Here is a 57,671-nt window from a genome sequence, read left to right as displayed (position 1 = left end):
CACTAACTCGAATTTCATCAGAGGCACCTTCAGAATCGACGAAGATTGCAGCCGTTCCTGGCAAGCGCTGGTCATAAGATGAATAAATAGAATACGATGGCTTAATATCTACTGGAACTTGGTATGCACAAGACGCCACAAGAACACTAAAAAAAATAATTACAGCGTAACGACCGAGTTGTTTCATGATTTCAGGAACCTCCATCAGGCATAGAGCGCCATCTCTAAACTAGCCGGGGTTTCTCCAACTACCTTGAACCCATGGCGCTCATAAAAGCGCCTTGCTGGCTCGTTGATTTTGAAAACCTGCAATTTGACTCCGAGATGCTGCTTCGATGAAGAGGAGATAATCCGCTTCAAAATGTTTGCTCCAAGACCCTTCTTTTGATGCTCCGGAGCGATTAAAAGCATTCGGATGTAGAGTTCATCACTATGCTTCTCTACTTGAACATAACCTATCGGTTGACTTTCGCGTAAAACCACCGTTATCTGCTCTGGATCAAAGTGCTCTGAAAAATCATCTTTCTGCCATCGACTATCCCAGCCCCAGATCTGTTCGATGTACCCACCCATCACTGCTTGGTATAGCTCGAACAATTGCGCTTGATCCTCAGGATTTGCAGGTCGGAAGGAATATTCCATTTTCATATTAGTCTTAACGTAAAGCTAACCGGCGTCGCTGGGACGGATCGGTTGCACCAGCGGTTGCGGCGGGCGGAGCGCACGGAGCCGCTTGCGCTGACGCCGCAGATTGAGCTTGAGCGTGCAATACACCCGCCAGACCCGCTTGTGGTTCCAGGGATGTCCGGCGCGGCGCAGCCGCACATGGCGCTTGCGGAAACCGGCGGATGGATGGCGCTCGGCCAGCGCGCTCAGCGCCTTGATCAGCGGCCCGTCGTCACGTGGTGTCCATTCCCCGCGCTAAAGCCTCTAAAGCCTCTAAAGCCTCTAAAGCAAGAGATTCTGATCTTATCGAAACCTATCGGTCAGGGCACTACCCAGAAGTTGGGTTGCCGCTATGCGGCAGCCCAACCTACGGAGCTGGGGTCTGGGAGCTGAAGGCTGGCGGCTCGCGGACGCCGCGTGGACAATCGGGCGATCGTCCAGCCAAGGAGTTCCGCCCATGTCCGATCCCACCCGCCCCCGTCGCGCCCAGCGGGGCGTTCCCGCCGTGTGGATGCGCGGGGGTACCAGCAAGGGGGTGTTCTTCCACGCCGCCGACCTGCCCGCCGATCCTGTCGAGCGCGATGCTTTGCTGCTGCGCGCGCTCGGCAGCCCCGATCCCTACGGGCAGCAGATCGACGGGCTCGGCGGCGCCACCTCGAGCACCAGCAAGGTCGTGCTGATCGCCCCTTCCGAGCGCCCGGACTGCGATGTCGACTACCGCTTCGGCCATGTCTCGATCACCGACCCGGTGATCGACTACAGCGGCAACTGCGGCAACCTCACCGCCGCCGTCGGTCCCTTTGCGATCGAGGAGGGGCTGGTCCGCGCACAGGAGGGGGTGACCGAGGTGCGTATCTGGCAGGCCAATATCGGCAAGCGGATCATCGCCCGGGTGCCGGTACGCGACGGCGAGCCCGTGGTCGACGGCGACTTCCGGCTCGACGGTGTGCCCTGGCCGGGCGCGGCGGTGGAGCTGAGCTTTCTCGACCCCGGAGGCTCGGCCGAGGCGCCGCTGCTGCCTACCGGTCGGGCGTGCGAGCAGATCGAGGTCCCCGGGGTCGGCGTCCTCGCGGTCAGCCTGATCAACGCCGGAAACCCCACGGTATTCGTGCGCGCGGCCGATCTCGGGCTCGACGGGCGCGAGCAGCGCGCGACGATCGACGGCGACCCCGCGCTGCTCGACCGGCTCGAACGCATCCGCGCCCACTGCGCGGTGCGCATGGGGTTGGGCGAGACGCCCGAAGCGGTGAGCCGCGCGCGACCGGCCACCCCCAAGCTCGCCTGGGTCGCGCCCGCCGCCGATTATCGCGACTCGACCGGCGCCAGCGTTCCGGCCACGCGCTGCGACCTGCTCGCCCGCATCCTCTCGATGGGGCGGCTGCACCACGCCTTCACCGGCACCGGCGCGGTGGCGCTGGCGGTCGCCGCCGCCCTCCCCGGCACCCTGGTCAACGCCCTCACCCCCTGGGCCGGCGAGCACGGCGTGCGCCATGTGCGTATCGGTCACCCCGCCGGGGTGCTGGAGGTCGGCGCCGAGGTGGTGCCCGCGGACGCGGGTTGGACGGCGCGCCGCGCGATCATGCGGCGCAGCGCGCGGCGGTTGATGGAGGGTCGGGTGCTGGTGCCCTGGTGAGGGGCCAGGGCCAGTCGGGGGCTGCAGCGGCTCGGTTCGCCTCGACGGCGGGGCCGGATTCGATCGATCCGCCACGCATCGCCCACCGGCGCCAGCGACAGACCGAACTGCTTTCGATGGTTTCGCGCCCGATTGGTTCCGTTGCGTCCACGATCATGCGAGAACCCTTGCGGATACCGGGTCGATTGCGGTGAAATCCATGCCCTGCCGCCAGCGCGCGGCACCCATCTTCGCAACTCCATCACCGAGGTTTGACCATGATCGAGGTTCGCGAGCTCAGTCGCAATTACGGCGAGCTGCAAGCGGTCAGGGAGGTGTCGTTCTCCATCGACCGTGGCGAGATCGTCGGGCTGCTCGGCCACAACGGCGCGGGCAAGACCACCATCATGAAGATGCTGACCGGCTTCCTCGAACCGAGCGCGGGACAGATCCGCGTCGACGGGCTCGACATCGCCGCGCAGCGTCGCGCGATCCAGCGGCGCATCGGCTATCTCCCCGAGAACTGCCCGCTGCCGCCCGAGCTGACGGTGATCGAGGCGCTCGACTACCAGGCCGCGCTGCGCGGCATCGCCACCGCCGAACGCCCACGGAGAATCCGCCGCGCGATCGAGCGCACCGCGCTCGGCGCCAAGGCCGGGGCGACCATCGCCACCCTCTCGCGCGGTTATCGCCAGCGCCTCGGCGTCGCCCAGGCGATCCTCCACGAGCCGGGCATCCTCATCCTCGACGAGCCCACCAACGGGCTCGACCCGGCGCAGATCCAGCACATGCGCGATCTGGTGCGCGAACTCGCCCGCGAGGCGACGGTGATCCTCTCGACCCACATCCTCCAGGAGGTCGAGGCGGTCTGTCATCGGGTGCTGATCATGCACGGTGGCCGGCTCGCGCTCGATCGGCCGCTGGCCGGCATCGGCGGCGCGCCCCGTCTGATGGTCACCCTCGACCGGGGCCCCGACGAGGCGCGCCCGGCGCTCGTCGAGCTGGCCGGGGTCGAGGCGGTCGAGCACCTCGGCGGCGCCGACGGACGCCATCGCTACGCCCTCACCACCGCCGATCCCGACGCCACCGCGCCGAGCGTGGCCGCCGCCATCACCGCGCGCGACTGGCCGCTCCACGCGCTCGCCCCCGAGCATCACGACCTCGAGGCGCTGTTCGGCGCCGTCACCCAGCGGCCCGTGGAGGTGCATCATGGCTGAGACCCTGCGCGTGGCCCGCCGCGAGCTGGCGGCCTTCTTCGGCTCGCCGGTGGCCTATCTCTTCATCGGCGGCTTCCTCGCCGTCTGTCTGTTCGTCTTCTTCTGGGTCGATGCCTTCTTCGCCCGCAACATCGCCGACGTGCGACCGCTGTTCGAGTGGATGCCGATCCTGCTGATCTTCCTCAGCGCCGCGCTGACCATGCGGCTGTGGAGCGAGGAGCGCCGCGCCGGCACCCTCGAGACCCTGCTCACCCTGCCGGTGCCGCTCTACCGGCTGGTGCTCGGCAAGTTCCTCGCCGCGCTCGCGCTGGTCGCCGTGGCCCTGGCGCTGACCCTGCCGCTGCCGCTCACCGTCGCGCTGCTCGGCCCGCTCGACTGGGGCCCGGTGTTCGGCGCCTATCTCGCCACCCTGCTGCTGGCGGCGGCCTATCTCGCGATCGGGCTGTTCGTCTCGGCGCGCACCGACAACCCGATCGTCGCGCTGATCGGCGCGACCCTGATCTGCGCCCTCTTCTACCTGATCGGCGCCGAGACCCTGACCGGGTTGTTCGGCCACGGCGGCGGCGAGCTGCTGCGCCTGCTCGGCACCGGGGCGCGCTTCGACTCCATCACCCGCGGGGTGATCGATCTGCGCGATCTCGCCTACTACCTGAGCATCGTCGGCATCTTCCTCGCCCTCACCGTCCACAGCCTGGAGCGGCTGCGCTGGGCCGAGGACGAGGCCAACCCGCGTCATCACCGGCGCTGGCGGCTGGTCACCCTGCTGGTGGTGGCCAACCTGGTGGCCGCCAACCTGTGGCTCAACGCCATCGGCAACGCCCGCGTCGACCTCACCGAGGGGCGGATCTACTCGATCTCCGAGCCCACCCGCAACTATCTCGCCCAGCTCCAGGAGCCGTTGCTGATCCGCGGCTACTTCAGCGCCGAGACCCATCCGCTGCTCGCCCCGCTGGTGCCGCAACTGCGCGACCTGCTGCGCGAGATCGAGATCGCCGGCGGCGATCGGGTGCGAGTCGAGTTCGTCGATCCCAAGGACCACCCCGATCTCGAACGCGAGGCCGGCGAGCGCTACGGCATCCACCCGGTCGCCTTCCAGAGCGCCGATCGCTACCAGACCTCGGTGGTCAACTCCTACTTCGACCTGCTGGTGCAGTACGGCGATCAGTACCAGACCCTGGGCTTCCAGGACCTGATCGAGGTGAAGGTGCGCGGCGAGTCCGACCTGGAGGTGCGGCTGCGCAACCCCGAGTACGACATCGCCCGCACCATCAAGAAGGTGCTCTACGGCTATCGCGGCGGCGCCGACGTGTTCGCCGGGCTGACCACGCCGGTGACGCTCGAGGCCTTCGTCTCCGCCCCAGAGCGCCTGCCCGAGCCGCTGCCGGCGTTGCGCGATGATCTGGAATCGGTGCTCGCCGAGTTCGCCGAGCGCGCCGACGGGCGCTTCGACTACCGCATCAGCGACCCGGACGCCGGCGACGGCGCCCTGGCCGAGCGCATCGCCAGCGAGTACGGCTTCGAGCCGCTGGTGGTCAGCCTGCTCGACCCGACGCCCTTCTACTTCTACATGATCGTGCGCGCCGGCGAGCAGGTGATCCCGGTGCCGCTGCCCGAGTCGCTCGACCGCGCCGGGCTCGACCGCACCATCACCGCCGCGGTCAAACGCTTCGCCCCGGGGATGCTGCGCACCCTGGCGCTCTACACCCCGCAGCAGGGCCCCAACCGCTTCGGCATGCCCGGTGCCGGCGGCCCCGGCTACAGCCTGCTGCGCGAGCGGTTGCGCGAGGGCTTCAACCTCGTCGACACCGATCTCGGCAGCGGCCAGGTCCCCGACACCACCGATCTGCTGCTGGTGATCGCCCCCGAGTCGCTCGATGAGCGCCAGCGTTTCGCCATCGACCAGTTCCTGATGCAGGGCGGCACGGTGATCCTCGCCGCCTCGCGCTTCGACGTCGATCTCGGCGGCGGCTCGATCGGCGCCCGGCGCATCGACACCGGACTGGAGGACTGGCTCGCCCATCACGGCATCACCCTGGAGCCGAGCCTGGTGCTCGACCCGCGCAACACCCCCTTCCCGATCCCGGTGCAGCGCGACATCGGCGGCTTCCTGGTCGAGGAGATCCAGACCCTCGACTATCCCTACTTCCCCGACGTGCGCGACGACGGGCTCGATGCCGACTCCGGCATCACCGCCAACCTCGGCTGGATCACCATGAACTGGACCTCGCCGATCACCCTCGATGCCGAGGCCGCGACCGGGCGGCGGGTGACGCGACTGCTGGAGAGTTCGGATCGGGCCTGGAGCAGCGACTCGGAGGAGATGCAGCCCGACTTCGACGCCCACGGCGCGCTCGGCTTCGCCCGCGGCGATGACCGGGGCCGCAAGCTGCTCGCCGTCGCCCTCGAGGGTCGCTTCGACTCGCCCTTCGCCGGTCGGCCCTCGCCGCTGCTCGAAGGTAGCGACGACGACACGGCGGCCGACGAGGCCGAGACCGAGGACGCCGCGCCGGTGATCTCGGGCGTGGTCGACAGCTCGCCGGCCTCGGCGCGGCTGATCCTGATCGGCTCGTCGAGCTTCCTCACCGACACCGCCATCGGGCTCGCCACCGACGCCACCCAGACCCACTACCTCAAGCCGGTCGAGCTGATCCAGAACGCCGTCGAGTGGTCGCTGGAGGACCGGGGGCTGCTCGCGCTGCGCGGTCGCGGCCAGTTCAGCCGCACCCTGGCGCCGCTCGACCAGCAGGCACGGGTGTTCTGGGAGGCCATCAACTATCTCGCCGCCCTCGCCGGGTTGGCACTGGTCTATTGGCTGCATCGGATGGCCCGGCGGCGGCGCGCCCGCGCCGCGGCGGCCATCCTCGCCAGCGGAGGTGAAGCACGATGACAACGGCCATCGACATGCGTTGGCGCGCCGATCTGCGCGCGCCCGTGGTGATCGCGCTGGGCGCGTTCCTGGCGCTGCAACTGCTCCTCGCCCTGATCCTCGGGCTCGGCGGCGCCGGGGTCGGCGCCCCCGCCCCGAGCGGCGCGGCGCTCTTCGATCTCGACCCAGAGGCGGTCGCGCGGGTGACCATCGCAGGCCCCGACGACAGCGAGCCGCTGGTGCTCGAACGCGGCGAGGACGGCTGGACCCTCGCCAGCCTCGGCGGCGTGCCGGTGCGCGCGGGTCAGGTCGCGCGCCTGCTCGACACCCTGGGCGCACTGCGCCGCACCCCGCCGATCGCCACCAGCGACGCGGCCCTGGCACGCTTCCGCGTCGCCGACGACGCCTTCGAGCGGCGGCTGGTGCTCGCCGATCAGGCTGGTGAGCCGCTCGCCACACTCTATGCCGGCGACTCGCCCGGCTACCGTCGGCTGTTCGCCCGCCCCGCCGGGGAGACGGCGGTGCTCGACCTGCCGCTCGCCCTCGCCGATCTCTCCAACCGCGCCGAGGACTGGATCGACACCGGACTGCTGCGTGTCGAGCCGGAGCAGATCACCGCCATCGCCGGTGACGGCTGGCGGGTCGCGCGCGACGGCGAGGGCTGGCAACTGGAGGGCGCGACCGAGGGCCGCAGCGCCGACCAGCACGCCATCGACACCCTGGTGCGCAGCGTCGCCAACCTCGGCTACCGCACCCTGCTCGATGCCGGGGCCGAGTCCGGGCTCGACCAGCCGGTGCTCGAACTCGACCTCAGCCTGGAGACGGGCACGCGTCACTACCGCATCGGCGCGCTCGACGACGGCGACTATGCGCTACAGAGCGACCACCTGCCCCATGTCTTCCGGCTCTCCCGCTACGACCTCGGCGAGCTGCTCGACCTGGAGGCCGATGACCTGACGGTCGCACCGGAAGCGCCGACACCGGCGGAGGAGCCCGCGAGCCCGGCAGCGCCGGACAGCGCGCCGCCAGAGACGCCCGCCGAGACGATCTCGACCGAGCCCGCTTCCTCTCCCGCGCAGCCGGACTGATTCGGTCGGCGGTCTCGGGCTCCCCGTCCATCCAGCGTTCGATCGCCGACTCGGCAGCGTTGGTGGACGGGGGGCCAGCCGCCAGCCGGAGAGATTAAACCGCCAAGATACCGTCTTCCCGTCAATCGCCGATCATGCACACCAGCCTCCCCGACTGGAGGCTGGAAGCTGATCGCTGGAAGCTGGACGAGACGTAGGATGGGATGAGTGACCGGGCGCGGACGCCGATCATCGGTATCGGGCCTGTCGGTCACTCACCCCATCGGTCCACACGAGACCGTCATCCATCCTGCGGCACGCCGCGCCTTGGCCAACCAGCGAGCTGGCCGATCGCTCTTTTTCCCTGCCCGAGTCAGGCCCACAAGCGCCGGGGCACCATCCACCGCCCCCGCCCGTCACACCGGTATGCCCTTCGGGTCGCTCGCCCCGAACGAGCGACTTGCGAACGAGTCTTTTACACCCAAAGTGTAAAACCCAACAGCAACCGACCTCGACCGCCATTCCGCCGACCGACCCCGAAGGACGACGCCCCAAGCCCCAGCGACGGCGACACCTCCCCGAGCGGGTTCGACGTCCGATTCGCTCACTCGACTGATGACGCGACATCGGGCACTGCCCCGGGGTCGCATGACGGATCCCGGGCGGGCGTTCGTCCCTCGTCCGGCGCACGCGCGCGCAACGCAAGACCAACCAGAGGAGATTGCAGATGGCTCGATCGCAACATCCGAGGTCGTATCGCACGCATCCGAGGGGACGCCATCGGCGCGGCGCCCTGGGGCTGGGGCTGACGGCGCTGCTCGCGGTCTCGACCGCGGGTGCCGCCGAGCCGCCCAACATCCTGGTGATCTGGGGCGACGACATCGGTCAGTCGAACATCAGCGCCTACACCCACGGACTGGTCGGCTACCAGACGCCCAACATCGACCGCATCGCCGACGAGGGCCTGACCTTCACCGACTACTACGGCGAGCAGTCCTGCACCGCCGGGCGCTCGTCGTTCATCACCGGCCAGAGCGTGTTCCGCACCGGGCTCTCGAAGGTCGGGCTGCCGGGGGCCGAGGAAGGCATGCACGAGGCCGACCCGACCATCGCCGGGCTGCTCAAGGCGCAGGGCTACGCCACCGGCCAGTTCGGCAAGAACCACCTCGGCGACCGCGACGAGCACCTGCCGACCAACCACGGCTTCGACGAGTTCCTCGGCAATCTCTACCACCTCAACGCCGAGGAGGAGCCGGAGAACCTCGACTATCCCAAGGACCCGGCCTTCCGCGAGCGCTTCGGACCACGCGGCGTGATCCACGCCTGGGCCCTGCCCGACGGCACCCAGAAGATCGAGGACACCGGCCCGCTGACCAAGGCGCGGATGGAGACCATCGACGACGAGACCGTCGCCCGCGCGCTCGGCTTCATCGAGGAGCAGACCAAGGCGGGCAAGCCCTGGTTCGTGTGGTGGAACGGCACCCGCATGCACTTTCGCACCCACGTCAAGGACGAGCTGCGCGGCATCTCCGGGCAGGACGAGTACGCCGACGGCATGGTCGAGCACGACATGCACGTCGGCCAGCTGCTCGACAAGCTCGACGAGCTGGGCATCGCCGACAACACCCTGGTGTTCTACTCCACCGACAACGGCCCGCACTACAACACCTGGCCGGACGCGGCGGCGACCCCCTTCCGCGGCGAGAAGAACACCAACTGGGAGGGCGGCTGGCGGGTGCCGGCGATGGTGCGCTGGCCGGGCCGGATCGAGCCCGGAACCTGGAGCAACGCCATCGTCCACCACATGGACTGGCTGCCGACGCTGCTCGCGATCGCCGGCGAGCCCGGCATCAAGGAGCAACTGCTCGAAGGCTATCAGGCGATCGGGCGCGACTACCGGGTCCATCTCGACGGCTACGACATCCTGCCGCTGCTCACCGGCGAGACCGCGGACACGCCGCGCCACGAGATCTTCTACTTCTCCGACGACGGCGACCTGACCGCACTGCGCTACGACGACTGGAAGATCCTCTTCATGGAGCAGAAGAGCCCGGGCACGCTGCGGGTGTGGATGGAGCCCTTCGTGCCGCTGCGGGTGCCGCTGATCGAGAACCTGCGGCGTGATCCGTACGAGCGCGCGACCATCACCTCCAACACCTATCACGACTGGCAGCTCGACCGCGCCTTCCTGCTGGTGCCGGCACAGGCCTATGTGGCGAACTTCCTGGAGACCTTCCAGGAGTTCCCGCCACGCCAGGAGGCGGCGAGCTTCAGTCTCGACAAGGTGATGGAGACCATGCTGACCCCGGGCGCGCACTAGGCGCCGCACCGGTGCGCGGGGACCGCGGCGTCCCCGCGCGCGCCGATCCTTCTCGACCCGAGGAGCCACGGATGTCCCCAATTCGTCCCCGGATCACCACCGCCCTGCTGACCGGCTGCGTCCTCGCCAGCGCCTCCAGCACCGCCGAGGAGACCCACTACCGCGCCAGCCTCTATCTCTGGGGCGCCGGCATCGAGGGCGAGACCGCCCGCGGCGCCGAGCTCGACGTCGGCTTCGACACCCTGATCCGCAACCTCGATCTCGCCTTCATGGGCGCCCTGGAGGCCAGACGCGGACCCTGGACGCTGATCGGCGACGTCGTCTATCTCAACGTCAGCGCCGAGGGTGGCGCGACCCTGCCGATCGGCGGCGGTCCTCGGGTCGATGCCGAACTCGGCACCAAGGGCTGGATCCTCGACCTGAGCGGCGCATACCGGCTGGTCGAGCGCGAGCGCCTCCAGCTCGACCTGCTCGCCGGGGTGCGGCGGCTCGATCTGGAGATCGACTTCTCGAACACGATTCCCGGAACCCGCGAGCGCCGCGCCTCGCAGGGCGCCTGGGATCTGATCGGCGGGTTGCGCGGACGGATCACGCTCGATCAGCGCTGGTCACTGCCCTGGCGGGTCGGTCTCGGCGCCGGCCAGTCGGACCTCGCCTGGCAGGCGCTCGGCGGGATCAGCTATCGCCGCGAGGCGCTCGCCGTCTCGCTGCTCTATCGCCATCTCGCCTGGTCGTTCGACGACGAGCGGCTCGACCACATCCGCTTCAGCGGTCCGATGCTCGCCGCGAGCTGGCACTTCTGACCCGACAACCACCCAGGAAGGATCCCCACCATGCGTCCGCGCCTGCTACTCGCCTGCCTGCTCCTGCCCACGCTCGCGCTCGCCGACCCGCTGCCCTCGTGGCGGGCGGGCGCGCTCAAGACCTCGATCATCGGGTTCGTCGATGCCGTCACCACCCCGGGAGCGGACTTCGTCCCGGCCGAGGCGCGCATCGCGGTCTTCGACAACGACGGCACCCTGTGGGTCGAGCAACCGGTCTACACCCAGCTGGTGTTCGCCGCCGACCGGGTACGAGCACTCGCCCCGTCACACCCGCAGTGGTCGACCCAGCCGCCCTTCGACGCGGTCCTCGCGGACGATCTCGACGCACTCGCCGAGGCAGGGCACCACGCCATCCTCGAACTGGTCGCCGCCACCCACACCGGGCTGTCCAGCGCCGAGTTCGCCGCACTGGTGAGCGCCTGGATCGCCGAGGCGCACCACCCGCGCTTCGACCGGCGCTACACCGACCTCGTCTACCAACCGATGCTGGAGCTGCTCGCCTATCTGCGCGCCGAAGGCTTCAAAACCTTCATCGTCTCCGGCGGCGGCATCGACTTCATGCGCCCCTGGACCGAGGCCGTCTACGGCATCCCGCCCGAGCAGGTGATCGGCTCGCAGATCGAGCTGGTCTACGAGATCGGCGACAACGGCCAGCCCCGGCTGATGCGCCGACCCGAGATCGGCTTCGTCGACGACAAGGCCGGCAAGCCGGTCGGCATCGCCCGTCACATCGGTCGCCGCCCGATCCTCGCCGTCGGCAACTCCGACGGCGACTACCAGATGCTCGACTGGACCACCAGCGGCGACGGTCCCCGGCTCGGCCTGCTGATCCACCACGACGACCCCGAGCGCGAATACGCCTATGACCGCGACAGCGCCATCGGTCGGCTCGACCAGGCGCTCGACGACGCCGAGGGCAAGGGCTGGCGACTGGTGTCGATGCGCGAGGACTGGCTGCGGGTGTTCCCGGCGGCGCCGAGCACGCCGCGCTGATGTCGCCGACGCGCGCGCTCGCGCTGTTCGTCGTGCTGCTCGCGCCGACGGCGAGCCCGGCGCGCTCGCCCGGGCATGTCGGCGTCGCCGTCTGCGCCGAGTGCCACCCCGCCGAGACCGCGCGCTGGCGCGGCTCGCACCACGATCTGGCGATGACCGAGGCGAGCGAGCAGACGGTGCTCGGCGACTTCGCCGACGCCCGCATCGAGGTGCACGGCGTCACCAGCCGCTTCTTCCGTCGCGATGGCGGCTTCTACGTCGACACCGAGGGGCCGGACGGCGCGATCCACACCTATCGCATCGACTACACCTTCGGCTGGTGGCCGCTGCAGCAATACCTCATCGCCTTCCCCGGCGGTCGTCTCCAGCCCCTCGGCATCGCCTGGGACGCGCGCGCGCCAGAGGACGGCGGCCAGCGCTGGTTCCATCTCTACCCCGACACCCCGCTCACCCCCGAGCACCCGCTGCACTGGACCAGCCGCGACCAGACCTGGAACCACCAGTGCGCCGAGTGTCACTCGACCGGCCTGCGCAAGGGCTACGACCTCGCCGAGGACCGCTACCACACCACCTGGTCGGAGATCGACGTCACCTGCGAGGCCTGTCACGGCGCGGGCGCGACACACGTCGCCGAGGCCCGCGCGGTCGCTGCCGGACCCGGCCAGTGGAGCGCGACCAAGGGGCTGCGCGTCGACCTCGGCGACCGCGACGGCGGGCACTGGGTGATCGACCCCGAGCACGGCCTGCCCAGACGCACGGTGGCGCGCACCGCGCAGCACGAACTCGACACCTGCGCCCGCTGTCACGCCCGGCGCGGCCTGATCCACGAGGACCCGACACCCGGCCAGCCGCTCGGCCAGACCCACCGTCTCGCCCTGCTCGAACCCGGGCGCTACCACCCCGACGGCCAGATCCTCGACGAGGTCTTCGTCCACGGCTCCTTCATCCAGAGCCGCATGTACCGGCACGGCGTGACCTGCAGCGACTGTCACGACCCGCACGACCTCCAGCCACACGCGCCGGGCAATGCGGTCTGCGCCCGCTGCCACACGGCGACGCGCTACGACGCCCCGGCGCACCATCATCACCCCGCAGGCTCCAGCGGCGCGGCCTGCGTCGCCTGTCACATGCCGCAGCGCCGCTACATGGTGATCGACGAGCGCGCCGACCACAGCCTGCGCATCCCCCGCCCCGACCTCAGCCGCACCCTCGGCACCCCCAACGCCTGCAACCAGTGTCACCAGGACCGCGATCCGACCTGGGCCGAGGCGGCGCTGGCGCGCTGGTACGGCACGCGGCCCGAGCGAGCGTCCCACTTCGGCGAGGTCCTCCACGCCGGTCGCCACGACCCGCGCGCCGCCGAGCCGCGCCTGCTCCGGCTCGCCGCCGACCGCGACCAACCGGCGATCGCCCGGGCCAGCGCGCTCGACCTGCTGCGCGGCGCGCCCGATCCACTGCGCGAGCTGACCCTGCGCCGCCTGCTCGACGACCCCGACCCCCTGGTGCGCGCAGCGGCGCTGGACGCACTCGCCGGCGCCGATGCCGCGACCCTGCGCGCCCTGGCGCTGCCCCGGCTCGACGACCCGGTGCGCGCGGTGCGCATGATCGCCGCGCGCCGCGTCGCGCCGCTCGCCGCCACGCCCCGCGACGCCGCCGAGGCACGACGACTGGAACAGGCGCTCGACGACTATCGCGCCACCCAACTGGCCACCGCCGAGCGGCCCGAGTCACACCTCAACATCGGCCTGCTCGAACTCGACGCCCGCCGCCCCGAGGCCGCCGAACGCGCCTATCGCACCGCGCTGCGGCTCGATCCCGGCTTCGTCCCAGGTTATGTCAACTTGGCCGACCTCCAACGCGCACTCGGTCGGGACGCAGAGGCCGAGCGCACCCTCCGCCAGGGGCTCGCCCAACGCCCCGAGGCCGCCACCCTGCACCACGCGCTCGGCCTCGCGCTGATCCGCCAACAGCGCTGGCCCGCCGCGGTCGAGGCACTCGGCCACGCCGCCCGCCTCGCCCCCGACAACGCACGCCATGCCTATGTCCTCGGGCTCGCTCAGGCCCGCGCCGGCGAGCCGGAGACCGCACTCGCCACCCTGCGCGCCGCCCAGCGTCGTCACCCGGAGGATCGCGACCTGCTGGTCGCCATCGTCGACCTCGCCCGCCGTCACGGCGAACATCAACTGGCGCTCGACTATGCGGCCAAGCTGCAGCGGCTCGGGCCGCCCTGAGCCGACCTGTACACACAGGGCTTCCACCACACCAAAAGGGTGGTATAGACTCGAGTGGAAGCCACATCCAGGGCCCGCGAAGATCGCCGGACCGCGTCGGTCAGCAACCTGGGCGTGCAAGGACCGAAGCGCCGTGGACGCCGAGAACACCCATCAGGTCTTCGACTGGCTCTGGACCTCAGGCCAGCTCTCCGAGGCCGACATCGCCGCCCTGCCCCGGCTGGGTGTCGACACCGTCATCAACCTCGCCCCACCCACCGCCCACAACGCCCTCCCCGGCGAGGCCGAACGCATCACCGCGCTCGGGCTGAGCTACATCCAGATCCCCGTCGACTGGGAACAGCCACAGGTCTCCGACTACCAGACCTTCTCCGTCTTGCTGCGCGCGTTGCAGCGAGAGGGCCGTCACGTCTGGGTGCACTGCGCGCGGAACATGCGGGTGAGTGCGTTTGTTTATCTGTATCGGCGGATTGAGTTGGGTGAGGCTGAGGAGGTGGCGAGGTTTCCGATGCGGGAGGTTTGGGTGGGGGATGGGGTTTGGGGGGAGTTTATTGTGTCATTTGCGAAAGGCATTGACTGATAAGTAGTCTGATGAAAATTTAGAGGCTCCACCAAGCGCTCCCAGCTCAGTCAGCTGCGATCGCAAATTTACAATGGCCCACCCCATCGCCTCCCCAGGACGTTACCTATGAGTATACGCTTTGCTAACCGTGCTATTTTGGTGTTGGAATCGCCTTGGGAACTTGACGAGAGGGATGCAAATCGCAGCAGCGTTATTCCTTTCGTTGAAGGAGTAGCAAAGCTAACCGGTGATACCGATGTGCATTATGCAAATTTTTATGATTTAAAAAGCTTTGATAAAGCACTGGAATGTCTCTGCAAGGGAAACCTTGAAAGCAGGATAGTCTACATAGCTGCGCACGGTGAAGGCAAAAATATTGCTGGAGTACCGATGCTCAGTTTGCTGCTACGTATCGCATCGCGCTCGAGACGCCACCGAATCGATGGCGTACTCATTGGTAGCTGCTTCGTTGGTCAGAACTCAACCACTATGGAAGTATGCATTGAAGAATCTCGACTCCGCTGGTGTGTAGGATATACAGCTGCAACCTACTGGCTAGATGGAACCCTGATCGACTGCAGGCTGCTGGCCGAGTTGTCTCAACTCGAAGACGAAGATTTTGAGGATAGAAATTCTGTTGTTAGCGCTATAGCTAGAGCCCTGAGCCTCTTTGACCCTAAGGCTGAAATTGGCAACGATAAATATATGAATAGCGTAAATCTGAGGGACGGAATGAGCTTTGTGCTGCAATTGCGCGGGCGTGGACAACGTGCTCGAGACGTTACCAACGAGGTCTGGAAATATATCGATGACTTTTCGCATGAAAGTTAAGGTAGTGCCCTGACTGATAGGATTTTGAATCGCTCGATGTTTTTGAGCTTTCCCGCAATGAATCACACGCACATCGTAGCGTTGTAGTGATGAATGAAGTTTCAGAGTGCACCTAGATGGTTTTCCTGGTTCTTCGAGAACGTGAGCGACTTTCTCACCAAGCCGGAGATACGCTGCCGGATTGTACCGTTGAACCGTTCGATGTGGTTGGTTTCCCCTTGGGACTTCGCACTGGGGTAATGTCGATGTGCTGGGATGATCCGCGCATAGGCGCTCCAGAAATCTGTGTAGACGGGAGCGGAAGTCTGATATTGCGCTGGGATGGAGTCCCACAGAGCCTGTGCGGGTCGCTCCGTACGATCGCCAACATTGACCCCGACGATACGCCGGGTCAGGCGATCCATGGCGAGCCATATCCATTGTTTGCTCAGGCGTTTTCCGACAAAGGACCACAGCTCGTCGTACTCTAGGATCACTCCCTAGGGTGTGGTGTTTTTTTTAGCGTGACCTGACGAGGAACCTTTTTTTACTTCTCGTTTACGTAGTCTGCAGCCAAGCCTCGGAGACCTTCACCGCACGGGCAATTCCGGCCAGGGAGATTTTTTCCAGCAGCAACCGATCGATCAGTTCGCGGGTTTCCTGAGAAACCTGGCCCTTGGCAGGATGGAGAACGAACTGGCGACCGCAATCTTGACACTTGTACAACTGCTTTTTCAGCCGGTTGAATCCATTTTTGGTCACATGGTTGGAGTGACACTGCGGGCATGTCAGATACATCTTTTTCATCCTTAAAGAAAGATGATTCTGATTTTATCTAAACTATCGGTCAGGGCGCCACCCCTATTCAATTTCTACACTTCTAAATCGGATAATTTAATCCGCCGAATTCATTAGGATATGATCAATGGTCGATTTCAAGAAAAGACTTAAAAAGAAAACAACACCAAAGAAAACAAATCCAGTTGAAATCTACGACTCTCTCGATAGACGTAGCGAAACGGGGCCATTGCGCCACTCTCAGACTTTGGTGCTTGAAAAATGGCACTCAACCCATAAAGAAAATAGGAACAACATAATAAAGCTGCATACCGGAGAAGGCAAAACGCTTATTGGATTGCTTCTTCTTCAATCCAAAATCAATTCAAATGATGGCCCATGCTTATACGTCTGCCCCAACAAATATTTAGCAGAACAAGTGAGATTGGATGCTCAAAAATTCGGCATCCCATTTTGCGAAATCGGCAAGCGCAACGAGCTTCCTGAAGATTTTCTACATGGTAGCCGCATCCTGATTACGCATATTCAAAAGGTTTTTAACGGCAGAACAATTTTTGGGCTTGGCAAGCAATCAGTCTTTGTTGGCTCTATCATTCTTGATGACTCTCATGCGTGCATTGACTCTATAAAGAACTCTTTAACGATAAAGGTAGACAAAGACCATGAGCTTTATGAGAGAGCAATGGCCATATTTGGTGAAGAAATAAAGGAACAAGGCGAAGGAAGCTACTTAGAAATTAAAAGCGGCGACTACAACACCATGCTACCAATACCGTACTGGAGCTGGCATGACAAGAGAGAAGAAATCACCAAAGCCATCATCGAGAACAAAGAAGATACAGAAATAAAGTTCACGTGGCCGGTAATTAAAGATCAAATTGGAGATTGTCAAGCATTTATTTCTGGCCAGACACTGGAGATTTCCCCGACGCTGATGCCAATTGATAGCTTTGGCACGTTTTCGAGAGCAAAGAACAGAATTTTAATGTCTGCAACTACTCAGGATGATTCATTTTTCATAAAAGGACTTGGCTTTGACGTAGAGGCTGTATCAAATCCCATTACGAATCCGGACCTTAAGTGGTCAGGCGAAAAGATGATTATTATACCTTCGCTAATTAGCGAGGAGCTTGATAGTGACTCTATCGTAAATTGGCTGGCAAAGCCAAAAGCGGGCCGTAATTTTGGTGTAGTCTTTTTAATTCCTAGCTTTAGCAAGAAAAAGCAGTACGAGAAAATTGGTGCAAAAGTCGCTATCAGTTCAGATATTTTTGATGTGGTTAAATCCCTAAAAGACGGCAACTTTGATAGTGCTGTTGTTTTCGCAAATAGGTACGACGGCATCGACCTACCTGATAGCGCATGCCGCATATTAGTGGTTGACTCCAAACCTTACTTTGATTCGCTTTTAGATCGATATGAAGAAGATTGCAGAATTGAAAGCGACATCTTGAATATTCGTATAGCTCAAAAGGTAGAGCAAGGCTTGGGCAGAAGTGTCAGAGGTGAAAAAGATTACAGCATCATTTTGCTAGTTGGTGGTGATTTAGTAAAGTTTGTAAAAAGCCCATTGAGCAGTAAATATTTTTCTGCTCAGACGAGAAAACAGATAGAAATTGGTATGCAAGCGGCATCATTCGCCACTGAGGACGCAACGGACGAAAAACCTAAAGAGATACTTGTAAATCTTATGAGGCAAGGGCTTCATAGGGATGAAGGATGGAAGGAGTACTATTCCGAAGAGATGGATGAAGTTTCTGCGGAAGAAGGACGCAAAGAAATTCATGATACACTCAAAAAAGAGTATGAGGCAGAGAGGCAGTTTGCCATAGGCGAATATGCAAGAGCTTGCAGCTTAATGCAGTGTCTCTGCGATAAATTCGCCAACGACGCATCTGAAAAGGGTTGGTACTTACAGCAATTAGCTCGATACAAGTACCGAACCAGCAAAGTCGAATCCAACAAAATTCAGAAATCTGCTTTCCACAACAACCTTCAACTATTAAAGCCAAAAGAAGGAATAAGTTACAGAAAGATAGATTTTATAAATGAAAGCAGAATCAAGAGGATGCGAGATTGGGTGGGTCAGTACTCTGATTATCAGGAAATGATGATCTCCCTAAATGGAATTCTTCAGAACTTATCTTTTGGAATGCCATCTGAAAAATTCGAATCCGCAGTAATGGAGATAGGGATAGCAATCGGATTCCTGAGCCAGCGACCCGATAAAGAAATCAAAAAAGGTCCAGATATTCTTTGGTGTGGCGTAGAAAATCAGTACATTCTATTAGAGTGCAAAAACGAGGTTGAAGAAACCAGGCCAGAGATATCTAAACATGAAGCTGGCCAGATGAATTCTCACGCCGCTTGGTTCGAAAGCATTTACGGCGAGGCTAAGTGTAAACGAATTCTGATTATCCCTACCATCAAGTTATCTTATCATGCAGACTTCACACACCACGTTGAGGTTATGAGAAAAAATAAGCTAAAAAAACTCAAGGATAATGTAAAAGGTTTTTTTAAAGAGTTCGGGCAGTATGTCATGCATGAAGTAAGTGACCAAAAAATGCAGCAGCTAATAGATGCCCATGAATTAGACGTACAGAGCTTAACAAGCAAGTATTCTGAAAGTTATAAGAAAATGCAAAGCTAAGATGCATTCAAGGGACACCCATTTGCCAAATATGCGAAACTTCACTAGCGAGCATTACTGGAGCCATGATCAATGAACACTGAACTGTTTTTGGCATTTATTGCGGCCACTGCAATCATATGCACAATTCCTGGCCCCAATATCACGCTAATAGTCGCGAGGAAAAGGACGCGAGGAAAAGCGAGGAAAAGGACACCCACTTACCGCCCGTAGCGGACACCCACTTATCAGCTTGAAGTCGCTCTTCCCCCTCTTGACCCCGGCTGTTAGAGTCGGGACGCGACCGGTCGCGAAGCCGACGGATCGCGGGCCTTGGCCTTGCGGCCCACGGCTGTCGCCCCGTCGCTGATTGCGCGCCCGATGCGCCCTCACGATCAAGGATCCCCCGCTCGATGAACGCACCTCGAAGCCAGACCCTCGCCGCACGCGTTTTCGTGGACTCCGGAATGGGACTCCAGGCTCTGACTGACGTGCCGGGCTAGCGCGGCGATGGCGGCCCCCTGGACGGTTGAGCAGGTCAACGGCATGGCGCCCGACACCGCGTCCATCGCCGCGGGTCGCAAGCTGGCGAGCGCCGCGAAGTGGCAGCGCCTCGGCCAGACGGATCGGCTGATCTGGGGCGAGATCAGGGGCAGCGGCAGCACGCCTTATCAGACCTGCATCGACACCGCCGGACCGGCCTTCAAGTGCTCCTGCCCGAGCCGCAAGTTCCCCTGCAAGCACAGCCTTGGGCTCGCCCTGGCCCATGCCGAGTCCACCTCGGCCTTCGCCACGGATGCCCCACCGCAGTGGGTCGCCGAATGGCTGGACAAGCGCGAGGCGCGCTCGGAGCGTGAGGCGCGAGGCAAGACCAAGACGGCCGAGCCGGTCGACCCGGCCACCGCGCAGCGCCGTGCCGCCGCACAGGCGAAGCGCCGCGATCAGCGCGAGGAGAAGATGCAGGCGGGTCTCGACGAGCTGCAGCGCTGGCTCGCCGATACCCTGCGCCAGGGCCTGGCTCGCGCCATGGAGCAGCAGTCCTGGGACCACATGGCGGCGCGTCTGGTCGACGCGCAGATCCCGGGCCTGGCGCGCTGGCTCCGCCGCTGCCAGGAGGCGCGCTATGGCTCCGAGCAGTGGCAGGGCACCGCCCTGCAGGCCTTGTCGCGTCTCCAGTTGATTCTGGACGCCTGTCAGCGCCGCGAGACGCTGCCGGAGCCGGTCCGGGCGGATCTCGATGAGCTGCTTGGCATCCCCCTGGCCAAGGAGACGGTCCTGACCCAGCCCGGCGTCGCCGATATCTGGCGGGTCATGGGCAAGTGGACCAGCGACGCGGATCGTCTCCAGGTCCAGCGCACCTGGCTGCGCGGCGAGCGCACCCAACGCTGGGCGCTGCTGCTGGATTTCGCGGTTGCCGGCGCCGTGCTGCCGATCATGCCGCCGGAGGGCGTCGGTATCGAGGGTGAGCTGGCCTTTTATCCGGCGACCTGGCCGGTTCGCGCGCTCCTGAAGACACAACGGGGGACCGAACCGGCGCAGCCGAACGCCATGATCGCCGCAGGCGACGGGCTCGACGGACTCTACCGCACCTATGCCGAGCGTCTGGCCGCGACCCCCTGGCTGGAGCGGATTCCAGCCGCGCTGCGCGACCTGACCCCGGTCAAGGTGGACGAGCACTGGCTGCTGATCGACGCGGCGCACCGACAGATCCCGCTCGCGCCCCACTTCCCCTTGCGCTGGGAGCTGCTGGCCATGGGCGGCGGCGCGCCCGTGCAGCTGTTCGGCGAATGGGATGGAGAGGCCTTCTTCCCGCTGACCATCGCGGACGGGTCGCGTCTCCAGGGCTTTCACGCACTGCACATGGAGCTTTCGTGATCGAGCTCTGGAACGACCTCACGCGCACCGCGCTGCTCGGCACCGAGCGCGGCACCCGGACCTGGGATGCGCCCGATGCACTCGGAACGCTCTTGTCCGGCCTGCAAGCCCAAGAGACGGACGCCCCGGTCCAGCTGCTGCGCTGCTCGGCGGTCGTGGGCAATTTCGTCCAAGCCGGGCGCTTGCCGGCTCGGCTCGCATCGGCTGCGCCATCGCCGGCCGCGCCGGACCCACGCCCCGCCCTCGGCAGCGCCCGGCATCTGCGCCTCCTGCTCCAGGACGATCGGCTCAAGACCCTGCTCCCCGAATGGCTGGCGCTGCTCGCCGAGCACGGGCTGCGTGCCCCGGAGTCCAGCATTCCGACGCTCCTGGGACTGGCCTCGCGCAGTCCCGACCTGCGTCGGGCGATCATCGCCGTCATCGGCGCAAAGGGCCTGTGGCTGGCGGGACAGAGCCCGGAGTGGGCGCCGCTGCTGAGCGTCGCGGATCTCGGGCGGCTCGACGCGGCGCTGTGGGAGACCGGCACACCGGAGCAGCGACTGGCCTATCTGGCCCAGACGCGCCGCGAGGCTCCCGCACAGGCCGTCGAGTTGCTGGCCGCCGTCTGGTCGCAAGAAGGTGCCCGTGAGCGACGCAAGTTGCTGGGGGTCTTGAGCGACGCATCGGGACCGGCGGATGTGGCCTTCCTGGAGTCCGCCCTCGCGGATCGCAGCAAGGACGTGCGCGGCGATGCGGCTGGACTCCTGGCCCGAATCCCCGGCTCGACGGTGCGGACACGCGCGGTGGAGCTGCTGGATGGCTGGCTCGGGTTCGAGTCCGGGACCGGGCTGATGGGGCGGCTCAAGGGCCGCAAGAGCGAGCTGAGCGTCACCCTGCCCGAGGACTGGGACAGCGCCTGGACGACGATCGGCATCCACGAGAAACCACCCAAGGGGATGGGACGCAAGGCCTGGTGGCTCGAGCAGCTGCTGGGGCTGGTCGATCCCGACCACTGGGTCGAACGCTGGCAGCTTTCAGCCCCCGAGATCCTCCGCATGGTCGAGGGGCACGCGTGGCAGGGCACGCTGCTGGCGGGCTGGCGGCGCGCCACCCGGCATTTCGGCAATGGCGCATGGGCGCGTGCGCTGATCGCGGGGACGGTCGACGCCGACGCCGATGCCGCGTTGTGGGCGATCCTGCCCCCCTCGGAGCAGGAGGACGTGCTGACCCAGCCCCTCGCCATGCCGAGCACGGACGAGCCGTTCAAGCGGGCCTTCGATCGGCTCGGTCATCTCGGGCACCGTTGGAGTCCGTCCTTTTCGTCGGTCGTGCGCCAGGCCTGTCTCACGCTGTTCCGCGAGCAGACGCCGGACGCCAACTATGCCCGCTACGCCACCCTCCGTCAGGTTGCGGCGCACCTCGACCCGGGCGGCTATCAGGCCATGGAACATGACCTTGGGCCGCATCTTCAGGCGTCCTCCCCGTGGCAGAGGATCGCCACCGAGATGCTCGACACCCTGAGGTTTCGCAACGATATGATCCAGGCCATCGAGTCCGCGCGCATCGAATCAAACCAACGAGGTACGCCTTGAGCACCCAAAGCCCCAACGAAGCCATCCTGCGCCAGCACGCCGAGCAGGAGTTCGCCCACGAGATCGAGGCGCTCAAGGCGGTCGACGAGCATCCCAGACCGCCCAACTGGACGCTCTCGCCCTGGGCCGTGCGCACCTACCTGATGGGCGGCACGCTGAGCAATGGGGTCGAGATCAGCCCCAAGTACATCGGTCAGGCCCGGCTGATGGAGATCGCCATCTCCACGCTGGCGACCGATCGCGCCCTCTTGCTCTATGGGCTCCCGGGAACCGCCAAGTCCTGGGTCTCCGAGCACCTGGCCGCGGCGATCTCGGGCGATTCCACCCTGGTGGTTCAGGGCACGGCGGGGATCGGCGAGGAGGCGCTGCGCTACGGCTGGAACTATGCGCGGCTGATCGCGGACGGTCCCTCGCGGGCCGCGCTGGTGCCGAGCCCGGTCATGCACGCCCTCGAGCACGGCGCCCTGGTCCGGGTCGAGGAGCTGACCCGCGTTCCGGCGGACGTACAGGACAGCCTCATCACCATCCTGTCCGAGAAGACGCTCCCCGTGCCGGAACTCAATACCGAGGTCCAGGCACGCAAGGGCTTCAACGTCATCGCCACCGCCAACAACCGCGACAAGGGCGTCAACGAGCTGTCGAGCGCCCTGAAGCGCCGCTTCAATACCGTGGTGCTGCCGGTGCCGGCGACCCTGGAGGAAGAGACCGAGATCGTCGAGCAGCGCGTCGGGCGGCTCGGGCGGGCGCTCGAGCTGCCGGTCGAGAAGCCCGCGCTGCAGGAGATCCAGCGCATCGTCAGCGTCTTCCGCGAGCTGCGCCAGGGCATGACCGCCGACGGCAAGACCAAGCTCAAGACACCCTCCGGCACCCTGAGCACGGCCGAGGCGATCTCCGTCGTCAACAGCGGCATGGCCCTGGCCGCACACTTCGGCGACGGCCAGATGCGCGCGGGCGACGTGGCCTCCGGGCTGCTCGGCGCGATCGTCAAGGATCCGGTGCAGGACAAGGTCGTCTGGCAGGAGTATCTGGAGACCGTCGTCAAGGAGCGCTCGGACTGGAAGGATCTCTATCGGGCCTGTCGCGAGGTGCTATGAGCACCCATGTCTTCGGGGTCCGACACCATGGTCCGGGCTCCGCGCGCAGTCTGCTCGACGCCCTTGAGCGTCTGGCGCCCGACATCGTCCTGATCGAGGGCCCGCCGGAAGGCGATGCGCTGGTCGCACTGGCCAGTGACGCCCGGATGCGCCCGCCGGTCGCCATGCTGGTCTATGCGCCGGACGACCCGAGCGACGCCTCCTACTATCCCTTCGCCCGCTTCTCGCCCGAGTGGCAAGCGATTCACTACGCCCTGGGGCGCGACCTCCCGGTCCGCTTCATGGACCTGCCGCTCGCCAATCGCATTGCGCTCCGGCGCCGGGAACGCGAGGAGGCTGCGGAGCGCACTGCACCGGACGCGGCGCCCTCAGCGGATGACGGGACCGAGCCCAGCGCCGAGCCAGCAGAGCCCTGGCGCGGCGATCCACTCGCGCTGATCGCGCAGGCCGCCGGTTACGAGGACAGCGAGCGCTGGTGGGAGCACATGGTCGAGGAGCGTCGCGACACCGAGTCGCTCTTCGACGGCATCCGCACCGTCATGACCGCGCTGCGCGAGCAGGTCGAGGGGGAGGTTGCGCAGGATCCGCCGATCCTGGAGCGCTATCGCGAGGCCGCCATGCGCAAGATCCTGCGCGCGACCGAGAAGGAGGGCTTTGCGCGCATCGCCGTCGTCTGCGGCGCCTGGCACGTCCCGGCGCTGGAGCAGCGCCCCAAGCAGAGCGAGGACAACCGGCTCCTCAAGGGGTTGCCCAAGGTCAAGACGACCGCGACCTGGGTTCCCTGGACCTACGGGCGCCTGAGCTACCACAGCGGTTACGGTGCCGGGATCGGGTCGCCCGGCTGGTACGATCACCTCTGGTCCCGGTCCGGCGACGTCGCCACCCCCTGGCTGATCAAGGTCGCCCAGGCGTTCCGGGCCGAGGGGCTCGACATCTCCAGCGCCCATGTCATCGAGTCCGTGCGTCTCGCCGAGACGCTGGCGGCCATGCGTGCTCGTCCCCTGCCCTCGCTCGCCGAACTCAACGACGCGACCCAGACCGTCATGCTCTTCGGTGAATCGGCGCCGATGCAACTCATCCAGGCGCGTCTCATCGTCGGCGAGCGGTTGGGACAGGTGCCCGACTCGACGCCCGCGACGCCGCTGCAGGAGGATCTGCGCGCCCAGCAGCGGCGTCTGCGGCTCAAGCCGAGCGCGAGCGATCAGTCACTGGTGCTCGATCTGCGCAAGCCGAACGATCTGGCCCGCAGCCATCTCCTGCATCGGCTGCGGCTCCTCGATGTCCCCTGGGGCTGCAACGGCGGACGCGAAGCGGGCAAGGGCACCTTCAAGGAGTCCTGGCGGCTCAAGTGGGAGCCGGACTTCGAGGTGGCGCTGATCGAGGCCGGGCGCTGGGGCAACAGCATCGCGCAGGCGGCGACGACGGCGGTCGTTCAGGAGGCGCATCGGCGCGAGGACATCGGCCAGCTGGCGGCCTTGGCGCGGCAGGCGCTGCTCGCCGACCTGGGCAAGGCCATCGAGCCCGTGATCGAACAGCTCCAGGCCCGAGCGGCGCTCGCCGCCGACGTGCTGGTGCTGATGCAGGCCGTCCCGGAGCTGGCCCGGCTGGCCCGCTACGGGGATGTCCGCAAGACGGCGCTCGAGCGCGTCGACACGCTCCTGGACGGCCTCCTGGCGCGCATCTTCATCGGCCTCCCCAATGCCTGCAACGGCCTCAACGAGGAGGCGGCGGAGACCCTATTCGAGCACATCCAGGGTGTCCACGAGGGGCTCCGGCTCCTCGACGACACGCAACTCCAAGCCCAGTGGCAGCACACCCTGAGCCAGCTTGCCGACACCCAGAGCCTGCAGGGCATCATTCGCGGGCGCTGCTGCCGGCTGCTGCTCGACACCGGCGCGATGGACGAGGAAGACGCCGCCCGCCAGCTCGGTCTGGCCTTGTCGAGGGGGAATGCGCCCGGCCAGTCCGCCGCCTGGCTGGACGGCTTTCTGCGTGACAGCGGTCAGCTCCTGATCCACGACCACGCCCTCTGGCAGCTCGTCGACCAATGGGTGTGCCAGCTCCCCGAGGAGACCTTCATGCAGGTCATCCCGCTGCTGCGGCGGACCTTTTCGAGCTTCGAGGCCGCCGAGCGGCGGCAGATGGGCGAGCGCGTCAAACGCGGACCCGTGGGGTTCGGTTCGACGCACGACCATCCCGGCGAGTTCGATCGCGCGCGGGCGGAGACGACGCTGCCGCTGCTGTCTCGGCTGCTCGGTCTGGAGGACGGCGAATGAGTCAAGACGCACGCGAGCGGCGCTGGCGCTTGATCCTGGGCGGCGAGCCATCCGACGGCATCGGGCTGGCCCTGCAAGGCGAGGATGTCCGCATCGATCAGTGCCTCGACGCCGTCTACGGTCAGGCGGGGCGACGCGGTAGCCTGGCGGGCTCCTCGCCGAACGTGGCCCGCTGGCTCGGCGACATCCGTCAGTATTTCCCGTCCTCGATCGTACAGGTCATGCAGAAGGACGCCATCGAGCGACTCGGGCTGGAACAGCTCCTGCTGGAGCCCGAGGTGCTGGAGGCGGTCGAGGCCGATGTCCATCTGATCGCAACCCTCATCACCCTCAAGCACGTCGTCCCCGCGCGCACCAAGGACACCGCGCGCCAGGTCGTCCGCCGCGTGGTCGAGGACCTGATGCGCCGGCTCGAGCAGCCCATGCGTCAGGCCGTGACCGGCGCGCTCAACCGTGCCGTCCGCAACCGTCGGCCCAGGCTCAGGGAGATCGACTGGCACCGCACCATCAAGGCCAATCTCAAGCACTACCAGCCGGCGCAACGCACCATCGTCCCGGAGGTCCGCATCGGCTTCGGGCGCAAGCGTTCTTCACTGCGGGACGTGGTGCTCTGTGTCGACCAGAGCGGCTCCATGGCCACCTCGGTCGTCTATTCCAGCATCTTCGCGGCCGTCATGGCCTCGTTGCCGGCCTTGAGCACCCGACTGGTGGTGTTCGACACCGCCGTCGTCGACATGAGCGACGCCCTTCAGGACGATCCCGTCGACCTGCTCTTCGGCGTGCAACTCGGCGGCGGGACCGACATCAACCGGGCGCTCGCCTACAGCCAGGGCCTCATTCGACGCCCAAGCGACACCGTCTTCGTCCTCATCAGCGACCTCTACGAAGGCGGCGACCAGACCGAGATGCTCAAGCGCGCCGCCAGCATCAAGGCGTCCGGCGTCGAATTCATCACCCTGCTGGCCCTGAGCGACGAAGGGGCGCCCTTCTACGATCACCAGATAGCCGGCCAATACGCCGCCATGGGCATCCCGACCTTCGCCTGCACTCCGGATCAGTTTCCGGCGTTGATGGCTGCTGCGATTGGGGGTGAGGATGTTAATATTTGGGGTGCGCGGGAGGGGATTGTGATGACGCGGGGGAGAGGTTGAAGGCATTTGGCTTGGGTTCAGGCATGCTGGCTCTCCATTGCCCGGGTAACGCGATGTGTGTTTCGGCCAGATGCGGGTTTTCTCCTGAAAATACCCTATTTTATCAATTCGCTTGCGCTCTGACAGTAGACGAGGTAGGGAGATTCTGGCGATTCAGAGAATAAAGGGATACCGATTTACTAGAGATGTTGGCCCCAACCGAACGGGAGACTGACTTCGAGATGGGCTGGGGGATCGGATGTTGTCTGCGCATTGCGGTCGGCCAGTATTGCACTAGGTTGCTGTCAGCCTAGCACTGCATATGCGGATGTCAGTCTATTTAACTGTTAGCCTTCACAAAGGCAATAGCCAACAAATTTATAAAAGGAAATGCCATGCACAAGACTGCCGATGTATTTGGAATATCGAGAGATTTACCGCTAAATTACGTTGAACGAAAATCTGCTGATGACCTTCTTGTGGAAAATCTGACACGCGAGAAACACCTTGTAATATTTGGAAGTTCAAAACAAGGGAAAACCAGCTTGCGAAAGCATTGCCTTCCAGACGAAAACTGCATTGTTATTCACTGCTCAAACAAATGGAACATATCTGATATCAATGCTGCCATTTTAAAGAAAGCGGGCTTTGAGATTACCCAGTCGACATCAAAAACGGCCACTGGAAAATCTAAGATTTTCGCAAAAATATCAGCAAGAATATTTGGCGCGGGGGCAGAAGGTGGCGCGGAAGCTGAACGCCAAGTTTCAGAACAAACAAACAAATCACCACTTGAACTCGACCCAGAAGATGTAAATGATATCATTTCCGCGTTAGACAGCATTCTATTCAGTAGATATATCGTCCTGGAAGATTTCCATTATCTTTCAACTGATGCACAAAGAGATTTTTCTGTTGCATTGAAAGCTTTTCATGAAGGGTCAAAGTATTGTTTTATTATTGTCGGCGTTTGGCTGGAAGAAAATAGACTAACCGTTTACAACGGCGACCTTACCGGCCGTGTCACGTCGATCAATGCGGACAAATGGGAAATCGAAGAGATTCAGAGCGTTGTGTCAGAAGGCGAGAGTTTACTAAACATTAAATTCGATGAAAATTTCGTAAACGAGTTGCTCAGTCATAGTCAAGGAAGCGTATATGTAGTTCAGGAGTCCTGCTACAAATGCTGCATTGACTCGAACGTTTTACAAACGGAACCGCAGCAGAAAACAATAGGCAACAGTGAAAATGTCGTAGACATTGTTCAGTCTGTCGTGTCTCAGCAGACGGGGCGATTCAATTCATTTATAACGCAGTTTGCAGAAGGATTTCAGACGACAACATTGGAAATGTATAAGTGGCTTCTTTATCCCGTGCTTACCGCTTCCATCGAGGGTCTTCGCGCTGGGTTAAAATATAGAAATATTCGTGAAACGCTTGAAAATAATCATCCTGTAAGGGGTGACTTGAATCCTGGTAATATCACGCAGGCATTACAATCAACAGCGGCGCTTCAAGTTAAGAAGGAAGTGAAGCCAATTATTTTAGATTACGATCAGACAAATTTAACCTTGCGGGTAGTCGATAGCAGCTTTCTGATATGGATAGATAAGCAAGATCGCAACGACCTTCTGACATTGGCAGGTCTTCCTGCAAGAGCCGGTAGTGCCCTGACCGATAGATTTCGATAAGATCAGAATCTCTTGCTTTAAGGGTGAAGAAGATGAGAAAAGAAGGGACACCCAGAGCGCCGGGAAAAGCCGGCAAGAGATTGAAGGTGAAAGCCCTCTCCCCGGAAAGGTGTAATTCAGAGAAAGGGATACCCACTTACCAAAACCATTCAGCGGACGCGCCAAAGGCGCGCGCCGCTGATGGTTGGCCTTAGGTGCCTCGGGAGTTTTATGGAATTTGAAGATCGCGCAGTAGCTTTCATTGACGTTTTAGGCTTCAAGGCGCTAGTGAATGGAGCAGTTGAGAATGAAGCTAAGAAACAAAAATTGGCTGATTTGGTAGCGTTGCTTGAATCGGCTATTCCGAGACTAGACGCTGGCGTAGATCCAGACGCTCCTAAGCACTTGATCCCGCGTCATCAATACATTTCTGACTGCATCATTCTTAGCGCCCCTTTAGCCGACACAAAATGGCCCTGGTATAACGGCGTCAGCGTTATCGTCATGCGAGCGATCCAGCTTAGTCATTTCTTTTTGAATGAAGGTTATCTGGTTCGCGGCGGCATATCAGCGGGAAAGCTATGGCACACAGAAACCAACATAGTTGGCCCTGCCTATCAAGAAGCGTACTTGCTTGAAGCGGAAGGTAACGAACCCAGAGTTCAGCTCCATTCTCATGCGCTTCAGCACTGGGATGGCGGTTCTCGCATGTGCCTCAGAGAAGGAAATGTATCATTTGTAAATGGGCTATTCGATTTCTACATCCCGAATAACACAAGGCATGGGGTTATCGAAGCCACATATGAAAAATATGAGCTTTTCGCCACTGAGGCTTTGGATAGCAACTTACCAAATTCTGCCAAAGATAAGTGGCGATGGTTCCGGCGGTTTTTGCAATCAGAGAAACCGGAGGGTCTAAAATGGGCTGCGGCTCAACCTGGCACCTAACCAGGTAGGTAGGTGAAAAAAAAAGGGGACACCCAGAGCGCCGGGAAAAGCCGGCAAGAGATTGGAGGTGAAAGCCCTCTCCCCGGAAAGGTGTAGCGAACCGCCGGGACCCCGAGTCATGGGCCGGACTGTCGGCGAGGGCAGCGGTTAAGCGTTGACAGGGGCATGCATAGGCTCGGTATGGAGCTCCGAAATCAAGGTTGGGAACGCTGACCGCGTTGGGTGAGCGGGAAGGCAAGACGAGCGGTCGCGTCAGCGCAAGTGGCCGATCGGTTCCCCGGAGTCGAAGACCCGACGCATGTGCGGATGTCTCTTGTGCGGAACCCGGGAGGCCTTGGTCACGGCCCGAGGAAGGGGCACGGCCCGGCGGAAGGTGAAGAACCGACACGTCAGCCGCAGTGGCCAAGGAGTCGGACAGGGTCATAGTAGTGAAGAAGCGGACGAACAACTCGACGACGACAGCAGTCAGCGCACAAGCCGCGCCGAGGCGGAGTCCGTGGAGCGAAGGACCCTGGCGAAGAGGAATCCCTGCGCACCCATCCGTGACCGGGACCCAGTGCCCGGGGCAAACGGAGTGGAGAGAAAAGGACACCCACTTACCGTTGACGCTCCCAAGGCCCTCTCCTACGCTTCTCCCAACACCCCCGGCGGAGATGCCCCATGACTCGTCCCCGCGCCGCGCTCGTCTCCTTGGTCGATACGCCCTGGTATCACGTCGTCACGCGGTGCGTGCGCCGGGCGTATCTGTGTGGCTTCGATCGGCTGACGGGGCGGAGTTTTGAGCATCGGCGCGGCTGGGTGGAGTTGCGGTTGCGTCAGCTCGCGGGGGTGTTCGCGATCGATGTGGCGGCCTATGCGGTGATGAGCAAAGAAAAGCGGCGCGGCTGGGTGGAGTTGCGGTTGGAAGAAAAGGGACACCCATTTACCGTTGACGCTCGCGAGACGCTCTCCTACGCTTCTCCCAACACCTCCAGCGGAGGAGATGCCCCATGACTCGTCCCCGCGCCTCGCTCGTCTCCTTGTCCGATACGCCCTGGTATCACGTCGTCACGCGGTGCGTGCGCCGGGCGTATCTCTGCGGCTTCGATCGGTTGACCGGGCGGAGTTTCGAGCATCGGCGCGGGTGGGTGGAGTTGCGGTTGCGCCAGCTCGCGGGGGTGTTCGCGATTGATGTCGCGGCCTATGCGGTGATGAGCAATCACGTGCATCTGGTGGTGCGGGTGGATGCCGATCGAGCGGCGGGGTGGTCGGATGCCGAGGTGTTGCGGCGCTGGCGGTGTCTGTTCCGGGGACCGGAGGTGGTGGAGCGGTTCCTGTTGCCTGCGACGCGGGCGGGGATGACGGCGGCGGAGTTGGATCTGGTCGCGGGATTGGTTGCGACCTATCGGGCGCGGTTGGCGGATCTCTCCTGGTTCATGCGGGTGTTGAACGAGTCGATCGCGCGGGCGGCGAATCGGGAGGATGGGGTGCGGGGACGGTTCTGGGAGGGACGGTTCCGTTCGCAGGCGATCCTCGACGAGGCGGCGCTGCTGGCGGTGATGGCCTATGTCGATCTCAACCCGATCCGCGCCGGGATCGCGGAGACGCCGGAGGAGAGTGCACACACCGGAATCGCGGCACGGATTGCCGACTTGCAAGGGGATGGGGATGAAGCAAAAGCGGCGCCACAGACCCGGCAAGGCTCATCGCATCCACCCTCCTCTCCAGCAGCAGCATCCACGGAACCCACGACAGACGTGCGTAGCGCTGAACTCTGGGAAGCCGCCCTCAACCGTTTACCACCTGCCCCACTGATGCCATTCGGCAACCCCGCCGAATGCCCCGCCGTCATTCCCTTCACCTTCGACGACTATCTGACCCTCGTCGACTCGCTCGGTCGCGCCCTGCATCCACGCAAGCGCGGGTCGATCCCGGCAGATCTGCCCGACATCCTCACCCGACTCGGGATCGCCCCCGAGCGTTTCGTCGAGCACGCCGGTTTCCTGCTCAAGGGGTTCGGTGCCGCGATCGGCGCGCCGCAGCGGCTGACGGCGCTCGCGGCACGGCGCGAATGTCGCTATCTGCGTGGGGTCCGACGTGCTCGGGCGCTCTTCACCGGCAACAGCGCATCATCCCTGACGGCTGCTTGAGGGCGCTCGTCCTCGCCCGCGGGAGCATCGGCCTGAACGACCGGCAACCGCGCGTCCGGGGGCGCCCCTTCGACACCAATCCAACGACGACGGCCAAGGTTTCGATCCCGATGGCGTTCGGCTATCGCTCCACCGTCTCGGTCTCGACCGAGCGCGCCAGACGCAGCCCGAAGCCATAGTGACGGATGTCCGGGCCGTAGCGGAAGCGGAAGGCGGAGCGGGCGCCGTTGGGATAGAGATACCAGGCCCCGCCGCGCGCGATGCGCATCGGCGTGCCGTCGCGCATGCGCTGACAGTCCTGGGTCCAGGCGCTGCCGTCGCTCGGGGCGCCGACATAGTCTGGGTGGGCGCAGTCGGCGACCCACTCCCAGACGTTTCCGTGCACCTCGTAGAGTCCCCAGGGGTTGGCCGGCTTGCTGGCCACCGGATGGGGCTGCTCGCGCGAGGAGAAGAGATGCCAGACGTGGCGGTTCAGCGCTCGCTCATCCTCGCCGTCGCCGAACCAGTAGTCGGTCTGGGTGCCGGCGCGGGTGGCATATTCCCACTCGGCCTCGCTCGGCAAACGATAGCCGCCGCCCAGATCCGGGCGCTGGTTGAGCGCGCGCACGAAGGCCTGGGCGTCCTCCCAGGAGACCTGCTCGACCGGGTTGTCCGGGTCCTTGAAGTGGGACGGGTTCTCGCCCATCACCGCCTGCCATTGCCGCTGGGTGACCTCGGTCTCGGCCAGATAGAAGGGTTGGGCAATGGTGACGCGGTGCACGGGCTGCTCGCCCTTGTCGCAGCGCTGGCGGGTCGTGTCGCAGCCCATCTGGAAGCTGCCGGCCGGGATCAGGCGGAAGGTCATGCCCAGCGCGTTGGTGTCGGTGGCGGGCGGCGCGGCGAGGCTCGCGCCGGTGAGCAACAGGCCGACGAGCAATACGCCGAGCGGGAGGACAGACGGGGGCATCCTGGGGGTCATGGGTGAGACTGCGCGGGTACGAGGTTGGTGAGGGGGCCGATGCGGATCGGGCAAGCGGACCCAAGCGGGTACGACTTCAAGCGCGACCTGCCTGCTGGCGCGCTCGACCATGGGGCGAGCAGCGGCCGCTTCGCGGAGCAATGATTCTTGTCGGGATTATCGGCGCTTCTCGGGCGGGCTTACGCTGAGGTTTCGCAATCGGGCGCTGCCCTGCCCCGCTCGATCTGGCGCCGCGATCAGCGGATCACGGCGCCAGCAGCGAATCTCACCGCGCGGCTCACCCGATCGAGGCCCGCGCCCCATCGGATGAACCGCGCGCTTGGTGACGGGATCGCGCGTCAGGCGGCGGCCCCCTGCTGCTTGATCCGTTCACGCGCGTGGTGAACCTCCGACTCCCGCATCCGCTCGGCGGCATTGGCGATGTCAAAGAGGAAGTAGGCCCCGCCCTCGTAGAGCACGTCATTCTTCAGGGCGCTGCCGATCTCCTCATAGTTGGGGAAGCCGCGCATCACCGCGCGCTTTCCCACCCGGTGCGCCAGGGCCTCGGTGTGGAAGTTGCCGATGATGATGTCGTAGTCGTCGCGCAGCTGCTCGGCATCCTCGAGGTCTCCGACGATCACCCGATCGGCCTCGATGTCGCCGAGGACCGGTGAGTCGACCGTGGCGATCGCCAGGGCGACCTTGCCGCCCACCTCGCGCAAGGAGGCTGCCATGGCCGCCAGGTGATCGGGCTCGGCGACCAGCAGGAAGCGGGTCTGTCCGATGGAGAAATGGCTGTCGAGCATGGCGTCCTGAAGGCGCTTGCGCCAGCGCTCCACCACCGCCGGAGGGGTGTCCCGAGCGCTCGTCTCGAGCAGCCAGGCGACCAGCTCGTCGGTCCCGACCAGACCGCTCACATGGTCGAAGTGTCGATGCCGGATGGCCGGATTCTTCTTCTGCAGGGTCGCGCCGACGGGCTTGACCGAGGCCCCGACGGTGACGACCGCACCCGCGTCCGCCAGCCCCTCGAGTTCGGCGACCGTCACCCCGCCACCGCTCAGCGACGCCTGCTTCTCCCCCAGGTGATTGTCGAGGGAAGAGGACAGATCGGGCACGGCGACGACCTCGAAGCCGAATGCCTCGATGAACTCACGCAGCTTCTCCACCTCGATCGGCTGCATGCTGACGTGGGGGACCAGGACGACCTTGCGCGCGTCGGTGCGCTCGCACGGCTCGGTGAGCTGCTCGATCAGCGCCTGGACGGTCAGCGTCCAGCCGCTCTCCAGCCCGCCCTGGTAGTCAGGGGTATTCACATAGACCAGGGGGGCCTCGATCTTGCTGGCGACGCCCCGAAGATCGTCCCCCTTGGTCTCGGTCAGCCCGGTGGTATGCACGCCGATCAACGCCGGGCAGACCTTGTCGCCGATGTTCTTGATCGACTCGGTGATGCTGTAGTCGCCGCCATCCAGCACCGCCGTCACATCGGTCACGGCGGTCGTCTGCAGGGCGATGGGCTCGCAGAAATGACGGGTGAACATCACCTTGGTGAAGCTCGCGCAGCCCTGCGCGCCGTGCATCAGCGGCATGCAGCGGTCGACGCCGAGGAACGCCAGGGTCGCGCCCATCGGCTGCGAGAGTTTATGCGGGTTGACCTGCAACGGCTTGCCCGTCTTGCGTCTTACTTCTGCCATGGTGCCTTCCTGTCGACCAGTTCGAAGACCGGATTCTGCAGTGAGTTCTTGAGGTCCTCGGCGAGGACCAGGAGCCCGTCGTAACCGCCGTAGCTCTTCTTCTTCTCCTGATTGACGTCGGTGAAGGCGATCCGCTTCTTGATCGCGGTATAGAGCGAGCGACCGCCGGCCAGGAGCAGATGGGCCCCGGTGTCGTCGATCACCTGCGCCTGCTGACTCGCCGGGCTGGTCATCAGGATGGCGTCCTCGCCGAGGTATTGACGCGCCTTGGCCTTGTCCGCCTCGGTCGACTTGCGCACCGAGGTCGCCACCACCTCGATGCCCAGATCCTGCAACGCCGAGGCGATCGACCAGGACTTGTTGCCGCCGGTGTTGAGCACCGCCTTCTTGCCGGCGAAGACCGCCCGGTAGGGGATCAGCTTCTCCTCCAGTCGCGCCTCCTCGCGGGCGATCAGCGCGCGGGTGCGGGCGATCAGGTCGGCATCGCCCAGCGCCTCGGCGATGGCCAGGATGCTGTTCGAGGTATCGGTCATGCCGTAGAAGGAGCAGGAGATCCAGGGAATCCCATATTGTTCCTCCATCTTGCGGGTCATGGAGATCAGCGACTTGGCGCAGACGATCACATTGAGCTTGGCGCGATGGGCGGTGCGGATGCTGGCGATGCGACCGTCGCCGCTGAAGGTCGAGCGCACGCGGATGCCGAGCTCTTCGAGCAGATGACGGTAACGCCACAGCTCGCCGGTGTTGTTGTGCTCGCCGATCAGGTTGATGTCGAAGGGGGTGGTGTCCTCCGGCTCCTTGGTCCCGATCAGGTGGCGCAGCACCGCCTCCCCGGCGATGCGGCTGCCCAGATTCTTGGCACCGACGAAGCCGGGGGCATGCACCGGCACGCAGGGCGTGCCGTGTCTCTCGCTGCCCTGCCTGCAGACGGCGTCGATGTCATCCCCGGTCAGCGCGGTGACACAGGTCGAGTAGACGAAGACGGCCTCGGGCGCATAGTGCGTGATGACATGGTCGATCGCCTCGGCCAGCTTCTTCTCGCCGCTGAAGACGACATCGTTGGTGTTGATGTCGGTGGCGAAGCCGGTCTGGGTCAGGTCGCGACCGGGCCAGCTCGTCGGGGTCAGACGCGTCTCCCAGGCCCCGCCGACGCAGGACATGGGACCATGGATCAGGTGGGCGGCATCGGCGAAGGGAAACAGGGCGATCTGGGCGCCGTCGAGGGCGCAACCGCCGGTGGTGGCCCCGGGCGTGGGCGTGTTGCAAGGCCCTTTCTTGTGGCCCTTGTTGTGTTCGCAGGCGCTCTCGACGAGCAACTCTTTGATCTTCGGTTTTGACGACACGAGCAGGCCTTCCATTCAGAGGGTTCCGGATCGGCAGAATGGCCCTGACGGCGCTTCCCCCGCTTCTTCATCCATCGGTTCAAGAAAGTTGTGAGAAAAGGGACATTCTTCGATGAGAGAAAAGCGACAATCGATCATCAATTTCCCCAGTGACGGCATTGAACGGCCCCGCATGTGAGTCTGCATGCACAATAAATGCCATTTTCTGCTCCTGCTCGATATCGATGGCCCTTGGGGACCGGCGCAGGGATCCCGCCCCGATCCGATCGAGACAGCCCCCCCGCACACCTAGCCGATCTCTGCCCGTTCACCAAGCGACGAAAGGTGTCGCCGCACGGTTTCATTTCTCCTCGTCACACGCACATCGACCAGGCAGGCCGTCCGGCTCGTAATCCCCCGGGTTCGAGCAGACGACCTGGAGCGGCCGTTCTCCCCACCACAGATGACATTCAATGGATGGAAGACACCGATGAAACCGACCCGCATGTTGCGACGACTCTCCACACCCGGCGCCCTGGCGCTGATGCTCTCGGCGCCGCTGCAGGCGACCACCGAGCACGACAACGAGGTCTTCTTCGCCATCACCGGGGTGAAGAGCTTCGAGTTCACCGAGACCGGTCACTCGGTGAGCAAGGGTCAGCCCTACAGCGGCGTCACCTCCGGGGTGAGCAAGGACGGGGAAGAGGCGCGGATCGTGGTCAAGGCGGGACGCCACAAGACGAAGGCGGTGGCGCAATGGTTCAAGGACGCGGTGAACGCGGGACCGGGGCAGACCCTGGCGTGTGACAGCAAGGGCAACTTCCCCGACGAGCTGAACTTCGCCGTCGAGGGCACACTGGAGATGCAGATCGGCGACAAGCAGATCACCTGCAAGGACATCCTCATCGCCCAGGGCAGTTTCACCACAACCAACAACTGGTGGATGGGTGGACCGCAGATGCAGGGCGCTCACGTCTCGCTGAGCGGCGCCACGCTCCAGACCTGCTCGGCCAAGGGATCGCTGCTGCCGGTGGCGGTGCTCTTCAGCCCACAGACGCCCTGCGCCAATCATTTCAACATCAGCATCGGATCACTCTGAGGGGACGGACACGTCCCGCCTCGGCATCGAGGCGGGACGCGCTCATGCGTCCGGCTTGGCCATGCCGACGAGGGATAGAGAAAGAAAAGGACACCCTACCGGGGAGAGAAAGAAAAGGACACCCAGTTACGACACCCAGTTACCGATCGAGAAAAGCGGGGGAAAAGCGGAAGGGGGGAAAGGGACACCCAGTTACCGAGTTATCGCGAGGAAGGGGGCAGGGCAAAGGGAGGGCAAAGAGACACCCAGTTATCGAGTTATCGCGAAGCCCCCACCCTACGGCACCACCTCGGCCATGTTGTACCATCGGGGTCGGCCCGAGTCAGGACACCCGGTCAGCGCATGCCGTTACGCAAGCCCCCCGAGAAGGACACGATCTCCATGCAGCTGGTTCGCGAGGCGCTGCAACAGTGCTGCGAACCGGGCGCGCCCACCGATGCGCTGCTGGCCGCGGCCGGTATCGATCCCGCGCGCTGGACGTGCAACGACGCCCGCGTCTCGGCCGCCGCCTATGGCCGGCTGTGGCGGCTGCTCGCGCGTCGTCTCGACGACGAGTTCTTCGCCATGAACCCGCGTCGGTTGAAGTGCGGCAGCCTGGCCTTCCTCTGTCGCTCGTCGATGGCGCAGGAGACGCTCGAGGCGGCGCTGGCCTCGGCGCTGGCCTTCCTGTCGCTGATGCTCGATGCGATGTCGGCGCGGCTGGTGCGCCAGCAGGGGTTGGCGGAGATCGTGCTGCACGAGGGGGACGCCCCTCCCCGCCGGGCCTTCACCTATTTCACCTATTGGATGATCGTGCACGGCGCGGCCTGCTGGCTGTCGGGGCGACGGATCCCGATCCTGGCGATCGATCTGCGCTGCCCGGCGCCGGCGTTCTGCGACGACTACCGGGTGATGTTCTCGGAGAACCTGCGTTTCGACCAGCCGCGCACGCGGATGATCGTCTCAGCCGACTGTCTGGACCTGCCGGTCAGGCGCAGCGAGGCCGAACTCGCGCACTTCCTCGCCCAGGCCCCGGCCAACATCCTGGTCAAGTACCGCGACCCGCAGAGCCTGGCGAGCCGGATCCGCAACGATCTGCGCCAGCTGCCCGCCGAGCAGTGGCCGCGGGCCGAGGTCCTGGCGCAGCGGCTGCACATGTCGACCTCGACCCTGCGGCGGCGTCTCGCCGAGGAGGGACAGACCTATCAGGGGCTCAAGGACGGCGTGCGCAAGGAGCTGGCCATCGGCTGGCTGGCCGAGCCGCAGCTCGGTTTCGCCGAGATCGCCGAGCGGCTGGGCTTTGCCGATGTCAGCTCCTTCTACAAGGCCTTCCGCAAGTGGTGTGGCTCGAACCCGGGACACTATCGCAGCCTGATCCTCGACGCCACGGACTGATCCCGGCCACCAGCCCGCACCCAGCGCGCCCGACGCCCGCCAATCGACCCGAGCGCGCCCCAGCCCATCAGCATATTCGAATAATCGACAACTCCATCCCCTTTGTTCAAATCGCTCAGACAACTTGAGCCCTTCGACCATTGTCCGCCAACCCGCGCCACGCCAGTATCACGACGGCATGACCGCATGCTCCATGCGGATCGATCCCAATCACCAAAAGGACGCGGGGGACACCGGCGATGCGCGACTACCAAGCAGCGATCACGCAGTTCGATCATCGAGGGGCCGCCGAGGCGGCGCTCTCGGGCAGCCTCAGGGCACTCAATGCCTGTATCGAGTGCTGCGACCGACATGCCGACTCCGACGACATCGCCCTGTTCTGGGAGGGCGAGGACGGCCGCAGCGCGACCCATACCTTCGCCGAACTCAGGGACCGCGCCGCACGGCTGGCCAACTTCCTGCGCGCGCAGGGCGTCGACCAGGGCGACACCGTCGCCGGGCTGCTGCCGCGCCGGGTCGAGCTGCTGATCACCGTGCTCGCCACCTGGCGTCTCGGCGCCGTCTACCAGCCGCTCTTTACCGCCTTCGGGCCCAAGGCGATCGACTACCGGTTGACCACCTCGGGGGCCAGGGTGGTGATCACCGACGGGCGCAACCGCGCCAAGCTCGAGGGTATCGAGGCCACGCCCCAGGTCGTCACCATCGACACCCCCGCGAACCGACGGGATCACGACTTCTGGACCGTGCTCGAACAGCACTCGAGCGACTGCGCACCGGTGATGCTCGACGGCGAGGCCCCCTTCCTGCTGATGTTCACCTCCGGCACCACCGGACCGGCCAAGGCGCTGCACGTGCCGCTGAAGGCGATCGTCGCCTTCCGGGGCTATATGCGCGACGCGGTGGACCTGCGCCCCGACGACGCCTTCTGGAACATCGCCGATCCAGGCTGGGCCTATGGCGTCTACTTCGGCGTCACCGGCCCGCTGTCGCTGGGGCACGCGACGACCTTCTACGAGGGCCCCTTCACGGTCGAGAGCACCAGCCGGGTGATCGAGAAGTACGGCATCACCAACCTCGCCGGCTCCCCCACCGCCTATCGGCTGCTGATCGCCGGGGGCGAGACCTTCGCCGCGGCGGCGCGCGGTCGGCTGCGCGTGGTCAGCAGCGCCGGCGAGCCGCTGAACCCGGAGGTGATCCGCTGGTTCGCGCGCCAGCTCGATGTGGTCATCCACGACCACTACGGCCAGACCGAACTCGGCATGGTGCTGTGCAACCACCACGCGCTGCGCCATCCGGTGCATCTCGGCTCGGCCGGGTTCGCCTCGCCGGGACATCGCATCGTCGTGCTCGACGAACAGCAACGCGAGCTGCCGCCGGGCCAACCGGGCATCCTCGCGCTCGATCGCAGCCAGTCGCCGCTGTTCTGGTTCGGCGGCTATCTCAACGCGCCGACCAACGCCTTCATCGGCGACTACTACCTCAGCGGCGACACCGTGGAACTCAACCCGGACGGCAGCATCAGCTTCGTCGGGCGCAGCGACGACGTCATCACCACCTCGGGCTATCGCGTCGGGCCCTTCGACATCGAGAGCGCGCTGATCGAGCATCCGGCGGTGGTCGAGGCGGCGGTGGTCGGCAAGCCCGACCCGGAGCGCACCGAGGTGGTCAAGGCCTTCGTGGTGCTTGGCCCGGACCATGAACCGGCGCCCGAGCTGAGCCCGGCAGAGGTCGAGGCCCAAACCACGGCGCTGGCCGAGGAGCTGCGCCGGCACGTGCGCGAGCGCTTGGCCGCGCACGCCTATCCGCGCGAGATCGAGTTCGTCGCCGAGCTGCCCAAGACCTCCAGCGGCAAGCTGCAGCGCTTCATCCTGCGCAACCAGGAGATCGCCAGGATGCGCGAGGCGACCACCGGGCAACCCGCCGAGGCGCACGCCGCCTCGGCCTGAAGGAAAGAAGGAGAGCAGGATGCAGATCGAAGACAAGGTCTTTCTCGTCAGCGGCGGGGCCTCCGGGCTGGGCGCGGCCACCGCCGAGATGCTGATCGGCGCCGGCGCGCGGGTGATGCTGCTCGACATCGACGCCGCGGCGCTGGCCGAGCGCGCCGAGCAACTCGGCTGTCGCGCCAGCCGCGCCGACATCCGTGACGAGGCCGCGGTCGAGGCCGCGCTCCAGGACACCCTCGCCGCCCACGGCGCCCTGCACGGGCTGATCAACTGCGCCGGGGTCGCGCACGGCGAGAAGATCCTCGGTCGCCAGGGCCCGCACGCCCTGGACGGGTTCCGTCGGGTGATCGACATCAACCTCATCGGCAGCTTCAACCTGATGCGCCTGGCCGCGCCGCTGATCGCCGAGAACGCGCCCGACGCCGACGGCGAGCGCGGGGTGATCGTCAACACCGGCTCGATCGCCGCCGCCGACGGCCAGATCGGCCAGGCCGCCTATGCCGCCTCCAAGGGCGCCGTCGCCAGCCTCACCCTGCCGGCGGCGCGCGAGCTGGCGCGCTTCGGCATCCGCGTGATGACCATCGCCCCGGGCATCTTCGAGACCCCGATGATGGCCGGGATGAGCGAGGAGGTGCGCGCCTCGCTCGCCGCCGGCGTGCCCTTCCCGCCCCGGCTCGGGCGCCCGGCCGAGTACGCCGCGCTGGTCCGCACGATCGTCACCAACCCCATGCTCAACGGCGAGGTGATCCGTCTCGACGGCGCCTTGCGCATGGCCGCCAGATAGAGGAGTCGTCATGATGGACCAGGATCCGATCGTCATCGTCAGCGCCGTCCGCACCCCGATGGGCGGCTTCCAGGGCGTGCTCGGCGGGCTCACCGCCCCGCAGCTCGGCAGCGCCGCGATCGGCGCCGCCGTCGAGCGCGCCGGCATCAGCGCCGACAGCATCGACGAGGTGCTGTTCGGCTGCGTGCTGCCCGCCGGGCTGGGCCAGGCACCGGCGCGTCAGGCCGCGCTCGGCGCCGGGCTGGATCAGTCGACACGCTGCACCACCATCAACAAGATGTGCGGCTCGGGCATGGCGGCGGCCATCCACGGCCACGACATGCTGCTCGCCGGCAGCGCCGAGGTGGTGGTCGCCGGGGGCATGGAGAGCATGTCCAACGCCCCCTATCTGCTCGATCGCGCCCGCGGCGGCTATCGCATGGGGCATGGCCGGGTGCTCGACCACATGTTCCTCGACGGCTTGGAAGACGCCTACGACAAGGGCCGGCTGATGGGCACCTTCGCCGAGGACTGCGCTGCGGCCAACGGGCTCGACCGCGAGACCCAGGACGCCTTCGCCATCGAGTCGCTGACCCGCGCCCAGCGGGCGATCGACGACGGGCACTTCGGCGACGAGATCACCCCGCTGCAGGTGCGCATCGGCAAGGAACAGCGGCTGATCGTCGACGACGAGCAACCGCCGCGCGCCCGGCTCGACAAGATCCCCGGGTTGCGACCGGCGTTTCGCGAGGGCGGCACCGTCACCGCCGCCAACTCCAGCTCGATCTCCGACGGCGCCGCCGCGCTGATCCTGATGCGCCGCGCCGAGGCCGAGCGCCGCGGGCTGGCGCCGCTGGCGGTGATCCACGGCCACGCCGCCTTCGCCGACGCCCCGGCGCGCTTCCCGGAGGCGCCGATCGGCGCGATCGAGCGGCTGATGCACAAGACCGGCTGGTCGCTCGACACGGTCGACCTGTTCGAGATCAACGAGGCCTTCGCGGTGGTCACCCTGGTGGCGATGCAGAAACTCGCCATCCCCCACGACAAGGTCAACGTCCACGGCGGCGCCTGCGCCCTCGGTCACCCGATCGGCGCCTCGGGCGCGCGCATCCTGGTCACCCTGCTCGCGGCACTGCGCCAGCGCGGTCTGAGGCGCGGCGTGGCGAGTCTGTGCATCGGCGGCGGCGAGGCCACCGCGATGGCCATCGAGTGTCTGTAGGAGGATCCGGCCCATGCTGCCCAACGAAGAACAACGCCTGCTCGGCGAGGCCGCGCGTCAGTTCGCGCAGAAGCGTCTCGCCCCCTTCGCCGCCGAGTGGGACCGCGAGCACCGCTTCCCCGAGGCGGCCATCGCCGAGATGGGAGCACTCGGCTTCCTCGGCATGCTGGTGCCCGAGCAGTGGGGCGGCAGCGACACCGGCTATCTCGCCTATGCCATGGCGCTCGAGGAGATCGCCGCCGGCGACGGCGCCTGCTCGACCATCATGAGCGTGCACAACTCGGTGAGCTGCATGCCGATCCTGCGCTTCGGCGACGCTGCCCAGAAAGACCGCTTCCTCACCCCCATGGCCAGCGGCGAGCTGCTCGGCGCCTTCGCCCTGAGCGAGCCCCAGGCCGGCTCCGACGCGCGCCAGCTCAAGACCCGGGCGCGTCGCGAGGGCGATCACTACGTGCTCGACGGCTGCAAGCAGTTCATCACCTCGGGGCGTAGCGCCGGGGTGGTGATCGTCTTCGCCGTCACCGACGCGGCGGCCGGCAAGCGCGGCATCAGCGCCTTCATCGTGCCCACCGACAGCCCCGGCTACAGCGTCAGCCGGGTCGAGGACAAGCTCGGCCAGCGCGCCTCGGACACCTGTCAGATCCTGCTCGAGGGGGTGCGGGTCCCGGTCGAGAATCGGCTCGGCGCCGAGGGCGAGGGCTACCGCATCGCCCTGGCCAACCTCGAGGGCGGGCGCATCGGCATCGCCGCGCAGTCCGTCGGCATGGCGCGCGCCGCCTTCGAGGCCGCGCGCGACTACGCCCGCGAGCGCGAGAGCTTCGGCAAGCCGATCATCGAGCACCAGGCGGTGGCCTTCCGGCTCGCCGACATGGCCACCCAGATCGCCGTCGCCCGCCAGATGGTGCACCACGCCGCGGCCCTGCGCGATGCCGATCAACCGGCGCTGGTGGAGGCCTCGATGGCCAAGCTGTTCGCCTCGGAGATGGCCGAGCGGGTCTGCTCCTCGGCGCTGCAGACGCTCGGCGGCTATGGCTATCTCAGCGACTTCCCGATCGAGCGCATCTATCGCGACGTCCGTGTCTGTCAGATCTACGAGGGCACCAGCGACATCCAGCGTCTGGTGATCTCGCGCAATCTCTGAGCAGGAGCCGCCCCATGAGCGATCGTCCCATCCAGCTGCAGATCCACGACCGCGTCGGTCTGATCACCCTCGAGCGCCCGGAGGCGCTCAACGCACTCGACGCCCGCTTGATCCGCGAACTCAACCACGCGCTCGACGACCTGGAGGCCAACCCGCGGATCGGCTGTATCGTCATCACCGGCTCGGAGCGGGCCTTCGCCGCCGGCGCCGACGTCAAGGAGATCGCCGATCTCGGCTATCCCCAGACCTATGTCGACGACCTCTGCGGCGACAGCGACCGCATCGCCGCCCGGCGCAAGCCGATCATCGCCGCGGTCAACGGCTTCGCCCTCGGCGGCGGCTTCGAGCTGGCGCTGATGTGCGACATCATCCTCGCCGGCGAGGGCGCGCGGTTCGGCCTGCCGGAGACCAACCTGGGGGTGCTGCCGGGGATGGGCGGCACCCAGCGCCTGACCCGCGCCGTGGGCAAGTCCAGGGCGATGGAGATGTGTCTCACCGGACGGCTGATCGACGCCGCCGAGGCCGAGCGCTACGGTCTGGTCGCGCGCGTCGTGCCCGCCGCCCGGCTGCTCGACGAGGCGCTCGACACCGCGCGGCTGATCGCCGCCAAGTCGATCCCGATCAGCATGATGCTCAAGGAGAGCGTCAATCGCGCCTTCGAGGTCGGGCTCACCGAGGGCGTGCGCTTCGAGCGGCGGGTGTTTCACGCCGCCTTCGCCACCCACGACCGGCGCGAGGGCATGGCCGCCTTCATCGCCAAGCGCGAGGCGCGCTTCGAGGACCGCTGAGCCCTCCGTCCCCACCCACGACCCGCCGCGCGGCGGGCCGTGGCCCCGCCCCCTCCCGCTACTGCCGCGCGTTCGCCTCGCCCCTGGCCGGTCCGCGCCCGAGCGGTCCGCACGATTTGCGCATCAACACAAATCATAAAGACCAACCTGATCGCTATTGCCGATGAATCGCATGCGGCCAAACGATTAGCGCCCGATCGCCCCGCCTCCTACGCTGATGCCATACCGCACCCGCCGCGACGGCGGTGCATTCCAATCGACGCATCCACGAACGGAGAGCCGCGATGAACCAGCAGACGACCCAGGGGACCGGCACGTGTCCGGTGATGCACGGCGCGAACACCACCGTGGGCGCCACCAACATGGACTGGTGGCCGAAGGCGCTCAATCTCGACATCCTCCACCAGCACGACCGCAAGAGCGACCCGATGGGCGCGGACTTCGACTATCGCAAGGCGCTCGAACAGCTCGACGTCGAGGGCCTCAAGCGCGACCTGCACGCGCTGATGACCGACAGCCAGGCGTGGTGGCCCGCCGACTGGGGACACTATGGCGGGCTGATGATCCGCATGGCCTGGCACGCCGCCGGCAGCTATCGCATCGCCGACGGGCGCGGCGGCGCCGGCACCGGCAACCAGCGCTTCGCCCCGCTCAACAGCTGGCCGGACAACGTCAACCTCGACAAGGCGCGCCGCCTGCTGTGGCCGATCAAGAAGAAGTACGGCAACCGCGTGAGCTGGGCCGACCTGATCGTGCTCGCCGGCACCATCGCCTATGAGTCGATGGGGCTCAAGACCTTCGGCTTCGCCTTCGGGCGCGAGGACATCTGGCACCCCGAGCAGGACATCTACTGGGGCTCGGAGAAGGACTGGCTGGCCCCCACGGACAACCCCGAGAGCCGCTACTCCGGCGAACGCGACCTGGAGAACCCGCTGGCGGCGGTGATGATGGGGCTGATCTACGTCAACCCCGAGGGGGTCGACGGCAACCCCGACCCGCTGCGCACCGCGCGCGACGTGCGCGAGACCTTCGCCCGCATGGCGATGGACGACGAGGAGACCGTCGCCCTCACCGCCGGCGGTCACACCGTCGGCAAGTGTCACGGCAACGGTGATGCCGCCCTGCTCGGCCCCGAGCCCGAGGCCGCCGCGCCCGAGGACCAGGGGCTCGGCTGGATCAACAAGACCACCCGGGGGATCGGTCGCGACGCGGTCACCAGCGGCATCGAGGGCGCCTGGACGACCCACCCGACGCGCTGGGACGAGGGCTACTTCGCCATGCTGCTGGGTCACGAGTGGGCGCTGGCGAAGAGCCCGGCCGGGGCCTGGCAGTGGCAGCCGGTCGAGATCGCCGAGGCCGACCGTCCGGTCGACGTCGAGGACCCGTCGATCCGACGCACCCCGATCATGACCGACGCCGACATGGCGATGAAGATGGACCCGGCCTATCGCAAGATCGCCGAGCGCTTCCACCAGGACCCGGCGTACTTCTCCGAGGTCTTCGCCCGCGCCTGGTTCAAGCTCACCCATCGCGACATGGGTCCCAAGGCGCGCTATATCGGCCCCGACGTCCCCGCCGAGGACCTGATCTGGCAGGACCCGATCCCCGCCGGCCCGACCGACTACGACGTCGAGGAGGTCAAGGCGCGGATCGCCGAGAGCGGCCTCGGGATCGGCGAGCTGGTTGCCACCGCCTGGGACAGCGCCCGCACCTTCCGCGGCTCCGACCTGCGCGGCGGCGCCAATGGCGCGCGCATCCGGCTCGCGCCGCAGAAGGACTGGCCGGGTAACGAGCCCGAGCGCCTGGGCCGGGTGCTCGGGGTGCTCGAGGGCATCGCCAAGGCGTCCGGCGCGAGCCTCGCCGACACCATCGTGCTCGCCGGCAACGTCGGGGTCGAGCAGGCGGCGCGCGCCGCCGGGTTCGAGATCCACGTGCCCTTCGCCCGCGGTCGCGGCGACGCCAGCGCGGAGATGACCGACGCCGACTCCTTCGCGCCACTCGAACCCGTCCACGACGGCTACCGCAACTGGCTCAAGCAGGACGACACCGTCAGCCCCGAGGAGCTGCTGCTCGACCGCACCCAGCTGATGGGCCTCACCGCCCCCGAGATGACGGTGCTGATCGGCGGCATGCGGGTGCTCGGCACCAACCACGGCGGCACCCGCCACGGGGTGTTCACCGATCGCGTCGGGGTGTTGAGCAACGACTTCTTCGTCAATCTCACCGACATGGCCTATCGCTGGGAGCCGGCGGGCGAGAACCGCTACGAGATCCGTGAGCGCGCCAGCGGCGAGCTGCGCTGGACTGCGACCCGGGTCGACCTGGTGTTCGGCTCCAACGCCATCCTGCGCGCCTATGCCGAGGTCTACGCCCAGGACGACAACCGCGAGAAGTTCGTCCACGACTTCGTCGCCGCCTGGACCAAGGTGATGAACGCCGATCGTTTCGATCTGGTCTGACACGCCCCCGCCCCGCGCCGTCGCCGCGGCGCGGGGTGGCGCGTGATCTCAGAAGCGATAGCTCAGGGTCGCCTTGAGGTTGCGCCCCGGTCCCTCGAGCGCGGAGAGATAGGGCAGATAATCCTCGTCGAACAGGTTGTCGATGCCGAGATCGAGGGTGAGATCGCGGTGCGGGCGCCAGGTCAGCCACAGGTCGTGGAGCTGATAGGCGTCGGCGGGCGTGCCGTCGACCGGCACCCGGTCCTGCTCGGCGACGAAGCGCGCGCGCCAGCCCAGCTCGACCCGGTGTTCAGGCAGTCGCAGCCCGGTCTCGAACTGCCAGGTGTCGGGCTGTACGCTCGAGAGCGGCTCGCCACTGGTCTTGTCCTCGCCCCGGGTGCGGGCGAAGAAGGCGTTGGCGAACCAGCGCCCGGCGTCGTACCCGGCCTCCAGCTCGAAGCCCTCGAGCTTGGCCGAGTCGACGTTGCGGAAGCTCGTCACCCCACCGCGCTGCGGGTTGCCCGGTACCGGATAGAAGACGAACTGCACGATCTGGTCGATGAAGTCGTCGACGTCGTTGCGGAAGGCGCGCGCCTGGAAGCGGGCATGATCGCCCGGTGCGAACAGGTCGTCGCGGTGCAACCGGATGCCGATCTCCTTGTTGTGCGCCTTCTCGGGTTCGAGATCGGGGTTGGGTACAAACAGGTTCTGGCAGCCGCGACCACAGCTGAAATGGGTCCCGGAGACATAGAGCTCGGAGACGCCGGGGGCACGGAAGGCCTCGTTGTAGCTCGCCTGCAGCGACAGCCAGTCGGTGACGGCGACATCCACCCCGAGCTTGGCCGAGAAGGCGCTGTCGTCGTGATCCTCCAGCGTCGCGTCGTCGCTCTCGCGGGTGTAGCGGTCCCAGCGCACCCCGGGGATCAGGGTCCAGCGCTCGCCGATCATGATCTCGTCCTGGAGAAAGAGCCCGAGCACCTCGCCCTCGCCGTCGGGGTAGCTGGTGCGTGGCGCGCCGTCGCGGCGGGCCTCGACGCTGTCGCGATGCCACTCGAGGCCGTAGCTCAGCAGTTGCGCCAGCGCGCCCTCGCCGGAGAGGCGCATCTGGTTGCGCAGGTCGACCCCCAGGGTCTCGATCTCGGTCTCGTCCTCGCGACCGTCGTGCAGCCGGGTCTCGTCGATGTCGGTGAGGTTGCGATAGAGGGTCAGCGACGGGTTGAACCAGGGCTGGTCCGGCGAGGCGTGACGATAGCGCAGCGCCAGATTGGTCTGCTGGATGTCGCGATCGAGCAGATCCTCGGCGGTGGCGGCGATCTGGGCGTTCGACGGCACCTCGCCGGAGAGCGCGCCGCCCATCAGCGAGAGCCCGAAGTGGTTGACCCCGTCCGGGGTCCAGTTGAGCTTGCCGAGCCCGGAGAGCCGTTCGTAGCCGGAGTGATCGAGATCCTCGCCGTTGCCGAGGGCGACATCACCGGCCTCGCGGTAGGAGAGATTGAGCAGGTAGTCGAGCCCGTCGGTCGGCGCGCCATAGACCGCCGCCGCCCCCAGCCACTCGTCGTTGACGTCCTGATAGCCGGTCTTGACCAGTCCGCCGATGCGCTGCCCCGGGCGCAGCAGATCGGCCGCCTCCCGGGTCTGCAACGCCACTACCCCGCCGATCGCGCCGCTGCCCCAGAGCGCCGAGGCCGGGCCACGCAGCACCTCGACGCGCTCGAGCAGCTCGGGCTCGACGAAGATCCGCGCGCTGTGCGAGCGCGAGAAGTTCTGCCGTACCCCGTCGATCAGATAGAGCAGCCGGCTGTCGCCGATGCCGCGGATGGTCAGCTGCTGCCCGGCCGGGCGCGGTCCGCCGCCGAGGGCGACGTTGGGCAGGGTCTCGAGCACCTCGCCGACGGTGCTCGGCTGGTCGCGCTCGAGCTGATCGCGCTCGACCACGCTGACCGACTCGGGCAGGGTGTCGACGGCGCGCTCGGTGCCGGTGGCCACCACCGAGATGGTCGGCAGGCGGGGCTCGGCGGCCAGCGGCTGGGCGAGCGCGGCCAGCGCGCAGCAACCGACCAGCCGCGGGAGCGATGCGGATTGGGACATCATGGATCACCTCGAAGACAGGGCCGACATCGCTGGCGTGGAGGCTGGCGTCGGGATGGATCAGGATCTCTCGGACAGCGTCTGCGGCACGGGCGCGGCAACCCGCACCCCGGCGCCACGGCGCGACGGACGCACCGCGCGCGCGACCAGATCGAGCACCGCGCCGGTCGGACAGAGCAGCCGACACCACAGCATCGGCACCCAGGCCGCGACCCGCAGCACCAGAAAGAGCGCGAGCAGGAACCACAGTGACGCGACATCGAGCGCGAACAGGTCGGGGAACAGCTCGAACCCGCTCCAGCGCTCGACACCGAGCACCACCCCGCCGATCAGCACCGCCGCCAGCACCAGCCGCAGCCAGTACATCGTGCGAGCGCCGAGCGGCCAGCGACGCCAGCGCGAGCGCCGGTCGAGACGCGCCACCAGCCGTTGTGCCTGACCGAAGGGACAGAGGTGACGACAATAGGTGTTGTCGTCCCAGATCGCGCCGAGCAGCACCAGCACGGCATAGCCACCGACCAGCGCCGAGACCGAGACACCGAGCAGCGGATGGAGCAGGTTGAGATAGGTGAAGCCGAGGTTGAACAGGAAGCCGAGCGTCACCAGGCTGATCAACCCGAGCAGGGTTCGCTCGGTCCGCTCCAGCCGCCAGCGCCGCTGCCAGACGAGCGCGAACAGCACCAAGAGCAGCGCCAGCTGCCAGACCCAGCGATCGGAGAGCGGCGCCTCCAGCGCGAAGCCCCGGGCCGGACGGTCGAGATGCTCGTCGAGCACCGGCGCGGCGCTGTCGATCAGCTCGTCGAGGGCGCGCGCCAGCGCCTGCGAGGTCAGGGTCGCGCCGCTCACCGCGTCGATCCGTTGCAACCCCGGGGCGATCTCGACGGCGCGGGCGCGATCGTAGAACCCGGCGCGCTCGACCCGGTGCAGATAGCTCGGGGTCTCGCGCGACTCCAGTAGCACCAGCTCGCGCACCCCGCCCTCGGCATCGAGATAGACGCCGATGTGCAGCGGCCCGGCGAAGCCGCGCACCCGGCTGTCGAGCCCGAGGTTGTCGAGATAGACCCCGCGATGGCGCCCGGCGCGATCGCGCCGCTCGGCGAGCGGCAGCCCCTCGGTGGCCTGCGCCAGCGCACGATAGCCGTCCGGGTCGCCGGCCTCGGCGCGCGCGGCCAGCGCGGCGGCGGCCTCGCCCGGAGCAACGCGTGCCGGATCATCGCCGCCGAGCAGGCCGAAGCCGCTCGGCGCCGACTCGGCGGCACCGAGCAGCGCATAGCCGTGTCCCCGGGTGGGGACCGCGCCGCTCATCAGCCCGAACCCCGTGCTCGCCGCCTCGTCCGTCCGGCCGATCAGCCGCGGCTGCGCGTGTGCCGGATCGACGGGGTCGATGCGGAAGGCCGGACCGGTCTCGACCGGCTCGGCGCGCGCCCACAGCACGGCGACGAGCACGACGAGCAGCAGGGTCGCGGCGACCCGACGGCGGCCGAGCCGCTCAAGCGCCACCATCGAGGGTCTGCCTCACGATCTCGACCACCCAGTCGTTGAGACCGGCATCGGGGAGGATGGCGTCGCCGGCATAGCGTATCCGGCTGCCCTCCGGACTCTGCGCCACCGCCTCGCCGATGATGTCGTCCTGGAAGGCGGGGTCGACGGCGACCAGCACCGGCAGCACCGCCGCCCGGTCCTCCAGCTCCAGCACCTGCTCGATGGCGCGCAGGGTCGGCTCGGGCGAGTAGTCGACCAGGTGCCCGCACCAGGCATAGGCGACGGTGTCGATGCCCGCCTTGAGCTTGAGATAACGCCCGATGTCGCCGACCAGGGCCTCCCACTGCTGGTTGTAACTGGCATCGCCGTAGGCCACCAGCACCACCCCGGTGTCCTCGGTCTCGCCGACGAGCGCCTGGGTGCGGCGCAGCAGGTTCTTCTTCAGCAGCGAGGAGAAGTCGAGCATCGGGGTCAGGGTGACACGCGCCCGGGGGCGATAGAGTTCGATCTCCTCCTCGGCGAGCTTGGCCATGACCTTGGGGTCGGCCTTCATGCCGAGGATGGTGGGGATGTCGTCGAGCGAGTGCGAGCTGACGGTGAGAAACAGCGGCACCACGATCACCTCGTCGAACCCGGCCTCGTCGAAGGCGCGCATCTGGGTGCCGATCGAGGGTTCGTTGTACTCCATGAAGGCGGTACGCACCTCGGCGATCCGGCCATCGGCCATGATGCGATCGCGCACCGATTCCTCGACATCGACCAGCATGTCGCGCCAGTTCTTCGAGTGCGAGCCGTGGTTGACCAGCAGCACCCCGACCTTGGCTCCCTGCCCCTCCTCGGGGACCGGTTCGCCGCAGCCGCCCAGCAGCAGCGGCAACAGCACCAGGACGGCGAGGGCCCGTTTCAGCAATCGTCTGTTCATGGCGGTGGATCGACTCCTCAATCGCGCGAGTCCCCTGTACACGATTCTCGGGGACGATGATTCCGGCCAGGGATGATATTGGCTTCGAGAATCATTATCAATTGAGAACTGTCAATCCGCTGTCGGCAACTCCTCGCCCGCCCGCTCATCGGTCCCCTCCCCCGCCCCCGTCTCGAACAGCCAGCGACCCAGCGCGTCCTCGATCAGAGCGATACGTGTGCGCACCGTCGCCAGTCGCTGTTCGGCACCCTCGGTCAGCGCCCGCGCCTCGGTCAGCTCGACCTCCAGCGCATGTGCCCGTTCGCGCGCACGTCGGGCACGGCGCGAGCCCGGGCTCGTCGCCACCGCCGCAAGCTGCTCGCCGATCTCGTCGAGCGCGCGCTCGAGCCCCACCACCCGCGCCCGCGCTGCTGACAGGCGCTCGCGCTCGACCGCCTCGCGCTCACCGAGCCGGTCCAGTACCCCCTGTACCCGCGCCAGCCGTGCCTCGGCCTCCTCGCGTCGGGCCCGCCCGGCACGACTGAGCGCGGCCTCGCGTCCCTCGCGCTCCAGGGTGTGCATGCGCTGCTGGTGCAGCACCTCGATCTCGCGCTCGCGCAGTCGTTGCTCCTCGCCGAGCTGGCGCAACTCGTCGTCGAAACGCGCCCGACGCTGTCGCAAGGCCTCGCGCTCGCCCTCCTGGTGCAGCGCCCACTCGGCCTCGGCGCGTGCGCGCCGTTGCGCGCGTTCCTCGCGCAGCGCCTCCTCCAGCGAGGCGTTGCGCAGTTCGAGTTCACGCGCATGGGCCTCCAACTCGCGCGCGCGCCGCTCCCGCGCCAGCGCCTGCTCCTCGGCGAGCTCGGCGTGCCGGGCACGCTCCCGCGCCGCCTCCAGACGCTGCGCTCGCTCGGCGGACTCCACCGGCGCCGCGGCCTCGAGCAGTGCCAGTCGGGCCGACTGGAAGGTGCCGGGATCGCGCTCGTGCGCGCGCCAGGCGGTGGCGAACTCGTGCGGCGAGAGCCGCCGCGCCGGGTCCTCCCAGTGCTCGAAGCCGGGGATCGTGGCGAGACCGCCACGCAGATACTTGCGGTACTGCCCTTGCAGACGATCGTCGAAATAGGCGCGTACCGCCCCCGGCTCGAACAGCTTGAGCGCGAGCAGCGCGCAGAAGAGGATGGCGAGCAACGCCTGGGCGAAACCCTCGACGGTCTCGAAGTGCGGTACGCCGCGCTCGTCGGGGCGCGCGCGCAGCGCCTCGAGCGCCTTGGAGCGGGCGGCAAAGGTCAGGCGCGGGGGCTCGGCCGGGGGCTGCTCGGCGGCGAGTTCGGCGCGGAGGCGTTCGCGCTCGGCCGCACCCGAGGCACGCAGCGCGTCGAGCCGCGCGGCCAGCGCGCGCAGCCGCTGCTCGGTCTCCGCGATCTCGGTGCCGGTCCCGCCGAGCCGAGCGCCGAGCGCGGCCTCGGCACGCTCGACCTCGGTCTCCAGTTCGGCGGCCTGACGTTCCCAGCGTCTGGCCTCGGGACCATAGCCGGGCGGGCGCCCGGCGCGACCGTGCAACTCGTCGCCGAGCCGCAGACGGGCGGCGGCCAACTCCTCGCGCAGCAGTTCGAGTCCGGGGGCGGCGGCCGACTCGATCCGCGCGCGGCGCTCACGCGCGCGCTCGAGCGTCTCGGTGAGGCGCGCGCGCTCGGCCTCCAGGGCCGCGATCCGTGCCTGGGTCTCGCGTGCCAGCGGCGCCAGACGCTCGGCGAGCCGGGCCTCCAGCCGCGCGGCACGCTCGGCCTGATAGCGCTCGACCTGGCGCTGGTGATGGAGGGCGATGTCGTCGGCGCGGATCAGCCGCGCCAGCAGGGGCGCGGTGACATAGAGCGAGAGCGCGACGATGAGCACGCGCACCAGCACCCCGACGAACCAGCGCGTGCGCGCGCCGAGACCGCCGCGCGGTCGCTCCGAGAGCATCAGCGAGGCATCGACCACCCAGATCACGGTGAACATCAGCAGGAAGAAGAAGATCCCCGCCGGCCAGCGCAGCCAGGGGCTCGCCTCGGGCACCAGCGAGGCGCCGACCAGCCCCCAGACGACGCCCTCGAGCAGCGCCATCAGCAGGATCAACAGGGTCGCGAAGCCGAGCCAGATGCGCACGGCCGGGGTGAGCAGCGCGGCGCCGTAGGGACGCAGCCGCAAGCGGTCGAGCAGGAGACGCCCGGGGCCCGGGCGCGACCATCCATTCGCCATCTCGAGACCTCGACAGGAACGGCGGCACACAGACGCCGACCAGGGAGAGATGGGGATGGGAGATGACGGGCACAAAAAAACCGGCATCTTTCGATACCGGTTTTCTTGAGTGTTTGGAGCGGGAAACGAGACTCGAACTCGCGACCCCAACCTTGGCAAGGTTGTGCTCTACCAACTGAGCTATTCCCGCTTTATTTTTTGAATTTTAACGTCTTTCGTGACGATGTTCAAGTGCCTTCTTGAACCGGTCGGTGGCGCCGATGCAGCCTGCCGACCAAAAAGCCCGATCGCCTCAAACCCGCGAAGCGGTCGTTCTTTCGGAATTTGGAGCGGGAAACGAGACTCGAACTCGCGACCCCAACCTTGGCAAGGTTGTGCTCTACCAACTGAGCTATTCCCGCCGAAAGAGATGCCCATTATAGACGACATCTCCGGGGCGTCAACCCCTATCGTCATATTTTTTTCAGTCGCCCTGCTTGGCGCCGCTCAGGCTCGGCCAGGCCGCGCGCAGATAGAGCACCATCGACCACAGGGTCAGGATGGCGGCGACATAGAGCAGCGCCACGCCGAGACCGTAGAGCCAGGGGCCGAAGATCGACTCGCGCAGGATGAGGATGGCGATCGAGATCATCTGCACCGTGGTCTTGATCTTGCCGAGCATGGAGACGGCCACCGCCGCGCGGTCGCCGATCTCGGCCATCCACTCACGCACCGCGGAGACGGCGATCTCGCGCCCGATGATCACCATCACCGGTAGCGCCATCAGCACCCGCGGGTCGGCCTGCACGGCGACCACCAGGGCCACGGCCACCATCAGCTTGTCGGCCACCGGGTCGAGGAAGGCGCCGAGCGGCGAGGTCTGGCTCCAGCGGCGCGCCAGATAACCATCGAGCCAGTCGGTCAGCGCCGCGGCACCGAACACGGCGGCGGCGGCATAGGCGGCCCAGGGGGCATCGACATAGAAGACGGCGACGAACACCGGGATCAGCAGGATCCGCAGCAACGTCAGCAGATTGGGGAGGTTCCACATAAGGTCAGGGTCCAGCGGCCTCGCGGTGGAGGGCATCGTAGATCTGTTGGGCCAGGTGCCGGCTGATCCCCTCGACCCCGGCGATGTCCTCGACACCGGCCCGGATCAGGCCGCGCATGCCGCCAAATTGCCTGAGGAGTCGCTGTCGGCGCTTGGGACCGATTCCGTCGATGCCTTCCAGCACCGAGGTGGTGCGGGCCTTGGCTCGCCGCTGGCGGTGGGCCGTGATCGCAAAACGATGGGCTTCGTCACGGATCTGCTCGATGAGATGCATGGCCGGCGAATCGCTCGGCAGTATAACGGGCGCCTCCCGCCCCAACAACCAGAGCTGTTCGGTGCCGGGGCGTCGGTCCGGCCCCTTGGAGACGCCGACCAGACAGTCGAGCCGCATCCCCAGCTCGGTCAGCGCGGCGGCCGCGGCGTTGAGCTGACCGCGCCCGCCGTCGATGAAGAGCACGTCGGGTTCGGGCGCCTCGCCGCGCTGCACCCGGGTGTAGCGACGGGTCAGCGCCTGGGCCATGGCGGCATAGTCGTCGCCCGGGGTGATACCCTCGATGTTGAAGCGACGGTAGTCGGACTTGCGCGGCCCCTCGCCGTCGAACACCACGCAGGAGGCCACCGTGCGCTCACCCCGGGTATGGCTGATGTCGAAGCACTCCATCCGGCGCGGCACGGCATCGAGCGCCAGCGCCTCGCGCAGCGACTCCAACCTGAGTCCGTAGCCGGCGCGACTGCCGAGCCGCGCGCGCAGCGCCACCTCGGCGTTGGCGCGCACCATCTCCAGCCAGCGCGCGCGCTCGGCGCGCACCCGCGACTTGATCCGCACCCGGTGACCGGCGTGCTCGCCGAGCGCCTGCTCGAGCAGCCCCTGCTCCTCGACCGACTCGCCGACGACCAGCTCCCCCGGGACCTCGTGCCCGGCATAGAACTGAGCGAGGAAGGCCGCGAGCACCCCGTCCGTCGCGGTCTCCTCGGGCACGCGCGGGAAGAACGCGCGGGTGCCGAGGCTGCGCCCGCCGCGCACGAACATCACCGCCACGCAGCTCTGCCCCCCGTCCTGCACGCAGGCGAGCAGATCGAGATCGCCGCCCTCGCCGCTGACGTACTGACGCTGCAGCACCTGACGCAGCTGCTCGATGCGGTCGCGCAGCTCGGCGGCGCGTTCGAACTCGAGCGCGGCGGCGGCGGCCTCCATCTCGGCGACCAGCTCGTCGATCAGCTCGGGCGCCCGCCCCTCCAGGAACTTGACGGTACGCGCCACGTCGGCGGCATAGCTCGCCTCGTCGACCAGCCCGACACAGGGACCGCTGCAGCGCTTGATCTGGTACTGCAGACAGGGGCGCGAGCGGTTGCGGAAGACGGCCTCCTCGCACTGGCGCAGGGGGAAGACCTTCTGCAGCAGCTGCAGCGTCTCGCGCACCGCCCAGACGTTCGGATAGGGGCCGAACAGCCGCCCCGCGCGCGGGCGCGCACCGCGGTGAAAGGTCAACCGGGGGAAACGGTCCTGGGTGGTGAGGAGGATGTGCGGATAGCCCTTGTCATCGCGCAACAGCACGTTGAAACGCGGCTGCAGCGACTTGATGAGATTGCTCTCGAGCAGCAGCGCCTCGCCCTCGGTCCGGGTGACGGTGATGGCGATGTCGGCGATCAGGCTCACCATCAACTGAATACGACGGTTGAGCTGACGGCTGCGACTGAAGTAGCTTGCCACCCGGCGTCGGAGATTCTTCGCCTTGCCGACGTAGAGCACCGTGCCCTCGGCGTCGAGCATGCGATAGACCCCGGGTGACTGGGGGATGCCCTGGAGCAGGCTCCGGGGATCGGATCGATTGGCGTCTGCTGCGACACTCATGCAAGGATTCGTCTCGTCGGCCCCGCCGAACGGGGCGGCATCGATTGATTGTGCGCGTCCTTGTCCCTGGGCCAGGCTCGACTCCAACATGGGGGCGATCCAGGCGATTGCGCGCCAGCGCGCGCCCCACCCCGCCCCCAGGCCCTGGACTCACTGCGCGAGGAGCGTTGGATGACAGAAGAGAATTCCACACCGCGCACCGCCGAGGCGGGCGCGAAGCAGGATCGGGACGCCGCCCTGATCGCCACCATCAGCCATCGTCTCGCCCGGGTCGCCGAACAGGACCCGGACGGCACCGAGACCCTGGTCAACAGTCTGGGGCGGGCGCTCGCCCAACTCGACCAGGGGCAGATCGGGATGCGCGAGCGCATCTATCTCGCCGAGATCCTCCAAGCCTTCGAGGACCTGGAGACCGACCCGCGCCAGCTGCGCACCCTCGAACGGCTCGCCGAGGACATGGTCGCCCCGATGCCGGAGCCGGGCGCCCAGGACAACACCCTGGAGTCGCTGTTCGAGGACCCGCTGCCGGGGCGCGTCCATCAGGCCCAGAAGAGATCCCCCGAGCCCGAGCCTCAACCCGAACCCGAGCCGCCACCGAGACCGCGGCCGACCCCGCCGCCCGAACCCGCACCGCCGCCCAGACCGGAGCCGGAGCCGGAACCCATAGCCGCCGTCCACGAACTCGACGACGACATTTGGGAGCGCACGCCCGCGCCCGCGCCGCCACCGCCGCGGCCCGAGCGACGCGCACCGCCACCACCGCCCGAGCCGGACCCCGAGCCCTTGGCACGCGCCGGCCGGGCACGTCCGCGGCCCGACGCCGACGGTCGCGCGTCTGGCACGGCCAGCGCGACGACACAGCGGCTCGATCCACGCGACCGTAAATGGTGGGAGAGACAGCTCGAGCGCGTCAAGCTCCAGGGCGCGGCCGCGCTCGGCGCGCTCGGCGGGGTATTGGTGCTGGTGATCGCGCTCGCCTGGTGGAACCTGGGGGGCGCGGTCGCCGGACTCGGCGCCGGGCTCAGCGACGAGCCGCTGCGCGCCATCCAGGGACTCGAGACCCAGGTCTCGGGGCTCCAGGCCGAGGTCCGGGCACTCACCGACGCGCTCGAGACCACCCGCGCCGAGCTGGCCGAGGCACGACGCGACGCGCCCGTCGACGACGGCGACGCCGACTTCCCCGACGAGACCTCCGAGACCCCGGCGCCGACCACCCCGACGCCGACCGCCGCGCCCGGACGGCGCGTCGCGCTCAAGGAGATCCGCTACACCCTGCAGCTCGGCGCCTTCCTCAGCGAGGAGCGCGCCGGGCGCTTCCAGCGCCAGCTCGCCGCCCAGGGGATCGACACCTGGCGCATCGACAGCGGCCCGGGCAGCGGCTGGATCGCCATCACCGAGGGCATCTACCCCGGCTGGACGCCTGCGGCCACCGCCCTGGCCAAGCTCCCCCGACCACTGCGCGACGCCGGCGCCTGGGTGCGCGAGCTGCCGGTCGGCACCGAGCTCTACACCGGGCGGCGCTGAGGCCGCCCGGCCCTCACCCCCGGCGTGACCGGGGGTCGAAGGGACGCAGCCGCTCGAGCAGCACCGGGGTGACGAAGAAGTCGGTGAGCAGCGCCGCACCGATCCCCAGCGCCACCAGCGCGCCCATGTGGACGAACATGTTCACCGTCGAGGCGAGATAGACGGAGAAGTTCAGCACCAGCACCACCGAGGTCAGCACCAGGGCGACGCCGACGCTGGTGAAGGTGCGCCGGATCGACTCGACGTAATCGCCACCGGTGCGCTGGTGCTCGAGCCGGGCATGGGCGATGAAGTGGATGCTGTCGTCGACCGCCAGCCCCAGCAGCATCGGCATGATGGTCACCGTCATGATGTCCATCGGGATCCCGCTCCAGCCCATGGCGCCACCGACGGCGAGCGCCGGGGCGACGTTCGGGATCATCGCGATCAGGCCGATGCGCACCCCGCCGAAGACCACCATCATCAACCCCCCGATGATCACCAGCGCCACCATGAAGGAGCCGAGCTGGCCCCAGGTGACCTGGTGCATCATGTAGGTGTACTGCGCGATCGA

42 protein-coding genes, 2 tRNA genes and 1 pseudogene (2 of these 45 running past the window's edge) are annotated in these 57,671 nt (G+C 66.2%); 29 read left to right on the top strand and 16 right to left on the bottom strand.

The features are described 5' to 3' along the window. The 3 genes in view from EDC29_RS12365 to EDC29_RS17690 are tightly spaced (at most 24 nt apart) and all read right to left on the bottom strand, a layout consistent with a single transcriptional unit that may run on beyond the window. Positions 1 to 187, bottom strand: the start of a protein-coding gene (locus tag EDC29_RS12365; protein WP_165913511.1) for a hypothetical protein. 452 nt of this gene lie to the left of the window's left edge; only the first 187 of its 639 coding nucleotides appear in the window; it begins with the start codon at positions 185 to 187; its stop codon lies beyond the left edge, outside the window. 17 nt (positions 188 to 204) lie between these two features. Then, positions 205 to 642 carry a GNAT family N-acetyltransferase gene (locus tag EDC29_RS12360; protein ID WP_165913510.1) on the bottom strand — a complete coding sequence of 146 codons (438 nt, stop codon included), beginning with the start codon at positions 640 to 642 and terminating at the stop codon, positions 205 to 207. A gap of 24 nt (positions 643 to 666) precedes the next feature. Then, positions 667 to 876, bottom strand: coding sequence for an IS3 family transposase (locus EDC29_RS17690; RefSeq protein ID WP_424960599.1), 210 nt, complete (start codon positions 874 to 876; stop codon positions 667 to 669). Between the two features lie 247 nt (positions 877 to 1,123). On the opposite strand from EDC29_RS17690, the gene prpF reads away from it, so the two are divergent. The 10 genes from prpF (at position 1,124) to EDC29_RS12305 (ending at position 15,189) form a co-directional block, all read left to right on the top strand. Further along, on the top strand, positions 1,124 to 2,299 hold the full coding sequence (gene prpF / locus EDC29_RS12350) for a 2-methylaconitate cis-trans isomerase PrpF (protein WP_132230116.1): 1,176 nt from the start codon (positions 1,124 to 1,126) through the stop codon (positions 2,297 to 2,299). A gap of 257 nt (positions 2,300 to 2,556) precedes the next feature. Continuing rightward, the gene (locus EDC29_RS12345; RefSeq protein ID WP_132230114.1) at positions 2,557 to 3,495 is read left to right on the top strand and encodes an ABC transporter ATP-binding protein; all 939 of its coding nucleotides are present in this window, start codon (positions 2,557 to 2,559) and stop codon (positions 3,493 to 3,495) included. Beyond that, the gene (locus tag EDC29_RS12340; protein ID WP_132230112.1) at positions 3,488 to 6,382 is read left to right on the top strand and encodes a Gldg family protein; all 2,895 of its coding nucleotides are present in this window, start codon (positions 3,488 to 3,490) and stop codon (positions 6,380 to 6,382) included. The genes EDC29_RS12345 and EDC29_RS12340 overlap by 8 nt, the downstream gene beginning before the upstream one ends. After that, positions 6,379 to 7,449, top strand: a complete 1,071-nt coding sequence (locus tag EDC29_RS12335) for a DUF4340 domain-containing protein (RefSeq protein WP_132230111.1) — start codon at positions 6,379 to 6,381, stop codon at positions 7,447 to 7,449. The genes EDC29_RS12340 and EDC29_RS12335 overlap by 4 nt, the downstream gene beginning before the upstream one ends. A 706-nt stretch (positions 7,450 to 8,155) precedes the next feature. Then, positions 8,156 to 9,748 (top strand): arylsulfatase, encoded by a 1,593-nt coding sequence (locus EDC29_RS12330; RefSeq protein WP_190288045.1) that lies wholly within the window; start codon positions 8,156 to 8,158, stop codon positions 9,746 to 9,748. Between the two features lie 71 nt (positions 9,749 to 9,819). After that, positions 9,820 to 10,551, top strand: coding sequence for a hypothetical protein (locus EDC29_RS12325; RefSeq protein ID WP_132230109.1), 732 nt, complete (start codon positions 9,820 to 9,822; stop codon positions 10,549 to 10,551). Positions 10,552 to 10,581: 30 nt separating this feature from the next. Beyond that, positions 10,582 to 11,565 (top strand): HAD family hydrolase, encoded by a 984-nt coding sequence (locus tag EDC29_RS12320; RefSeq protein ID WP_132230107.1) that lies wholly within the window; start codon positions 10,582 to 10,584, stop codon positions 11,563 to 11,565. Further along, positions 11,565 to 13,796: a tetratricopeptide repeat protein gene (locus EDC29_RS12315; RefSeq protein WP_132230105.1), complete on the top strand. Its 2,232-nt coding sequence runs from the start codon at positions 11,565 to 11,567 to the stop codon at positions 13,794 to 13,796. The genes EDC29_RS12320 and EDC29_RS12315 overlap by 1 nt, the downstream gene beginning before the upstream one ends. A gap of 133 nt (positions 13,797 to 13,929) precedes the next feature. After that, a complete protein-coding gene (locus EDC29_RS12310) occupies positions 13,930 to 14,376 on the top strand; it encodes a protein tyrosine phosphatase family protein (RefSeq protein ID WP_132230103.1) in 447 nt (148 codons plus the stop codon). A 108-nt stretch (positions 14,377 to 14,484) separates the two neighbouring features. Beyond that, the gene (locus EDC29_RS12305; protein WP_132230101.1) at positions 14,485 to 15,189 is read left to right on the top strand and encodes a hypothetical protein; all 705 of its coding nucleotides are present in this window, start codon (positions 14,485 to 14,487) and stop codon (positions 15,187 to 15,189) included. Between the two features lie 101 nt (positions 15,190 to 15,290). Here EDC29_RS12305 and EDC29_RS12300 read toward each other — a convergent pair. Then, positions 15,291 to 15,975, bottom strand: a pseudogene (locus EDC29_RS12300) (IS1 family transposase). Between the two features lie 118 nt (positions 15,976 to 16,093). Between EDC29_RS12300 and EDC29_RS12295 the strand changes: the two are divergent. From EDC29_RS12295 to EDC29_RS12245, 10 genes are all read left to right on the top strand, one after another. Continuing rightward, positions 16,094 to 18,619, top strand: coding sequence for a DEAD/DEAH box helicase (locus EDC29_RS12295; protein WP_132230099.1), 2,526 nt, complete (start codon positions 16,094 to 16,096; stop codon positions 18,617 to 18,619). A 525-nt stretch (positions 18,620 to 19,144) separates the two neighbouring features. Next, positions 19,145 to 20,473, top strand: coding sequence for a hypothetical protein (locus EDC29_RS12285; protein WP_242466045.1), 1,329 nt, complete (start codon positions 19,145 to 19,147; stop codon positions 20,471 to 20,473). Further along, positions 20,470 to 22,044: a DUF5691 domain-containing protein gene (locus EDC29_RS12280; RefSeq protein ID WP_132230095.1), complete on the top strand. Its 1,575-nt coding sequence runs from the start codon at positions 20,470 to 20,472 to the stop codon at positions 22,042 to 22,044. Before EDC29_RS12285 ends, EDC29_RS12280 begins: the two co-directional genes overlap by 4 nt. Then, a complete protein-coding gene (locus EDC29_RS12275) occupies positions 22,041 to 23,138 on the top strand; it encodes an ATP-binding protein (protein ID WP_132230093.1) in 1,098 nt (365 codons plus the stop codon). Before EDC29_RS12280 ends, EDC29_RS12275 begins: the two co-directional genes overlap by 4 nt. Then, positions 23,135 to 25,414 (top strand): DUF5682 family protein, encoded by a 2,280-nt coding sequence (locus EDC29_RS12270; RefSeq protein WP_132230091.1) that lies wholly within the window; start codon positions 23,135 to 23,137, stop codon positions 25,412 to 25,414. The genes EDC29_RS12275 and EDC29_RS12270 overlap by 4 nt, the downstream gene beginning before the upstream one ends. A 29-nt stretch (positions 25,415 to 25,443) precedes the next feature. Beyond that, on the top strand, positions 25,444 to 26,565 hold the full coding sequence (locus EDC29_RS12265) for a VWA domain-containing protein (protein WP_242466046.1): 1,122 nt from the start codon (positions 25,444 to 25,446) through the stop codon (positions 26,563 to 26,565). 374 nt (positions 26,566 to 26,939) lie between these two features. Further along, positions 26,940 to 28,235, top strand: a complete 1,296-nt coding sequence (locus EDC29_RS12260) for a hypothetical protein (protein WP_200189393.1) — start codon at positions 26,940 to 26,942, stop codon at positions 28,233 to 28,235. Positions 28,236 to 28,445: 210 nt separating this feature from the next. Beyond that, complete coding sequence (locus EDC29_RS12255; protein ID WP_132230085.1) at positions 28,446 to 29,162, top strand: hypothetical protein; 717 nt, start codon at positions 28,446 to 28,448, stop codon at positions 29,160 to 29,162. Positions 29,163 to 29,822: 660 nt separating this feature from the next. Continuing rightward, on the top strand, positions 29,823 to 30,155 hold the full coding sequence (locus EDC29_RS17685; protein WP_132230083.1) for a hypothetical protein: 333 nt from the start codon (positions 29,823 to 29,825) through the stop codon (positions 30,153 to 30,155). Next, positions 30,152 to 31,291: a transposase gene (locus EDC29_RS12245; RefSeq protein WP_132230081.1), complete on the top strand. Its 1,140-nt coding sequence runs from the start codon at positions 30,152 to 30,154 to the stop codon at positions 31,289 to 31,291. The genes EDC29_RS17685 and EDC29_RS12245 overlap by 4 nt, the downstream gene beginning before the upstream one ends. Positions 31,292 to 31,412: 121 nt before the next feature. Here EDC29_RS12245 and EDC29_RS12240 read toward each other — a convergent pair whose 3' ends face one another. From EDC29_RS12240 to nifE, 3 genes are all read right to left on the bottom strand, one after another. Beyond that, on the bottom strand, positions 31,413 to 32,237 hold the full coding sequence (locus tag EDC29_RS12240; protein WP_223807004.1) for a formylglycine-generating enzyme family protein: 825 nt from the start codon (positions 32,235 to 32,237) through the stop codon (positions 31,413 to 31,415). A gap of 350 nt (positions 32,238 to 32,587) precedes the next feature. Then, a complete protein-coding gene (nifN, locus tag EDC29_RS12235; protein ID WP_132230079.1) occupies positions 32,588 to 33,919 on the bottom strand; it encodes a nitrogenase iron-molybdenum cofactor biosynthesis protein NifN in 1,332 nt (443 codons plus the stop codon). After that, positions 33,907 to 35,262, bottom strand: a complete 1,356-nt coding sequence (nifE, locus tag EDC29_RS12230; protein WP_165913509.1) for a nitrogenase iron-molybdenum cofactor biosynthesis protein NifE — start codon at positions 35,260 to 35,262, stop codon at positions 33,907 to 33,909. Before nifE ends, nifN begins: the two co-directional genes overlap by 13 nt. 469 nt (positions 35,263 to 35,731) lie before the next feature. Here nifE and EDC29_RS12225 point away from each other — a divergent pair, with 469 nt between their 5' ends. From EDC29_RS12225 to katG, 8 genes are all read left to right on the top strand, one after another. Continuing rightward, positions 35,732 to 36,340 carry a hypothetical protein gene (locus EDC29_RS12225; RefSeq protein WP_123140948.1) on the top strand — a complete coding sequence of 203 codons (609 nt, stop codon included), beginning with the start codon at positions 35,732 to 35,734 and terminating at the stop codon, positions 36,338 to 36,340. A gap of 381 nt (positions 36,341 to 36,721) precedes the next feature. Beyond that, entirely contained in the window at positions 36,722 to 37,714 is a 993-nt protein-coding gene (locus EDC29_RS12220) for an AraC family transcriptional regulator (protein ID WP_200189395.1), read from the top strand. Between the two features lie 239 nt (positions 37,715 to 37,953). Next, on the top strand, positions 37,954 to 39,660 hold the full coding sequence (locus tag EDC29_RS12215) for an AMP-binding protein (RefSeq protein ID WP_132230077.1): 1,707 nt from the start codon (positions 37,954 to 37,956) through the stop codon (positions 39,658 to 39,660). Between the two features lie 19 nt (positions 39,661 to 39,679). Beyond that, positions 39,680 to 40,441, top strand: coding sequence for an SDR family NAD(P)-dependent oxidoreductase (locus tag EDC29_RS12210; protein WP_132230075.1), 762 nt, complete (start codon positions 39,680 to 39,682; stop codon positions 40,439 to 40,441). Positions 40,442 to 40,454: 13 nt separating this feature from the next. Beyond that, on the top strand, positions 40,455 to 41,639 hold the full coding sequence (locus EDC29_RS12205; protein ID WP_132230134.1) for an acetyl-CoA C-acyltransferase: 1,185 nt from the start codon (positions 40,455 to 40,457) through the stop codon (positions 41,637 to 41,639). Positions 41,640 to 41,652: 13 nt separating this feature from the next. Then, positions 41,653 to 42,780, top strand: a complete 1,128-nt coding sequence (locus EDC29_RS12200; protein ID WP_132230073.1) for an acyl-CoA dehydrogenase — start codon at positions 41,653 to 41,655, stop codon at positions 42,778 to 42,780. A gap of 14 nt (positions 42,781 to 42,794) precedes the next feature. After that, on the top strand, positions 42,795 to 43,568 hold the full coding sequence (locus EDC29_RS12195; protein ID WP_123142409.1) for an enoyl-CoA hydratase-related protein: 774 nt from the start codon (positions 42,795 to 42,797) through the stop codon (positions 43,566 to 43,568). 284 nt (positions 43,569 to 43,852) lie between these two features. Continuing rightward, positions 43,853 to 46,027 (top strand): catalase/peroxidase HPI, encoded by a 2,175-nt coding sequence (gene katG / locus EDC29_RS12190; protein WP_132230071.1) that lies wholly within the window; start codon positions 43,853 to 43,855, stop codon positions 46,025 to 46,027. A 48-nt stretch (positions 46,028 to 46,075) separates the two neighbouring features. Here the strand turns inward: katG and EDC29_RS12185 are convergent, their stop codons facing one another. The 8 genes from EDC29_RS12185 to uvrC form a co-directional block, all read right to left on the bottom strand. Further along, positions 46,076 to 48,094, bottom strand: a complete 2,019-nt coding sequence (locus tag EDC29_RS12185; protein WP_132230069.1) for a TonB-dependent hemoglobin/transferrin/lactoferrin family receptor — start codon at positions 48,092 to 48,094, stop codon at positions 46,076 to 46,078. 60 nt (positions 48,095 to 48,154) lie between these two features. Next, positions 48,155 to 49,597: an FMN-binding protein gene (locus EDC29_RS12180; protein ID WP_132230067.1), complete on the bottom strand. Its 1,443-nt coding sequence runs from the start codon at positions 49,595 to 49,597 to the stop codon at positions 48,155 to 48,157. Continuing rightward, positions 49,584 to 50,498: a sirohydrochlorin chelatase gene (locus tag EDC29_RS12175; protein WP_123140939.1), complete on the bottom strand. Its 915-nt coding sequence runs from the start codon at positions 50,496 to 50,498 to the stop codon at positions 49,584 to 49,586. The genes EDC29_RS12180 and EDC29_RS12175 overlap by 14 nt, the downstream gene beginning before the upstream one ends. Before the next feature lie 111 nt (positions 50,499 to 50,609). Next, complete coding sequence (locus EDC29_RS12170) at positions 50,610 to 52,712, bottom strand: DUF4407 domain-containing protein (protein ID WP_132230065.1); 2,103 nt, start codon at positions 52,710 to 52,712, stop codon at positions 50,610 to 50,612. A 114-nt stretch (positions 52,713 to 52,826) separates the two neighbouring features. Beyond that, positions 52,827 to 52,902, bottom strand: a tRNA-Gly gene (locus tag EDC29_RS12165). Positions 52,903 to 53,037: 135 nt separating this feature from the next. Continuing rightward, positions 53,038 to 53,113: transfer RNA gene (locus EDC29_RS12160), tRNA-Gly, on the bottom strand. Positions 53,114 to 53,175: 62 nt separating this feature from the next. Then, on the bottom strand, positions 53,176 to 53,742 hold the full coding sequence (pgsA, locus tag EDC29_RS12155; protein ID WP_132230063.1) for a CDP-diacylglycerol--glycerol-3-phosphate 3-phosphatidyltransferase: 567 nt from the start codon (positions 53,740 to 53,742) through the stop codon (positions 53,176 to 53,178). Between the two features lie 4 nt (positions 53,743 to 53,746). Beyond that, positions 53,747 to 55,594, bottom strand: a complete 1,848-nt coding sequence (uvrC, locus tag EDC29_RS12150) for an excinuclease ABC subunit UvrC (RefSeq protein ID WP_123140936.1) — start codon at positions 55,592 to 55,594, stop codon at positions 53,747 to 53,749. 171 nt (positions 55,595 to 55,765) lie between these two features. Between uvrC and EDC29_RS12145 the strand changes: the two genes are divergently transcribed. Next, positions 55,766 to 57,118 (top strand): SPOR domain-containing protein, encoded by a 1,353-nt coding sequence (locus EDC29_RS12145; protein ID WP_132230061.1) that lies wholly within the window; start codon positions 55,766 to 55,768, stop codon positions 57,116 to 57,118. 13 nt (positions 57,119 to 57,131) lie between these two features. Here the strand turns inward: EDC29_RS12145 and EDC29_RS12140 are convergent, their stop codons facing one another. Beyond that, positions 57,132 to 57,671 carry the final stretch of an efflux RND transporter permease subunit gene (locus tag EDC29_RS12140; RefSeq protein ID WP_132230059.1) on the bottom strand. 1,812 nt of this gene lie beyond the right edge of the window, so the window shows 540 of its 2,352 coding nt (coding positions 1,813–2,352); the start codon falls outside the window, past its right edge; its stop codon occupies positions 57,132 to 57,134.

It is taken from the genome of Marichromatium gracile (assembly GCF_004343155.1).
Taxonomy (GTDB): domain Bacteria; phylum Pseudomonadota; class Gammaproteobacteria; order Chromatiales; family Chromatiaceae; genus Marichromatium; species Marichromatium gracile.
The sequence above is the reverse complement of the archived record's forward strand: the minus strand, read 5'-3'. Positions and strand labels throughout refer to the sequence as shown.

What these genes read in the sequence shown, in the direction of transcription:
- EDC29_RS12330 (WP_190288045.1), top strand. Translation starts at nt 8,156, where the DNA reads ATGGCTCGATCGCAACATCCGAGGTCGTATCGCACGCATCCGAGGGGA.
- EDC29_RS12175 (WP_123140939.1), bottom strand. Translation starts at nt 50,498, where the DNA reads ATGAACAGACGATTGCTGAAACGGGCCCTCGCCGTCCTGGTGCTGTTG.
- EDC29_RS12240 (WP_223807004.1), bottom strand. Translation starts at nt 32,237, where the DNA reads ATGCCCCCGTCTGTCCTCCCGCTCGGCGTATTGCTCGTCGGCCTGTTG.
- nifN (WP_132230079.1), bottom strand. Translation starts at nt 33,919, where the DNA reads ATGGCAGAAGTAAGACGCAAGACGGGCAAGCCGTTGCAGGTCAACCCG.
- EDC29_RS12180 (WP_132230067.1), bottom strand. Translation starts at nt 49,597, where the DNA reads ATGGTGGCGCTTGAGCGGCTCGGCCGCCGTCGGGTCGCCGCGACCCTG.
- EDC29_RS12335 (WP_132230111.1), top strand. Translation starts at nt 6,379, where the DNA reads ATGACAACGGCCATCGACATGCGTTGGCGCGCCGATCTGCGCGCGCCC.
- EDC29_RS12255 (WP_132230085.1), top strand. Translation starts at nt 28,446, where the DNA reads ATGGAATTTGAAGATCGCGCAGTAGCTTTCATTGACGTTTTAGGCTTC.
- EDC29_RS12260 (WP_200189393.1), top strand. Translation starts at nt 26,940, where the DNA reads ATGCACAAGACTGCCGATGTATTTGGAATATCGAGAGATTTACCGCTA.
- prpF (WP_132230116.1), top strand. Translation starts at nt 1,124, where the DNA reads ATGTCCGATCCCACCCGCCCCCGTCGCGCCCAGCGGGGCGTTCCCGCC.
- EDC29_RS12225 (WP_123140948.1), top strand. Translation starts at nt 35,732, where the DNA reads ATGAAACCGACCCGCATGTTGCGACGACTCTCCACACCCGGCGCCCTG.
- EDC29_RS12245 (WP_132230081.1), top strand. Translation starts at nt 30,152, where the DNA reads ATGACTCGTCCCCGCGCCTCGCTCGTCTCCTTGTCCGATACGCCCTGG.
- EDC29_RS12170 (WP_132230065.1), bottom strand. Translation starts at nt 52,712, where the DNA reads ATGGCGAATGGATGGTCGCGCCCGGGCCCCGGGCGTCTCCTGCTCGAC.
- EDC29_RS12195 (WP_123142409.1), top strand. Translation starts at nt 42,795, where the DNA reads ATGAGCGATCGTCCCATCCAGCTGCAGATCCACGACCGCGTCGGTCTG.
- uvrC (WP_123140936.1), bottom strand. Translation starts at nt 55,594, where the DNA reads ATGAGTGTCGCAGCAGACGCCAATCGATCCGATCCCCGGAGCCTGCTC.
- EDC29_RS12270 (WP_132230091.1), top strand. Translation starts at nt 23,135, where the DNA reads ATGAGCACCCATGTCTTCGGGGTCCGACACCATGGTCCGGGCTCCGCG.
- EDC29_RS12205 (WP_132230134.1), top strand. Translation starts at nt 40,455, where the DNA reads ATGGACCAGGATCCGATCGTCATCGTCAGCGCCGTCCGCACCCCGATG.
- EDC29_RS12145 (WP_132230061.1), top strand. Translation starts at nt 55,766, where the DNA reads ATGACAGAAGAGAATTCCACACCGCGCACCGCCGAGGCGGGCGCGAAG.
- EDC29_RS12360 (WP_165913510.1), bottom strand. Translation starts at nt 642, where the DNA reads ATGGAATATTCCTTCCGACCTGCAAATCCTGAGGATCAAGCGCAATTG.
- pgsA (WP_132230063.1), bottom strand. Translation starts at nt 53,742, where the DNA reads ATGTGGAACCTCCCCAATCTGCTGACGTTGCTGCGGATCCTGCTGATC.
- EDC29_RS12215 (WP_132230077.1), top strand. Translation starts at nt 37,954, where the DNA reads ATGCGCGACTACCAAGCAGCGATCACGCAGTTCGATCATCGAGGGGCC.
- EDC29_RS12340 (WP_132230112.1), top strand. Translation starts at nt 3,488, where the DNA reads ATGGCTGAGACCCTGCGCGTGGCCCGCCGCGAGCTGGCGGCCTTCTTC.
- EDC29_RS12210 (WP_132230075.1), top strand. Translation starts at nt 39,680, where the DNA reads ATGCAGATCGAAGACAAGGTCTTTCTCGTCAGCGGCGGGGCCTCCGGG.
- EDC29_RS17685 (WP_132230083.1), top strand. Translation starts at nt 29,823, where the DNA reads ATGACTCGTCCCCGCGCCGCGCTCGTCTCCTTGGTCGATACGCCCTGG.
- EDC29_RS12185 (WP_132230069.1), bottom strand. Translation starts at nt 48,094, where the DNA reads ATGTCCCAATCCGCATCGCTCCCGCGGCTGGTCGGTTGCTGCGCGCTG.
- EDC29_RS12305 (WP_132230101.1), top strand. Translation starts at nt 14,485, where the DNA reads ATGAGTATACGCTTTGCTAACCGTGCTATTTTGGTGTTGGAATCGCCT.
- EDC29_RS12320 (WP_132230107.1), top strand. Translation starts at nt 10,582, where the DNA reads ATGCGTCCGCGCCTGCTACTCGCCTGCCTGCTCCTGCCCACGCTCGCG.
- EDC29_RS12220 (WP_200189395.1), top strand. Translation starts at nt 36,722, where the DNA reads ATGCAGCTGGTTCGCGAGGCGCTGCAACAGTGCTGCGAACCGGGCGCG.
- EDC29_RS12285 (WP_242466045.1), top strand. Translation starts at nt 19,145, where the DNA reads ATGGCGCCCGACACCGCGTCCATCGCCGCGGGTCGCAAGCTGGCGAGC.
- EDC29_RS12200 (WP_132230073.1), top strand. Translation starts at nt 41,653, where the DNA reads ATGCTGCCCAACGAAGAACAACGCCTGCTCGGCGAGGCCGCGCGTCAG.
- EDC29_RS12345 (WP_132230114.1), top strand. Translation starts at nt 2,557, where the DNA reads ATGATCGAGGTTCGCGAGCTCAGTCGCAATTACGGCGAGCTGCAAGCG.
- EDC29_RS12315 (WP_132230105.1), top strand. Translation starts at nt 11,565, where the DNA reads ATGTCGCCGACGCGCGCGCTCGCGCTGTTCGTCGTGCTGCTCGCGCCG.
- EDC29_RS12295 (WP_132230099.1), top strand. Translation starts at nt 16,094, where the DNA reads ATGGTCGATTTCAAGAAAAGACTTAAAAAGAAAACAACACCAAAGAAA.
- katG (WP_132230071.1), top strand. Translation starts at nt 43,853, where the DNA reads ATGAACCAGCAGACGACCCAGGGGACCGGCACGTGTCCGGTGATGCAC.
- EDC29_RS12325 (WP_132230109.1), top strand. Translation starts at nt 9,820, where the DNA reads ATGTCCCCAATTCGTCCCCGGATCACCACCGCCCTGCTGACCGGCTGC.